This window comes from Oceanobacillus limi, from assembly GCF_900111445.1.
Taxonomy (GTDB): Bacteria; Bacillota; Bacilli; order Bacillales; family Amphibacillaceae; genus Ornithinibacillus; species Ornithinibacillus limi.
Window position 1 is genome coordinate 1 of the sequence record NZ_FOHE01000009.1, and the last position, 57671, is coordinate 57671.

Annotated in this window: 44 protein-coding genes, 1 rRNA gene, 2 riboswitches and 1 other annotated feature (1 of these 48 running past the window's edge); of the genes, 18 read left to right on the plus strand and 27 right to left on the minus strand. The window is 36.7% G+C overall.

Annotation, left to right across the window (positions count from 1 at the left end; translation table 11 throughout):
- Together BMX40_RS10680 and BMX40_RS10685 are read right to left on the minus strand one after the other, a co-directional pair.
- Positions 1 to 202 (minus strand): 16S ribosomal RNA (locus tag BMX40_RS10680); the annotation flags it as partial.
- Between the two features lie 441 nt (positions 203 to 643).
- Entirely contained in the window at positions 644 to 955 is a 312-nt protein-coding gene (locus BMX40_RS10685; protein ID WP_090869702.1) for a rhodanese-like domain-containing protein, read from the minus strand.
- Between the two features lie 115 nt (positions 956 to 1070).
- Between BMX40_RS10685 and BMX40_RS10690 the strand changes: the two genes are divergently transcribed.
- Positions 1071 to 1826 carry a hypothetical protein gene (locus BMX40_RS10690; RefSeq protein WP_170840756.1) on the plus strand — a complete coding sequence of 252 codons (756 nt, stop codon included), beginning with the start codon at positions 1071 to 1073 and terminating at the stop codon, positions 1824 to 1826.
- 44 nt (positions 1827 to 1870) lie between these two features.
- Here the strand turns inward: BMX40_RS10690 and leuS are convergent, their stop codons facing one another.
- On the minus strand, positions 1871 to 4285 hold the full coding sequence (gene leuS / locus BMX40_RS10695; RefSeq protein ID WP_090869704.1) for a leucine--tRNA ligase: 2415 nt from the start codon (positions 4283 to 4285) through the stop codon (positions 1871 to 1873).
- An 89-nt stretch (positions 4286 to 4374) separates the two neighbouring features.
- Positions 4375 to 4588, minus strand: a binding site (T-box leader).
- Between the two features lie 139 nt (positions 4589 to 4727).
- Between leuS and mnmM the strand changes: the two genes are divergently transcribed.
- Positions 4728 to 5309, plus strand: a complete 582-nt coding sequence (mnmM, locus tag BMX40_RS10700; RefSeq protein WP_342028679.1) for a tRNA 5-(aminomethyl)-2-thiouridylate-methyltransferase MnmM — start codon at positions 4728 to 4730, stop codon at positions 5307 to 5309.
- Positions 5310 to 5570: 261 nt separating this feature from the next.
- Here the strand turns inward: mnmM and BMX40_RS10705 are convergent, their stop codons facing one another.
- Positions 5571 to 6644: a tetraprenyl-beta-curcumene synthase family protein gene (locus BMX40_RS10705; protein ID WP_280139673.1), complete on the minus strand. Its 1074-nt coding sequence runs from the start codon at positions 6642 to 6644 to the stop codon at positions 5571 to 5573.
- Positions 6645 to 6764: 120 nt separating this feature from the next.
- Here BMX40_RS10705 and BMX40_RS10710 point away from each other — a divergent pair, with 120 nt between their 5' ends.
- Positions 6765 to 7286: a gamma carbonic anhydrase gene (locus BMX40_RS10710; RefSeq protein WP_090869711.1), complete on the plus strand. Its 522-nt coding sequence runs from the start codon at positions 6765 to 6767 to the stop codon at positions 7284 to 7286.
- A gap of 668 nt (positions 7287 to 7954) precedes the next feature.
- Here the strand turns inward: BMX40_RS10710 and asnB are convergent.
- The 3 genes from asnB to metK all read right to left on the minus strand — a co-directional run bounded on the left by asnB (position 7955) and on the right by metK (position 12631).
- On the minus strand, positions 7955 to 9856 hold the full coding sequence (gene asnB / locus BMX40_RS10715) for an asparagine synthase (glutamine-hydrolyzing) (RefSeq protein ID WP_090869713.1): 1902 nt from the start codon (positions 9854 to 9856) through the stop codon (positions 7955 to 7957).
- A 109-nt stretch (positions 9857 to 9965) separates the two neighbouring features.
- Positions 9966 to 11195, minus strand: a complete 1230-nt coding sequence (locus BMX40_RS10720) for a carboxylate--amine ligase (RefSeq protein ID WP_090869715.1) — start codon at positions 11193 to 11195, stop codon at positions 9966 to 9968.
- Positions 11196 to 11428: 233 nt separating this feature from the next.
- Positions 11429 to 12631, minus strand: coding sequence for a methionine adenosyltransferase (gene metK / locus BMX40_RS10725; protein WP_090869717.1), 1203 nt, complete (start codon positions 12629 to 12631; stop codon positions 11429 to 11431).
- A 113-nt stretch (positions 12632 to 12744) separates the two neighbouring features.
- Positions 12745 to 12853, minus strand: a riboswitch (SAM riboswitch).
- A gap of 214 nt (positions 12854 to 13067) precedes the next feature.
- On the opposite strand from metK, the gene pckA reads away from it, so the two are divergent.
- From pckA to BMX40_RS10745, 4 genes are all read left to right on the plus strand, one after another.
- Positions 13068 to 14657 (plus strand): phosphoenolpyruvate carboxykinase (ATP), encoded by a 1590-nt coding sequence (gene pckA / locus BMX40_RS10730; protein WP_090869720.1) that lies wholly within the window; start codon positions 13068 to 13070, stop codon positions 14655 to 14657.
- 310 nt (positions 14658 to 14967) lie between these two features.
- Complete coding sequence (locus tag BMX40_RS10735) at positions 14968 to 15960, plus strand: ABC transporter substrate-binding protein (RefSeq protein ID WP_090869722.1); 993 nt, start codon at positions 14968 to 14970, stop codon at positions 15958 to 15960.
- A 12-nt stretch (positions 15961 to 15972) separates the two neighbouring features.
- Positions 15973 to 16752, plus strand: a complete 780-nt coding sequence (locus tag BMX40_RS10740) for an ABC transporter ATP-binding protein (RefSeq protein ID WP_090869724.1) — start codon at positions 15973 to 15975, stop codon at positions 16750 to 16752.
- A 35-nt stretch (positions 16753 to 16787) separates the two neighbouring features.
- A complete protein-coding gene (locus BMX40_RS10745) occupies positions 16788 to 17594 on the plus strand; it encodes an ABC transporter permease (protein ID WP_090869726.1) in 807 nt (268 codons plus the stop codon).
- Between the two features lie 742 nt (positions 17595 to 18336).
- On the opposite strand, the gene ytkD is transcribed toward BMX40_RS10745, so the two are convergent.
- The 5 genes from ytkD to BMX40_RS10770 all read right to left on the minus strand — a co-directional run bounded on the left by ytkD (position 18337) and on the right by BMX40_RS10770 (position 21901).
- Positions 18337 to 18813: an RNA deprotection pyrophosphohydrolase gene (ytkD, locus tag BMX40_RS10750; protein WP_090869728.1), complete on the minus strand. Its 477-nt coding sequence runs from the start codon at positions 18811 to 18813 to the stop codon at positions 18337 to 18339.
- A 24-nt stretch (positions 18814 to 18837) separates the two neighbouring features.
- On the minus strand, positions 18838 to 19410 hold the full coding sequence (locus BMX40_RS10755; RefSeq protein WP_090869730.1) for a hypothetical protein: 573 nt from the start codon (positions 19408 to 19410) through the stop codon (positions 18838 to 18840).
- 147 nt (positions 19411 to 19557) lie between these two features.
- On the minus strand, positions 19558 to 19878 hold the full coding sequence (locus BMX40_RS10760) for a hydrolase (RefSeq protein WP_090869732.1): 321 nt from the start codon (positions 19876 to 19878) through the stop codon (positions 19558 to 19560).
- 110 nt (positions 19879 to 19988) lie between these two features.
- Positions 19989 to 20804 carry an ABC transporter ATP-binding protein gene (locus tag BMX40_RS10765; protein ID WP_090869734.1) on the minus strand — a complete coding sequence of 272 codons (816 nt, stop codon included), beginning with the start codon at positions 20802 to 20804 and terminating at the stop codon, positions 19989 to 19991.
- 131 nt (positions 20805 to 20935) lie between these two features.
- Positions 20936 to 21901 carry an iron-hydroxamate ABC transporter substrate-binding protein gene (locus BMX40_RS10770; RefSeq protein ID WP_090869735.1) on the minus strand — a complete coding sequence of 322 codons (966 nt, stop codon included), beginning with the start codon at positions 21899 to 21901 and terminating at the stop codon, positions 20936 to 20938.
- A 95-nt stretch (positions 21902 to 21996) separates the two neighbouring features.
- On the opposite strand from BMX40_RS10770, the gene BMX40_RS10775 reads away from it, so the two are divergent.
- Genes BMX40_RS10775 through BMX40_RS10785 form a run of 3 tightly spaced genes read left to right on the plus strand, consistent with a single transcriptional unit; the run spans position 21997 to position 25055 of the window.
- Complete coding sequence (locus BMX40_RS10775) at positions 21997 to 23010, plus strand: FecCD family ABC transporter permease (RefSeq protein WP_090869737.1); 1014 nt, start codon at positions 21997 to 21999, stop codon at positions 23008 to 23010.
- On the plus strand, positions 23010 to 24032 hold the full coding sequence (locus BMX40_RS10780) for a FecCD family ABC transporter permease (RefSeq protein ID WP_090869739.1): 1023 nt from the start codon (positions 23010 to 23012) through the stop codon (positions 24030 to 24032). The genes BMX40_RS10775 and BMX40_RS10780 overlap by 1 nt, the downstream gene beginning before the upstream one ends.
- Before the next feature lie 18 nt (positions 24033 to 24050).
- Positions 24051 to 25055 carry an NAD(P)/FAD-dependent oxidoreductase gene (locus BMX40_RS10785; protein ID WP_090869741.1) on the plus strand — a complete coding sequence of 335 codons (1005 nt, stop codon included), beginning with the start codon at positions 24051 to 24053 and terminating at the stop codon, positions 25053 to 25055.
- A 207-nt stretch (positions 25056 to 25262) separates the two neighbouring features.
- On the opposite strand, the gene BMX40_RS10790 is transcribed toward BMX40_RS10785, so the two are convergent.
- The 9 genes from BMX40_RS10790 to BMX40_RS10825 form a co-directional block, all read right to left on the minus strand.
- Positions 25263 to 26402 (minus strand): erythromycin esterase family protein, encoded by a 1140-nt coding sequence (locus BMX40_RS10790; protein ID WP_090869743.1) that lies wholly within the window; start codon positions 26400 to 26402, stop codon positions 25263 to 25265.
- 16 nt (positions 26403 to 26418) lie between these two features.
- Positions 26419 to 28572: a peptidase domain-containing ABC transporter gene (locus BMX40_RS10795; protein ID WP_244513490.1), complete on the minus strand. Its 2154-nt coding sequence runs from the start codon at positions 28570 to 28572 to the stop codon at positions 26419 to 26421.
- A gap of 15 nt (positions 28573 to 28587) precedes the next feature.
- Positions 28588 to 31641: a type 2 lanthipeptide synthetase LanM family protein gene (locus BMX40_RS10800; protein WP_090869744.1), complete on the minus strand. Its 3054-nt coding sequence runs from the start codon at positions 31639 to 31641 to the stop codon at positions 28588 to 28590.
- A gap of 89 nt (positions 31642 to 31730) precedes the next feature.
- Complete coding sequence (locus BMX40_RS20255) at positions 31731 to 31898, minus strand: class II lanthipeptide, LchA2/BrtA2 family (protein WP_170840757.1); 168 nt, start codon at positions 31896 to 31898, stop codon at positions 31731 to 31733.
- Positions 31899 to 32737: 839 nt separating this feature from the next.
- Positions 32738 to 34186 (minus strand): o-succinylbenzoate--CoA ligase, encoded by a 1449-nt coding sequence (locus BMX40_RS10805; RefSeq protein WP_090869746.1) that lies wholly within the window; start codon positions 34184 to 34186, stop codon positions 32738 to 32740.
- A gap of 75 nt (positions 34187 to 34261) precedes the next feature.
- A complete protein-coding gene (gene menB, locus BMX40_RS10810) occupies positions 34262 to 35080 on the minus strand; it encodes a 1,4-dihydroxy-2-naphthoyl-CoA synthase (protein ID WP_090869748.1) in 819 nt (272 codons plus the stop codon).
- A 108-nt stretch (positions 35081 to 35188) separates the two neighbouring features.
- Positions 35189 to 35989: a 2-succinyl-6-hydroxy-2,4-cyclohexadiene-1-carboxylate synthase gene (gene menH / locus BMX40_RS10815; protein ID WP_090869750.1), complete on the minus strand. Its 801-nt coding sequence runs from the start codon at positions 35987 to 35989 to the stop codon at positions 35189 to 35191.
- Entirely contained in the window at positions 35986 to 37728 is a 1743-nt protein-coding gene (menD, locus tag BMX40_RS10820) for a 2-succinyl-5-enolpyruvyl-6-hydroxy-3-cyclohexene-1-carboxylic-acid synthase (protein ID WP_090869752.1), read from the minus strand. The genes menH and menD overlap by 4 nt, the downstream gene beginning before the upstream one ends.
- Positions 37728 to 39113 carry an isochorismate synthase gene (locus tag BMX40_RS10825; RefSeq protein WP_090869754.1) on the minus strand — a complete coding sequence of 462 codons (1386 nt, stop codon included), beginning with the start codon at positions 39111 to 39113 and terminating at the stop codon, positions 37728 to 37730. The genes menD and BMX40_RS10825 overlap by 1 nt, the downstream gene beginning before the upstream one ends.
- Positions 39114 to 39298: 185 nt before the next feature.
- Between BMX40_RS10825 and BMX40_RS10830 the strand changes: the two genes are divergently transcribed.
- Together BMX40_RS10830 and BMX40_RS10835 are read left to right on the plus strand one after the other, a co-directional pair.
- Positions 39299 to 40234: a 1,4-dihydroxy-2-naphthoate polyprenyltransferase gene (locus BMX40_RS10830; RefSeq protein WP_090869756.1), complete on the plus strand. Its 936-nt coding sequence runs from the start codon at positions 39299 to 39301 to the stop codon at positions 40232 to 40234.
- A gap of 21 nt (positions 40235 to 40255) precedes the next feature.
- Positions 40256 to 40642, plus strand: a complete 387-nt coding sequence (locus tag BMX40_RS10835; RefSeq protein WP_090869758.1) for a hotdog fold thioesterase — start codon at positions 40256 to 40258, stop codon at positions 40640 to 40642.
- Positions 40643 to 40708: 66 nt separating this feature from the next.
- Here BMX40_RS10835 and BMX40_RS10840 read toward each other — a convergent pair whose 3' ends face one another.
- From BMX40_RS10840 to BMX40_RS10850, 3 genes are all read right to left on the minus strand, one after another.
- Entirely contained in the window at positions 40709 to 41293 is a 585-nt protein-coding gene (locus BMX40_RS10840) for an ECF transporter S component (protein ID WP_244513502.1), read from the minus strand.
- A gap of 162 nt (positions 41294 to 41455) precedes the next feature.
- A riboswitch (FMN riboswitch) is annotated at positions 41456 to 41601 on the minus strand.
- Positions 41602 to 41916: 315 nt separating this feature from the next.
- Entirely contained in the window at positions 41917 to 46194 is a 4278-nt protein-coding gene (locus BMX40_RS10845) for a S8 family peptidase (protein ID WP_090870001.1), read from the minus strand.
- An 861-nt stretch (positions 46195 to 47055) separates the two neighbouring features.
- The gene (locus tag BMX40_RS10850; protein ID WP_090869760.1) at positions 47056 to 48114 is read right to left on the minus strand and encodes a M20/M25/M40 family metallo-hydrolase; all 1059 of its coding nucleotides are present in this window, start codon (positions 48112 to 48114) and stop codon (positions 47056 to 47058) included.
- Positions 48115 to 48270: 156 nt separating this feature from the next.
- On the opposite strand from BMX40_RS10850, the gene BMX40_RS10855 reads away from it, so the two are divergent.
- From BMX40_RS10855 to BMX40_RS10870, 4 genes are all read left to right on the plus strand, one after another.
- On the plus strand, positions 48271 to 48822 hold the full coding sequence (locus tag BMX40_RS10855) for a thioredoxin family protein (RefSeq protein WP_090869762.1): 552 nt from the start codon (positions 48271 to 48273) through the stop codon (positions 48820 to 48822).
- A gap of 99 nt (positions 48823 to 48921) precedes the next feature.
- The gene (locus BMX40_RS10860; protein ID WP_090869764.1) at positions 48922 to 49917 is read left to right on the plus strand and encodes a potassium channel family protein; all 996 of its coding nucleotides are present in this window, start codon (positions 48922 to 48924) and stop codon (positions 49915 to 49917) included.
- A gap of 90 nt (positions 49918 to 50007) precedes the next feature.
- Positions 50008 to 50397, plus strand: coding sequence for a S1 domain-containing post-transcriptional regulator GSP13 (yugI, locus tag BMX40_RS10865; protein WP_090869767.1), 390 nt, complete (start codon positions 50008 to 50010; stop codon positions 50395 to 50397).
- Between the two features lie 362 nt (positions 50398 to 50759).
- The gene (locus BMX40_RS10870; protein ID WP_090869769.1) at positions 50760 to 52109 is read left to right on the plus strand and encodes a glucose-6-phosphate isomerase; all 1350 of its coding nucleotides are present in this window, start codon (positions 50760 to 50762) and stop codon (positions 52107 to 52109) included.
- A gap of 142 nt (positions 52110 to 52251) precedes the next feature.
- Here BMX40_RS10870 and BMX40_RS10875 read toward each other — a convergent pair whose 3' ends face one another.
- Both BMX40_RS10875 and BMX40_RS10880 read right to left on the minus strand, forming a co-directional pair.
- Entirely contained in the window at positions 52252 to 53946 is a 1695-nt protein-coding gene (locus tag BMX40_RS10875; RefSeq protein ID WP_090869770.1) for a hypothetical protein, read from the minus strand.
- The gene (locus BMX40_RS10880) at positions 53939 to 54490 is read right to left on the minus strand and encodes an RNA polymerase sigma factor (RefSeq protein ID WP_244513492.1); all 552 of its coding nucleotides are present in this window, start codon (positions 54488 to 54490) and stop codon (positions 53939 to 53941) included. Before BMX40_RS10880 ends, BMX40_RS10875 begins: the two co-directional genes overlap by 8 nt.
- A 506-nt stretch (positions 54491 to 54996) precedes the next feature.
- Here BMX40_RS10880 and BMX40_RS10885 point away from each other — a divergent pair.
- Both BMX40_RS10885 and BMX40_RS10890 read left to right on the plus strand, forming a co-directional pair.
- Positions 54997 to 56157 carry a MalY/PatB family protein gene (locus BMX40_RS10885; protein ID WP_090869772.1) on the plus strand — a complete coding sequence of 387 codons (1161 nt, stop codon included), beginning with the start codon at positions 54997 to 54999 and terminating at the stop codon, positions 56155 to 56157.
- 233 nt (positions 56158 to 56390) lie between these two features.
- Positions 56391 to 56825: a prepilin peptidase gene (locus BMX40_RS10890; protein ID WP_090869774.1), complete on the plus strand. Its 435-nt coding sequence runs from the start codon at positions 56391 to 56393 to the stop codon at positions 56823 to 56825.
- 732 nt (positions 56826 to 57557) lie between these two features.
- On the opposite strand, the gene BMX40_RS10895 is transcribed toward BMX40_RS10890, so the two are convergent.
- Positions 57558 to 57671, minus strand: partial view of a hypothetical protein gene (locus BMX40_RS10895; RefSeq protein ID WP_090869777.1) — the 3' end only. It continues 198 nt past the right edge of the window; 114 of the gene's 312 nt are visible here — the last part of the coding sequence; its start codon lies beyond the right edge, outside the window; the stop codon is at positions 57558 to 57560.

Here is a 57671-nt window from a genome sequence, read left to right on the forward strand (position 1 = left end):
TAAAAAGTATTATCCGGTATTAGCTCACGTTTCCGCGAGTTATCCCAGTCTTACAGGCAGGTTGCCCACGTGTTACTCACCCGTCCGCCGCTCGTTCCACAAGTTTCACCCCGAAGGGATCAACTTGCTTCCCGCGCTCGACTTGCATGTATTAGGCACGCCGCCAGCGTTCGTCCTGAGCCAAGATCAAACTCTCCAAAAAAGTTTGTATTTGATTGACACCAATCAACCAAATGATAATTCTTAGCTACTAGAAACACTAGCTTCTAGATTTAAATAAGTTAGAAAAACGAGGTTGTTTTTCATCTTAACATACTAGCTGTTTTGTTCAGTTTTCAAAGAGCAAATTGTTTTGTTGCTATCAACAACAACTTTTATATTATATCAAACTTATAATTTCGTGTCAACGACTTTTTTTAAAATTTTTTTGAAGTTGCAAGTCGTTATTTGTCGTCTGCCGTAATGGCGACTTGATTAATATAACACACACGTTCAAATGATGTCAATAACAAAGTTCAGTTTTTTTAATAAGACCTCATTTATAACGAGTAATATAATAATACATCTAATAGAACAAGCAGTCAATACGCTATTCACATAACATATTTCCATTATTACTATATTTATCCATTACTGGAGAAGCCTAAATGATGACTTCTCCTCCCCATTCAAGCATACCACCTGACATATTACGAACCTTAAATCCTATCTCGTCTAAATACAAGGCTGCATTCATACTTCTACGACCAGATCGACAAACTAAAATATAATCTTTTTCTTTATCCAGTTCATCTGCGACATCAGGTATGTTACCTAGTGGAATATGCTTCGCCCCTTCAATCATTCCTGAAGCAACCTCTTCATCTTCTCTTACATCAATAATTTCAGTGTTAACATCTTCATTTGATATAATCTCTTCGACTTCTTTCGGTGTTACTTCCTTTATATGTTCCATAAAAAATCATCCTTATCATACAATTTTTAACCTCGTTATTATAATACGTTTTTTGTGTATAGCTTTCAAATTTCTTACACAAAATATATTTATGAAATTTATGTGGGGGGCTTACATGAAATACAAAATATTTATTTGTTTAATACCAATTGTATTTATATGTGCTAATTTGACATTTGCTAATGAAAAACAAGAACCACCTGAATTAAAAGTGATTGAGTCTTATCAAGAAGATGTAACCGGCGATGGGCACAAGGAAGAAATTGAATTAAAAGGGATATTATTTTCACCTGAATCGGAATATTATCGGGATATCGTGGCGGTTGTTAAAAACCACGAAAATGAGACATGGGAAATCAACTATGGTGGTGGATATGAACCAATTCTTCAATTCATTGATTTCAACCATGACAAAGTAAATGAAATTTTTTACCAAAGCCCTACTGGCGGTAGTGGTGGGTTACACCATTATAAATTGCATACCTTAATACAATATAACCTTGTAGAAATTCCACTACCAAAACAAGATTATGTGCAAGGAGATTTTAAAGAGAATTTTGAAGTAGAGGTACAGATATCACCAACAAAAGAACCAGTTGTAGTTGATGTTAATGAGCACTCTGAGGATTATATAGAAAAAGGAATTTATGATGAAAAAGGAAGCTTAATAAAAAATACATCTCCTATGGTTGATCCTATTGCTTATTTCGAGCCTGTCTTTATTAGCGATAGAAAAGGTTATGGTTTAAAAAGCTTTCAACAAATAAGTGGTATTTCTCATGCAGACCAACTCGGCACAATTGAATCTCTATGGTATTATGATCGAGACAAATGGATTATTGTAAAAACCGAATGGGTACCAACAAATTAAAAAAGGAGCCTCTTTTCTATGAGGCTCCTTTTCAATCGTTTGAATTAGTTAGCTACAATATTGACCAATTTTCCAGGAACTACGATTACTTTCCTAACGGTTTTTCCTTCGATCCATTCTTTAATGGTTTCATCTTCCATGGCTAATCTTTCTAACTCTTCTTTTGATATATCTTTCGCAACTGATAGTTTTGAGCGAACTTTCCCCATAACTTGAAGAACTACTTCAACTTCTTTTTCTACCAACTTGGACTCATCGAAAGTTGGCCATGTAGAGTAAGTAACTGTATCAGAATGCCCTAGTCGTTGCCATAATTCCTCAGCTATATGAGGTGCAACAGGGGAAAGCATTTTTACAAATCCTTCCACGAACGCTTTCTGTATTTTTTCTGCTTTATAGCCTTCATTTATAAATACCATCATCTGCGAAATACCTGTATTAAATTGTAGACTCTCAAAATCCTCTGTTACTTTTTTCACGGTTTCATGGTACGTTTTTTCTAATTCGGCTGATTCTGATTCTGTGATCTTTTCAGATAACGATCCATCCTCATTTATAAACAACCGCCACACACGATCAAGGAATCGACGCGCACCGTCCAAACCATTGGTTGACCATGCAACAGATGCATCTAGCGGTCCCATAAACATTTCATACAGACGTAGGGTATCTGCACCATGAGATACAATGATATCGTCTGGGTTTACAACATTTCCTTTTGACTTACTCATTTTCTCATTACCCTCACCAAGGATCATTCCTTGGTTAAATAGCTTCATAAATGGCTCTTTTGTAGGAACAACACCAATATCATACAAGAATTTATGCCAGAACCTTGCATATAGTAAATGAAGGACAGCGTGTTCTGCACCACCAATATAAATATCGATTGGCAACCATTCTTTTAAAGCTTCCGGATCGGCTAATTTCTCCGTGTTATTAGGGTCGATATAACGTAGGAAGTACCAACAACTACCCGCCCACTGTGGCATTGTATTCGTTTCACGACGACCTTTCATACCTGTCTTCGGATCAACTACATTTACCCAGCCTTCACTATTGGCTAATGGTGATTCACCAGTTCCAGATGGTTTAATGTCTTTCATTACCGGAAGCTCTAACGGAAGATCCTCATCCGCTACAGCGGTCATTGTTCCATCTTCCCAGTGTATAATCGGAATTGGCTCACCCCAGTAACGCTGTCTAGAGAATAGCCAATCACGCAAACGGTACGTTACCTTCTTCGTTCCTCTCCCATTTTCTTCAAGCCAAGAAATTGCTTTCGAAATTGCTTCATCTTTACCCAATCCATTTAGAAAGTCAGAATTTACATGTTCTCCATCACCTGTATACGCTTCTTTGGAAACTTCCCCTCCAGCAACGACTTCAACGATTGGCAAATCAAACTTTGTTGCAAATTCATAGTCTCTTTCATCATGTGCAGGTACAGCCATGATTGCTCCAGTTCCATAGGACATCAATACATAATCAGCAACCCATATTGGCATTTTTTCACCATTTACCGGATTAACGGCATAAGCACCAGTAAATACTCCTGTTTTATCCTTGGCAAGATCTGTTCGTTCTAAATCTGATTTTGTTTGCACCTCATGCAAGTACTTTTCTACGGCTGCTTTTTGATCAGCAGATACAATTTGCTCTACCAATGGATGTTCTGGTGCGAGCACAGCATAGGTTGCTCCAAATAATGTGTCAGGTCTTGTTGTAAATACTGTAAAGGCCTCATCATGGCCATCAACTGCAAACGTTACTTCTGCTCCTTCTGAACGACCAATCCAATTTCGTTGCATATCCTTTAAGCTCTCTGGCCAATCCAATTCATCCAGATCATCTAGTAAACGGTCCGCATATGCCGTTATTTTCAGCATCCATTGTCTCATCGGCTTTCGAACGACTGGATGCCCTCCTCGTTCACTTTTACCATCAATTACTTCTTCATTTGCTAAAACAGTCCCTAGTGCAGGGCACCAATTTACGGCTACTTCATCAATATAGGCCAACCCTTTTTCATACAGCTTCTTAAAGATCCATTGTGTCCATTTATAGTAATTTGGATCGGTTGTGTTTACTTCACGATCCCAATCATAAGAAAAACCTAATTCTTGAATCTGCCGTTTGAAAGTAGCAATATTTTTTTCCGTAAATTCAGCTGGACTATTTCCCGTATCAAGTGCATATTGCTCTGCTGGCAATCCAAATGCATCCCACCCCATTGGGTGAAGCACTTCATAGCCCTGCATACGCTTCATACGTGAAAGGATATCAGTTGCCGTATACCCTTCTGGATGTCCTACATGTAATCCTGACCCAGAGGGATAAGGAAACATATCTAAAGCGTAGAACTTTTCTTTAGCTGAGTATGTGTCAGCTTTAAATGTCTTATTATCTTCCCAAAACTTTTGCCACTTTTTTTCAATTTCTTGATGGTGAAAACTCATCATTCATCCTCCTTTTTTCAATTAGTTGTGGCGAGCAACTTCTTTATGATGCTCGGTTCACTATTACGCAAAAAAGCTTCCCGTCCCTAGAAAGGGACGAGAAGCTTACACTCCCGCGGTACCACCCAAATTAACGCAACAAACGTTCACTTGAATCCTTAACGCGGATTAACGTCAGGAACTACTTACGTTCACTCCTGCAACCTTAAAGGTGAGTTCACAAGGTTTCAGCGACAGTTTCCACCAACCACTGCCTCTCTGTACCTGAAACACATTATTACTAGTCCTTCGCATCGTTTTTGAATTATTATATTGAATTTTAATGAAAGGATTATGCTTTGTCAAGGTATATATGCCCATTATTTCTATTATCTTCTGCTTTCATACCCATGGAAGTTCTTTCTTCACACTACCTTTGGTGCTAAACTATAGAAAAATGATGATGAGGAGTTACATTATGCTACAAGGAATCCTTAATTATGCGCATGAACTGTTAAAAGAATGTGTCCACCCTAATGAAACGGTGATCGATGCTACGTGTGGAAACGGTAATGATACCGTTTTTTTAAGTAAATTAGTAGGGGAACACGGACTTGTATTGGGCTTTGACATTCAGGAACAAGCTATCAACAATACGAAGCAAAAGCTAAAAGAGAACAATTGTGATAATGTGAAACTTATTCTGGATAGTCACGCTAATGCTGATACGTATCTGTCTACCGATACAGAACAATCAATTGCAGGGGCCATTTTTAACTTAGGCTATTTACCTAAAAGCGATAAATCTATTATTACACAAGGCCACACCACGATGACTGCGATTAATAAAATTCTACAAAGGTTAAAAGAAAATGGAATCATAGTTCTTGTGATCTATCACGGGCATCCAGGTGGTAAAGAAGAGAAAGATATCATTTTGGATAAAGTGAGTAAATTAGATCAAAAGAAGTACACCGTTCTAAAGCATGAATTTCTGAATCAAGCAAACACACCTCCTTTTCTCGTTGCGATTCAGAAAAGATAAAGTTATTCTGCAATCAGTGGGGAATTTTTCATCCGAAATGGATTGTTAGATGAACAAATTGGACATTTACAGACACTTGGTGTTGGTTCCCTCATTTTACATACTTGGTTTACCTCGAGGTTTCAAGTAGGGATCTTACGGCGCACAGAACGTGCTAGAGTCTACAATGCGACAAGACGCCGCGTATACCTCGAGCTGCTAGTTATAAACAAAACCTTGGCCAACATTGCCAAGGTTTTATTGTCAACTATTCAATTAACACTAAGCTTTATTCGTTAATTTATAGTACATTCGCGTGTTCCAATAGAAAAAGGTTGCTTTTTTTCCACTTGCTTTTAATAACTTCCTTCTCATTTCTGCTCCATTTTCAATAGCTGCAACTTTCGAATCTCCCAAATATAGACCAACAAGTCCATGATGAATCATTCGATGAAAAAAAGGATCTGGCAGTCTTTGAATATGTTTATCTGCTTGCTCAATAAAATAATACAAACGCTCTTTCAAAATCTCTTGAGATGGGTAGTAAAAACAAAAGTTGAGGTCTCCTTCTTCCTTATCCTCAAGTTGATCAATATAATAATCTAATAATATGTGTAAACCTTGTACATATGGAAAATAACCTTGATAAATTTGTTCTACTACTTCTTCTGTTATGTTTCCACTTAACGCATAGGAGACCGTACAAAATATCCCTAAAGTAGAACCCGCAGCTGCAGAAAATTCATACCAACTTAAACTGGTGGCGTTATCCTTATTTTTCTCAAACCATTCCGTTAGTCGCGGGATTCTTTCCTCCAGACGGACGTGTTTATGTACTTGTAGATCTCCATACAACCCCTCAAGTTTTAGTAGGGTAGCACGGATAACTGGGTATAACTGGGTTTGTTCTAGTACCAATTGACAAGTTTTTACTAGGTCTTCTAAATACCCGCCATCATCTTGATCATTCCTACATGCATAATAATTTTTCACAGACTGGTTGGGACTTAGTGCATCAATCATTGATTGATGTAATAAACGAAAATCATCAGGATCCATCGATGTGCTACGATCACAGAGATTATCTAGATAATCACTGATCGTTTGATAAGCTACAATAAACCGAACGGCTGCTTGATGTTTCTCCCCTGCTAACAAGGAGAAAACAGCTCCTCCTTGGCAATGAAATCGTTTAGAATTAATACTAGCCAACGCCTGTGTACGCAATTCATTATTAGGAATTTCCTCCGCTCGTTTTTGCCAATACGATAATTCCCGTTTTACGGATGGGAATATTTGTTTGTAAACAGTCACCATTAAAGAGAAAGAATTTGTTGGAACTCTCAATTGGCGCATCCTCCGATCCACATTGGAAAACTTTATATACAGTAATTAAGAATTTATCATTCCCATGTTCCGACACAAAATTTGCTATACTAAATATATCATCATATTTTAGAGGAGGAATCAAGCTTAATGATACACCACTACAAAAATATAGAACCACTTATACATAGTTCTGCTTTCGTTGCATCTGACGCCGTTATAGTTGGTGACGTTACCATTGATGAACAGTCCAGTATTTGGTTTAAAACCGTTATTAGAGGAGATGTCGCTCCGACGAAAATTGGCAAACGTGTTAGCATCCAGGATTTATCAATGCTTCACCAAAGTCCTGACAACCCGTTAGTTGTAGAAGATGACGTAACGGTTGGTCATCAAGTAACATTACACTCTGCCATTGTTAGAAAAAATGCATTGATCGGCATGGGATCGATTATATTAGATGGTGCAGAAGTTGGCGAGAGCGCATTTATAGGCGCAGGTAGTTTAGTTCCACCTGGCAAAAAAATACCCCCTCGTACACTAGCACTCGGTAGACCTGCAAAAGTAGTTCGAGAACTAACGGAAGCAGATTATCAAGAAATGGAACGAGTGCGCAAATCCTATGTTGAAAAGGGACAATATTACAAAGAACATACTGATTTAAACAAATAATTTCAGCAATACTCAACTAGAATTTCCCCTTCCATCTCTTATTGCGTATAGCTAATATAAATGTGACATAAGGGTAACGTGATTTCCCTTTGCGGGGAGTCGATTTCCTCATGACAGCTCCTGTCAAAATAATACTAGAATACTTTGCTTCCTTAGACATTTAGAAGACGGAGGAACTCTGTATAGACTAGGCAAACAGAAAGAAGACCTGAAATCATGCTGAAGACGAATTATTTTAGTCAATAGCGGACTGAGTGAAGCTTCATCTTTGGTGTGGATTGTGGTTCCGTTAAATGACAAAAAACTACCTAAATCAGGTGTTTGAGGATCCTCATTCCACTATTAGCCATAAATTAGTAAAATTTGTACTGGAAAAAGGTAAATAAAGGAATGAGGTTCTAAAATCATGCTCCAGACGAATTATTTCGGCCATTTAGTGGATTGATGTTCCACTCCGTCTTTAATTTGTATTATGATTCAAGTTAAATGACGCACCTGAATCAAGATTAGAATATCCCCATCCACTATTTAATGTAATGGTGATTAAGTATTCCAGCATCAGCCGAATCTTAAAATAACCATTTGCTCAGTCATGAATACTACCATCTACAAAAAAGCGGGTGATTCTACGTTAGAATCACCCGCTTTTGCTTTTCCCTTACTTAGCATTAGGTAACAATCGACACTTCTGGATCTTGTTTTCTTAATTCCTCTACATCAAATTTATTTTCAACATAGATTTGATGCCATAGCATAAACATCAATACTGTCCAAATTTTTCGGCTGTAATCTCCCTTGCCTTGGCAATGCGCATCAAGCAAATCCTTAATGTAGGATTTATGCAAGAGATGATCCGTCTCACTCTCTTCAATTAACTGTTTAGCCCAACTATTTAACTCATCCTTCAACCAGTGACGAATTGGGACAGGAAATCCGAGTTTCTTACGATCAAGTACATGGTCTGGAATAATACCTCTAGATGCTTGACGTAAAATATCTTTCGTTGTTCCATTTGCAATCTTTAAATTAACTGGTATTTCATTGGCTACACGGAACACTTCCTTATCCAAAAATGGAACGCGTAGCTCCAATGAATTAGCCATTGTCATTTTATCTGCTTTCAGCAAGATATCCCCACGCATCCATGTATGAATATCTACATATTGCATTTGGTTTACGAGCGGATAATCCTCTACATGATCAAATAATTTCCCAGTAATATCTCGATAGCTTAAATTATGATTAAAGTGTTTCAGCAACTCTATTTTTTCTGCATCCTCAAACATTTTCGCATTTCCTATATAACGTTCTCGGAGAGGTTTTGTCCCTCGTTCTAGAAAACTCTTTCCACGAACTCCTTCTGGTAAAACTTCTGCAACTCTTGCTAAAAGATCTTTAGCTGGTGTTGGAATGGAATCAAAAACTTTCAAGGATTCTGGCTCGCGGTAAATATTATAACCACCAAACAGTTCGTCTGATCCTTCTCCAGATAAGACAACCGTTACGTGCTTACGCGCTTCACGCGAAACAAAGTATAAAGGTACACAGGAAGGATCTGCTAACGGATCATCCATATGCCACATAATCTTTGGTAGTTTTTCTACATATTCTTCTGGAGAAATAATATAAGAGATATTCTCCACACCTAATTTTTCAGCCGTTTCTTTAGCAACATCTACTTCGGAAAATCCTTCTCGTTCAAAACCAACTGAAAAAGTTTTAATGTTTGGATTAAATTCTCTGGCCATTGCTACGATAATCGTCGAGTCGATTCCACCTGATAAAAATGATCCAACTGGTACATCACTTCGCATATGAACATTTACCGAATCATAAAGTACATCCTGAATTCGTTTAATCCAGTCGTTTTTATCCATTAATACAGGACTAAATGTTGCATGCCAATAACGGGTGAACGCAATGTCTTCCCCGGCTTTTTTCACAAAATAGTGGCCCGGTTCAACCTTTTTTATTCCTTCCGTCAGTGTCATTGGTTCAGGAACAAATTGAAAACTTAAATAATGCTGTAACGCATCATAGCTTACATCTTCTTTTTCCAACAGCATAGAAATACTCTTCTTCTCAGAAGCAAAAGTAATCCCTTCTTCTGTTTCATAATAAAATAACGGTTTAATACCGAATGGGTCACGTGCACCGTACAAAGTTTCTTCTTCTTTATCCCAAACTAATATCGAAAACATCCCGCGAAGATATTGAAAAGCATTTTCCTTATGTTTGGAAAAAAGTGCTGCAATAACTTCCGTATCTGATTCTGTTTTAAATGCATATCCTTCTTCTAGCAATTCTTTTCGCAATTCAACGTAATTGTATATTTCCCCATTAAATATTAACCAGATTTTTTCGTCATCATAACTTAGCGGTTGTTGACCACTGTCTAAGTCAATAATACTTAAACGACGAAAACCAAATGATACATATTCATCAAAGAAGTACCCTTCATCATCTGGACCCCGATGAGAAATAATATTATTTTGTGCCTTAAATATATTTATATCATCTTCCGATTGCGTAACCGGATTATTGCGAATCATACCAATAAAACCACACATCGTTTCCTACATCTCCTTCAATCATGATGAACCATAATCTTTAAAATTATATCATAAAAGCACGCTTGATCCTATAAAATGTTTGGTTTTGGAGTACCTATTTTATAAACTACATTGGTGGATAATTCTTAAACTTTTTATAAAAATTCATTTTTGATGCAAACACATAAAACAAACGTTTCAGGCTTTTATCAACCGGAAAATAATTCATTGGATTCTTTACTTTATTCGAACGATATAGTTTCTTTACTTGGGTCCGTATATCCTTTTGCTTAATATATTTTAATAACAAACGTTTCGGCACGATGGAGTACAAGGAATGATTCGTTGCAGTTTCATATTCGAGCTTTTCTTTTTGCAAATAGTCTTTCACATAATAAGTAGCTGTATTGTGTCCTTCGGCAGTAACGTAATAATTACTTCTACCAAGTCTAGGATTTAACTCGAAAAATTTATATTTTCCATCTCGTTCATCAAATTTCAAATCGAAGTTAGAATAACCTACATACCCAATTGATTCTACCAAACGGATAGCTTGTTTTATTACTTTTTCATTTTGTAAGCTAAGAATGGAAACCGGGTTCCCAATTCCACCAGGTGTATGGTCCTCGAGTAATGTTTGTCCAAATGAAGCTAGTTTAGTTTTACCATCTTGCGCAGTATATAGCGTTAATATATGCATGGAAGTATCATCACCAGGTACAAATTCTTGAATAATGATGCTATCTCTATAATCGGCATTTCGAAGAAGAGAAATAATACGATCGAATTCATCCCTATTATCCGCAGTAAATACTTTCTTTTTACCTACAAAGTCCACTTCCTCATACGGAGCCCTACTTGCAGGTTTAATGACGACGGGAAAGTCGAATGGTAATTCAATTTTCTCTGGAGAATCCCCTCTAACTGTTATAAACTTAGGGTAATCTACGTTCAATTCCTCGCATAATTGATAAAAACGAGATTTATCAATGACACGATCTAACACATTTCGATCTGTATATGGTGTGATCCATCCTTCACCTAACTGTTTCTTCACATCCACAATCATTTCAATATGCCAATCATCACTACCTAGTAACATTTTTGGCAAATTTGGATAGGTCTGCTCAATGCGTTGTAAACATTGAAGTAAATCTTCATCCTGATCCATTTTCTTTTCAATTACATTTTGTAATAATACAGAATGATTAATCGGTCCAATTAATCCTCTACTAATACTAATAGATTTAACTTGATACGCTTCGTGAAATGTTCGCGCAATGCTATATGCACCAATATCAGCGCCCATAATTACAGGTACAAATGATTGGCTCTTGATTTGCTGATCTTGTTTCATACGATTTCTCCTATTCTAATCAAAATAACCAATATGTATTTCATACTTAGGATGTCTATAATTCTAAATAAATTGTATTCATAATTCAACAAAATTCGCAACCAACTTACCAACCAATAAAAAATTGCCCCATTGGTATAGTCCTTGAAACACTACGTTGTATACCAATTGGAGCAATTTTAATAGATTTTTGTCATCTTGGATTGTTCTACTAACGTTCTACACGAGTTTTATTAGTTTTTCACTACTAGTTGCTTTAGATCATCGACCTTATCGATTTTTTCCCAAGGAAATACGATATCGGTTCTACCAAAATGGCCATATGCCGCTGTATCTTTGTATATTGGTCTCTGTAGATCTAACATACGAATAATTCCAGCTGGACGCAAATCAAACAGTTGACGGACTGCTTTTACCAATTCTTCTTCACTAACCTGGCCTGTTCCAAATGTATTAATGGAAATGGAAACTGGTTCTGCAACACCGATCGCATAGGCTAATTGCACTTCACAAGTTTTAGCTAGATTGGCCGCTACGATATTTTTAGCTACATATCGAGCAGCATAAGCTGCAGAACGATCTACTTTTGTAGCATCTTTCCCACTAAATGCACCACCACCATGACGAGCATAACCGCCATACGTATCAACAATAATTTTTCTTCCCGTTAAACCAGCATCCCCCTGAGGGCCACCAATTACAAAACGGCCTGTTGGATTAATAAAGTACTTCGTTTGTTCATCCAATAAATTTTCAGGCACTACCGGTCGAATAACTTTTTCAATAACATCCTTCTCAATCTGTTCCAACGTAATATCTTGGTGATGTTGAGTCGAAATAACGATCGTATCGATTCGTACAGGCTGATCATTTTCATCATATTCAACGGTAACTTGCGTTTTTCCATCTGGACGAAGATAATCAAGTGTTTCATCTTTTCTAACATCTGATAATCGTTTTGATAATTTGTGTGCTAATGATATTGGTAGCGGCATCAGTTCTTCTGTTTCATCGCAAGCAAAACCAAACATTAACCCTTGGTCCCCTGCTCCGATTGCAGCAATTTCGGCTTCTTTCATTTTACCTTGTCGTGCTTCTAGTGCGGTGTCTACACCACCAGCAATATCTGGTGACTGTTCATCAATAGCTGTTAATACAGCACATGTTTCCGCATCAAAACCATATTTCGCACGAGTATACCCAATTTCCTTAATTGTTTTTCGGACAATTGCTGGGATATCAACATACGTGCTAGTAGTTATTTCTCCAGATACAAGTACAAGACCCGTTGTAACAGTAGTTTCACACGCAACTCTTGCATCTGGATCCTTTGTCAAAATTTCATCTAAAATTGCATCAGATATTTGGTCACAAATCTTATCCGGATGTCCTTCTGTTACGGACTCCGATGTAAATAAACGACGATTATTAGCCATTTGGCTAAATCCTCCCTTTAAAATGTGGTACGGAACTCTATTGTTAGAAGTATTATATTCCATAAAACAAAAAAGCCCTTCCTTCAATGTTGAGGAAAGGGTGTGGCCTTTCGCTCTTATTGTTCAAGGAAAATCCTTGCATCAGGTTAGCACCTTTTCACCAAAAAAGTGATGGTTGCTGGGCTTCATTGGGTCTGTCCCTCCGCCAACTCTGAATAAGAGAGTATCCGCTCAAAGTAAGATTAACGAAAGATGTATGCTATGTCAACTTTTTTCAATGATGTCACAAATTAGTTAAGAAATAAATAAACTAAAATCAATAAATAGTATGGACTATTAAAATTAATGTGTTATACTAATAATCAGATTATGTAACACATTGTCGGAATGATTTTTCCTTCAAAAATAAATGATTATAAAGGTAGGTTATATGTGTATGAAAACGATCATCCAATCGTCATTAGTAGAGGAACTTTTTGAACAGCCTAGCACTAAAATAAACTTATCCGTTGCCCAATTGGTTGAAAAAATACTTGCCAGAAAAGAGGGAATGTTGACAGCAACAGGAGCCGTTCAAGCTACAACAGGAAAATATACCGGTCGCTCACCGAAAGATAAGTTTATTGTGAAAGATGAAACTTGCAACGATGAAATTGATTGGGGATCAGTAAACCAACCAATTGAACCGGATGTTTTTGAACAATTATACCATAAAGTAATAACATATCTAAAACAGAAAGATGAATTGTACGTATTTAAAGGCTATGCTGGTGCTGACAGTAAATATCGGCTTCCAATCCAAGTCATTAATGAATTCGCTTGGCATAACCTATTTGCACGTCAACTATTTATTCGTCCAACAGAAAAGGAATTCGAAAATCACCAGTCTGGATTTACAGTCATTTCAGCACCATCATTTAAGGCAGACCCTAATGTGGACGGTACCAATTCAGAAGCATTTGTGATGGTTTCCTTTAAACATCGAATCATCTTAATTGGTGGAACAGAATATGCTGGAGAAATCAAAAAGTCTATATTTTCGATCATGAATTATCTATTACCAAAGAATAATGTCTTGTCAATGCACTGCTCAGCTAATGTTGGGCAAGAAGGTGATGTTGCATTGTTCTTCGGACTTTCCGGAACAGGGAAAACTACACTATCTGCAGATCCATATCGTCGTTTAATCGGGGATGATGAACATGGGTGGAGTCCGAATGGTGTGTTTAACATAGAAGGCGGTTGCTATGCAAAGTGCATTAATCTATCTGAAGAAAAAGAGCCGCAAATATACCAGGCGATTCGCTTTGGTTCTGTACTCGAAAATGTAAATATAAATCAAAACACAAGACTACCGGATTATGATGACACGTCACTAACAGAGAATACGCGTGCAGCATATCCACTTGAAAACATTGATAATATTGTGTCTCCTAGTGTGGCTGGCCATCCAAATGCAATCATATTCTTAACTGCTGATGCGTCTGGAACACTGCCACCTATTAGCAAACTGTCAAAGTCACAGGCAATGTATCACTTTCTAAGTGGATATACAAGTAAGTTAGCTGGAACAGAACGAGGCGTTACAGAACCTGAAGCAACTTTTTCTGCTTGCTTTGGAGCACCCTTTTTACCATTAGCTCCATCTGCTTATGCAAAAATGCTTGGCGAAAAAATTGATCAGTATAACTCCAATGTATTTTTAATTAATACTGGTTGGACTGGTGGCTCCTATGGTGTTGGAGAACGAATCAAGCTTTCTTATACAAGAGCTATGGTGCATGCAGCATTGGAAGGTGAGTTAAACAGCTTGGAAACTGTTAAGGATGAAATTTTTGGTTTAAATATCCCTATTCATGTTCCAGGTGTTCCAGACGACGTCCTTGTACCCAAATATACATGGGCTGATCCAAACGCTTACGAGCAAGAAGCTAAAAAATTAGCAGTTAAATTCCACGAGAACTTCGCGAATTTTTCCGACGCCAGTGACGAAATAGCACAGGCTGGGCCGATTTATCGCCCTTAATCTGTTACCTCATCCCAAGAGGATTTTATATATTTTATAAGTGAAAGTAACATTGAATGACACCGATCTCATTTACGAGGTCGGTATTTTTTTATTGACGCAAGAATTTTGCTACAGACTGTCATTTGCCTAGATATAAATCCTTCTTAGACTTCGAGATAAGGCTTCCTCATCATCTCCAAAATTCCAATATAGGCATTCACACATTTTTTCTAAATCGCATAAAATGTGGTGATTAATTTCCTCTAAGACATAAGTATCATTACTTACGTATGATACAAACAATTTCCCTAAGGAAAGGATGGTAACGATGAGCAAAGTAAAGGGTCTCACTTTATTTTCAACAATGATTCTACTTTTACTGGCTGCATGTGGCTCCAATGAAAACACCTCTATCAAACTAGGAGAAGTAACGCGATCTTTATTTTATGCTCCGCAATATGTTGCATTAGAAAAAGGATATTTCGAAGACGAAGGTTTAGACGTTGAGTTGCAAACAGTTTGGGGTGGAGACAAAACGATGACAGCATTACTATCAGATGGTATTGATGTTGCACTAGTTGGATCAGAAACCTCCATCTACGTCTATGCGCAAGATTCAAATGACTATGCTGTTAATTTTGCACAACTTACACAAACAGATGGTACATTTTTAGTTTCCAAAGAAGAAAAACCTAACTTTAAATGGGAGGATCTAAAAGATAGTAACTTTCTTGGTCAGCGTAAGGGTGGAATGCCTCAAATGGTTGGTGAATTTGTGCTAAAGCAACATAATATCGATCCACATAATGATCTTAATCTTTCCCAAAATGTTGAGTTTGCAAATATACCTAGTGCGTTTGCATCAGGAGACTATGAATACGTCCAGTTATTTGAACCAACTGCTAGTGTTTTTGAAAAAGAAGGAAATAGTCACGTAATTGCATCCTTTGGTGAAGAGTCTGGTCACGTTCCATATACCGTATTTATGGCAAAACAAAGCTATATGGAAGAAAACACGGAGAACGTAGAAGCTTTTACTAGAGCAATTCATAAAGCTCAGCAATGGGTCCAAGAAACAGCTCCAGAGGAGATCGCTGAGGTAATTCAACCATATTTTGAAGATGTAGAATTAGATATTCTCACATCATCTATCGACCGTTATAAGAGCCAAGGTTCATTTGCAACTGATCCAATCCTTGACGAAGAGGAGTGGAATAATTTAAACAATATTATGGAAGAAGCTGGAGAACTTCCGGAAGGGGATATCCCATATAATGAGCTCGTCAATACGGAGATTGCTGAAGAGGTTATAAATGACTAAGGAGGGGAATCCATGTCCTTTCTATCACTAGAAAACATCTCCCACTATTACTTTTCGAAAAAAGACTTTACCAAAGCCTTAGATAATATTTCATTTTCCATAAAAGAAGGAGAGTTTGTGTCATTGGTTGGACCGAGTGGTTGTGGAAAATCAACCATTCTATCCATTGTTGCTGGGATTATCCAACAAACATCTGGAAACGTACTTCTTAATAAGAAACCATTGAAACGTTCTGAACTCGCAATTGGCTATATGTTGCAGCAAGACTATCTATTTCCCTGGAAAACAATCCTAGACAACGTGTTGTTAGGACCAAAAATTCATAACAACAAATCAGAAGAAGTGAAGAACAAAGCAACGGAATTACTATACGAAGTAGGCTTAGCGAATGTAGCGGATGCATATCCAAACGCTTTATCAGGTGGGATGCGACAACGTGTTGCCCTTGTACGAACACTGATCACTGATCCAAAAGTATTATTACTGGATGAACCATTTTCAGCGCTGGATTATCAGACCAAATTAAAGTTAGAAGACTTAGTTTATCAAATATTAAAAACGTATCATAAGTCAGCGATACTTGTTACACATGACATTGGTGAAGCAATTGCTATGAGCGATCGAATATATGTAATGGATGCTAATCCAGGAACAATAGCCAAAACATTCGAAGTACCTATTGAGATAAGAAATGAAATGCCTTTTACCTCTAGAAGACACCCTAAATACCAAAACCTGTTTGATAAAGTATGGGAGGAATTAAATCAAAATGATACAGCAACTCCTATATAGTTTAGCTTTACGGCTTATAAAGGGGGGATAGATGAATGGATAAAAAAACGGATCAGCAATTATTTGAACAATATAAACAAAAGCTAAAACGTGAAAGAAAAATTGTTTTTACATGGCAATTTATGATCCTAATTGTTTTCTTTGCAACATGGGAGTTATGCAGTAGATTACGTTGGATTGATCCCCTGATATTCAGCTCACCATCTCGAATCTTTGTTCACCTAAAAAATAAAATAGTAGATGGCTCACTCATGATTCACACGCAGGTTACATTATTTGAAACGGTTCTTGGATTTATCATTGGTACGTTATTGGGAATTATTATAGCCGTTACCTTATGGTCGTCAACTCGATTTGCAAAAATCATGGATCCATACCTCGTAATATTAAACGCCATGCCTAAGGTTGCTTTAGGACCTATCATAATCGTGGCAATTGGTCCTGGATATTTATCAATCATTACAATGGGTGCAATCATTTCTATCATCATTACAACGCTCGTAGTCTATTCAGCATTTCGAGAAGTTGATCCTAACTATATTAAAGTATTACAAAGCTTTGGGGCTTCTAGATGGCAACTTTTCAAAGAAGCAATCTTCCCAGCTTCACTTCCAGCTATGATATCCACATTAAAAGTAAATGTAGGTCTGTCTTGGGTCGGAGTCATCGTTGGGGAATTTCTTGTCTCTAAAGAAGGCTTAGGATATTTAATTGTCTATGGATTCCAAGTATTCGACTTCACACTCGTTATGTCAAGCTTGATTCTTATTGCTATATTTGCAGCAATTATGTATAAAGTCGTAGAAAAAGTTGAAGGCTGGTTGATCAAGCACACAGGGTAATATAAAGTGGTTCTTCAATCCGTGGGGGTTCTTCATCCCCCACAGTTTTATTAGAGGAACGAATTAGGCAATTGCGGGTAGTTAAACACTGATTACTCGAACTTTCTGGGGTGGGGGTCTTATTCTCATTAGATGCGGGGGAATGTAAAAAATAAGGCGGTACATAAATAAAGCATCCCACTCTAAAGCTGTACGATTCTGAATAGTGAGTTTGAAAGTCACTTTATCAAAGGCTAAATAACTTAATTCATAGTTGATATATGAAGCGACGTAACTAAAACAATTGTTATTCTAATATTCGGCTGATGGTGGAATACTTAATCAGTCAGTGGAAAAAAGATTCATCTAACCACCATTGGGTATTGGGTACAAATAGCGGAATGAAAACCCTCATGCTCCTTGTTGGGGCGATTTTTAGTTTTTTAACGGAACCACGATCCTACTTAATGACGAAGTGGAACCTCATTCCGTTAAATGGCCGAAATAATATGCTTGGAGCATGGTTTCGGTTCCACATTCCTTTATTCACAATTTTCCAGTACAATTTTCACTAATTTATGTCTAATAGCGGAATGAGGATCCTCATATTCCTTGTTTAGGGCTGTTTTTAGTCATTTAACGGAACTACGATCCTTATAAATGACGAAGCGGAACTCATTCGCTAAATTGCCGAAACCTCCCCATAGAAATTGCACAAAGCGGAAATCACGTTGCCGGCACTGCGACGGAAGAATAAATTCAATCAATCCACAGCCAACCTTTGTTTAATAAAATCCAAACTATACGTTAGCACATGATCTTTCATGATAAAGCTATACAATTGATTATTCATCACATTTGATGGAATGTCATTCAACAATACAGGACCGTTTGTTTCATAATACGTTTTTTGCTTATGGAGTAGCTGAATACTGGCAAAATAAACATTTTTAATTACATGTTTCCCTTTTCCAGCCACATAGTACTGACCAACATAGGTTAACTTTTTTACGATACCACCAGTTTCTTCTCGAATTTCCCTTTCAGCTGCTTGCTCAGGTGTTTCCCCTTCTTCTACATTCCCACCAGGAAATTCAAGTCCACGCTCTTTATGGTCTGTTAGAAGCCATTTATTGTTATACTTGCAAATCACCCAAACATGTTTGGGTGATTTGGAAAAAGGATGATCCTCAAAGGATAGTTTAACTTCATTATTATAAAAATCTCTAAAAGTATACATGGTTTCAGCTGCCTTTAAATTATCTTATTCTGGGTAGGTGACTTCTGTTATTTTCCATGAACCATTTACTTTTGTAAATACAAGTTCAATTGTATATTCTCCATATAAAACAGAATCATTTTCTTGAATTACTTTAACTCCTTCTTGATTTAATTGTATCACATCATAGTCATTTTCTTCCATGAACCATGGTGGTGTTTCCGTTGGTATGATATAAAGCTTCCCCAACTCTTCGGTATAATAAAAGTCTACAAAATCGTATGCTACTTCATGAGTTGTTACTTCCTCAAACGCTTCAAGTAGTTCTTCTTTTGTATCAAAGTTTCGAACCTGATAATCCTCATCAATTTCTTGAACAAGTAGATTCATAAATTCATCTGTCAATTGTAGTATTTCTTCATGGGTTAACCTATCTGATTTATTATATTGCTTCTGTAAGTCCTTATCTGTATCTTTTTGGGATGTAGAATCAACAATCTCCTGAGTAGATTCTACTTGTTTCCAACCTTCAGCTGAGGTAAATTGAATTCGTTCCATTGGTAATATGATCAGTAGAATAATTGCTAGTGAAATCCAAATAATAGATTCGCGAATCATAATAGCCTCCTTTGTTCATAGTATTCCTTAAATTATAAATAAATAAACACTTTATTTATAGCAAGCCTACAATTAGTTATCTCAATTTGTAGAATTTAATTAAATTAAATAAGGAATAAGATATCTATATCCTATTCCTCATTCTACTTACATATGATTATTTGATAGAATTCCTATACTTTCTATATGCGCCTTAGTATTTGTATCTCCTAAATCGTATAGCATTTGATACGCATCTGTTATACCAGCGTCATATTTATCGTTCGATTCATCTTCGTGGTACGGCTTAATAGGTACGTGAGATCTAATAAAGGTACCCAGGGCAGCATCCTCCATCTGATCCATTTTTGATCGCAATTCCTCAATTTCTTCCTCTGTCGCATACACGACAAATTCATCGTTATTAGAGTATTCGATTTGTGAAATTTCTTGTGCCTGTAAGCTAACGTAATACTTTTTCTTATCCATAACTTCATACCTCCTATCTTTAATTTGGCTCAAAATTACGGAAGCATGTATCGTTACAAATAAAAAACCCATCAATCATTAAATTGATGAGTTTTTACTTTATTGGTTTTTTATTGTTTTAATGTCTGATTTGCAAAAATGCACCGACCTCTACCGTGAGGAATGCACATAGGTGTACCGAACATTGGGTCGTACATAACATCACATTTCATGTCAAAAACATCATGGACTAAATTACAATTAATAATTTCTTCCGGTTTACCTTGTGCATAAACTTTTTTATTTTTAATCGCAACAATATGATGCGCATATCTGCTTGCCAAGTTTATATCATGTAGAACCATAACAATTGTTCGCTTTTCCTTCTCGTTTAACTCAAACAATAAGTCAAGCACATCAATCTGATGAGTCATATCTAAATACGTAGTCGGTTCATCCAAAAGAATTAAATCCGTATCTTGAGCGAGAGTCATTGCAATCCATGCACGTTGACGTTGTCCACCAGATAAGGAATCAACCGAACGATCCTGTAAATCATGGATATTTGTTACTTCTAAAGCATGGTTTACTGCTTTTTCATCTTCTGCAGACCACTGCTTTAAAAAGCCTCGATATGGATGTCTTCCTTGTTTTACCAATTCTTTAACCGTTAGACCTTCTGGAGTGGTGGGACTTTGCGGTAAGATAGCAAGTTTTTTTGCAACATCTTTTGTTGGCATTTTAGCGATATCCTCACCATTTAATACAACATCACCATCTTTCGGCTTCATTAAACGGGCCAAAGAACGCAGCAATGTAGACTTTCCACATCCATTTCCTCCGATTAAAACGGTGATTTCCCCTTTTGGAATTTCCAAGTTTAAATCATCAATAATAATCGAATCGCCGTATCCCAGTGTTAAATCCTTCGCTGTCAACGTTTGCATTGGAATCTCTCCCTACACCGTACTTTTAAAACACCCATATGATGAGCATTTTTATTTCCGAAATTCATTACTTCTAGTTTATTGGCTTTTTGCCTATTAGTCAATGATAATCGTTATCAATCCCCTAAAATTTAGTCCACTAACATATTCACAATATCGTTTATTGTTTGCTCAGAAGCGATTAAACCTTGGTTGGTCCAGTTACTTGGATCATTTAAGCGGTAAACATTACCATTCTCAGCAGCAGGAGTACTTTGCCAAACATTGCTATTTTCTAATAATTCGATGCCTTGTTCCCCTTCTTCTGCAAGTAAGAAAACATGATCGGCATCCAACTCAGATAATTTTTCAATTGATAACGGATTCCATTGTGCCTCTGCGTCCCCTAATTCAGTAACAAGGGACGGTTGATTAATCCCTAATTCGTTATAAAATACATTTGCACTATGACGATCCTGTTCAAATAAATAAAATTGCTCTCCAGTAACCCAGATTGCCGCAATGGATTCATCCCCAATTGCATCCTCTATTTGTTGACTTGCTTCCTCGACTTGCTGTTCATAATCACCTAACACTTCTTCAGCTTCACTTTCTTTACCGAATAACTTACCAAATAGTTCAACTTGTTTTCGCCAATCTTTAGTGACTTCTTCTGTCATAACGTAAGTGGAGGCAATTTTATTATAATCATCATACGTTCCTTCATAGCTATCTAGAGCATTTTCCAAAATAATCAAATCTGGTTCATGATTAAGAACCTGTTCTAATGGAAGGTTCCACTCAATACCTGGTAAATCTCCAAGGTCTTCCTCTAAATAATCTTGCACACTTGATCCAATAACCCATTTCGCAACTGGAGTTATTCCTAACGCGAGTAGTGCATCTTCATGATATGGAGCAATTACTCGATCCGCATTTGTTGGAATCGTTACCTCGCCCATTTCAGAATTCAGTGTTACCTCTGCATTCTCGGTGGAATTCTCCGCGGAATCCTCATTGGTCTCTTCTGATGATTCATTGCCACATGCTGATATCAATAGTAGTAAACCGATAATTACAATATAAAAAAATACGTTATTTTTAATATTTCTATACATATGTACTCCTCCAATATGTTATAATTACTCACGGTAATGATAATCATTTTCAATTACTAAGTCAATATTTATATTATAAATCTTTAGGAGAAAATATGCTAAAACGTATTCATCATTCGGTAATTATTAAAATTTTAGTCAATATTTTAGCATTGATTGCAGTAGTCCTTTCGATAGGACTTTCCGTATCTTTTGGTGCTGTATCTATTGAAATGACAACTGTATGGAAGGCTATTTTTCAATTTAATCCAGACCTAACAAACCATCAAGTAATTCAGGAATTACGCTTACCACGAGCATTTGCAGCAGCATTAGTTGGGGCTTTTTTAGCAGTATCAGGTGCTGTCATGCAAGGAATGACTCGTAATCCTTTAGCTTCCCCTTCGATAATGGGAGTTACAGACGGTGCTGCTTTTGCCTTAGTCATCACATTGGCATTTTTACCAACGATATCAAGCATTGGGGGTACAATCGCTTCATTTATCGGAGCTGGTATCGCTGTAGTCGTTGTTTTTGTAATTGGTTCCATTTCGACAGGAGGATTAACGCCTGTAAAATTGGCCCTTGCTGGTGTAGCGATTGGAACAATGTTAAGCTCCGTATCTTCCATGATCGCCCTTCATTTTCAACTAGAAAAACAGATGGGATTTTGGTTAGCAGGTGGATTGGCTGGAACAAGCTGGCTTTCTGTAACGATCTTAATGGTATCTGGAATCGTTGGATTAGTGCTAGCATTTTCGATATCAAAATCGATCACCGTTTTAAGCTTAGGCGAAGATATTGCAACCGGTCTTGGACAAAGTAACATAGCAATTAAAGTACTGGGGATTTTATCTGTTTTAATACTTACTGGTTCAGCTGTTTCTATTGCTGGTGTAGTTGGATTTGTCGGACTTATTGTTCCACATATTACACGATTTATTATGGGAACGGACTACCGTTGGATTATTCCTTCTTCTGCTGTTTTCGGTGCATTATTACTTGTACTATCCGATATTATATCAAGAATGATAAATGCACCATTTGAAACTCCGGTTGGCGCCATAACCTCCCTAATTGGCGTTCCTTTCTTTTTATATTTGGCACGTGGTAGTGGAGGTGACAAGTAATGCAAGGTTATGAAAAAGTTAGACAGAAACGATTTAGCTTTATTATACTTTTTTTAATTCTAATTCTAATTATTATGTTTTTTATTAGTTTAAATACGGGAGTAATTCGTATTAATCCAACAGAAGTTTTTAAAACACTAATTGGTCAAGGAACGGATCGAGAAGAATTAATTCTCTTTGATTTTCGGTTACCTGGTATTATCTTGGCACTCTTAATTGGTGCAGGGTTAGCAGTATCAGGTGCTATTCTACAAGGAATAACGCAAAATGAATTGGCTGATCCAGGGATACTAGGGATTAACACAGGAGCTGGGCTAGCGGTTGTATTATTTATTTTCTTTTTTCAAGCAAAAATAGAAACAACCAGTCTTCTATCGAGTTTTATGATGCCAATATTTGCTTTATTTGGTGCCCTTATTGCAGCATTAATCATCTATAGCCTAGCTTGGAAAAAAGGAGTAAATCCTATTCGACTAATCTTAGTTGGAATTGGTGTCAATGCAGGGTTCAGTGCGATTTTAATCATTTTTCAGCTAAAAATGGACCCTCAAGATTTCAGACAAGCAACGGTTTGGTTATCTGGGGATATTTGGAGTGCGAATTGGAATTTTGTCCTAGCTCTCTTACCTTGGATGGTCGTACTAATCCCTATCGCCTTATATAAAGGTCGTGCACTCAATATATTAAGTTTTGGAGATGAAGTAGCTTCTGGCCTTGGCACCTATGTAGAGAAGGAACGCATTAAATTACTAGTTCTCGCTGTATCCTTAGCAGGGGCTTCCGTAGCAGCTGGTGGGGCAATCGCCTTTTTAGGTCTTGTCGTTCCCCATATCGCTCGAAGATTAATCGGACCGCTTCATCAATATGTTATCCCGATTTCTGCTCTTATCGGTGCTGTATTACTAATGGTTGCGGATATGATTGGTAAAAACGTATTGGCACCTACACAAATTCCAGTTGGTATTATCGTCGCAATCTTAAGTGTACCTTATTTTGTGTACTTATTAATGAAAACAAAGTAACCCCAGGAGGATAATAGTATGTCAAAGCAACTTGAATTATATGACATCACCATAATTGGCGGAGGACCGATTGGTTTATTTACCGCCTTTTATAGTGGAATGCGTGAAATGAAAACAAAAATTATCGAATACCTTCCGTTTCTCGGCGGTAAAGTTCCCTATTTTTACCCAGAAAAAATAATTCGGGATGTTGGCGGAATTCCAAATATATCAGGTGAAAAATTTACAGAAAACTTAATCGAACAAGCAAAAACATTTGATCCCACCATCGTACTGGGCCAGCAAATAACAAGGATGGAAAAACGTCAAGATGGTACCTTTCTATTAACCAGTAGCAATGGAGAACAACATAATACGAAAACCGTTGTTTTAGCCACTGGTTATGGTACATTAAAGTCCGTTAAGCTGGATTTGCCTAATGCAGAAGACTTTGAAGGAACTAGCTTACATTACACAATTCGAAAGTTACAAAGCTATGCTAATAAGCATGTTCTAATCTCGGGAGGTGGGAATTCGGCTGTTGATTGGGCAAATGAACTTGAATCAATTGCGGACAAAGTAACATTGATCTATCGAAAACCAACTTTTACTGGAATAGAAAGCAATATTACAAAAATGAAAAACTCTTCTGTTAACGTCTTACATCCATATGAAATTGTTGATTTAAAAGGAACCAAAGAACAAATTGAGCGTGTTACAATCAGGAAACTTGAAAATAATTCACTGGAAGAATTACCTGTTGACCATTTAATTGTTAGTCATGGATTCCAAATCGATCTTGGACCAATCACAGATTGGGGTATGCAAATGAGTAATGGATCCATTGTAGTCGACCAAACAATGGCAACTAGCATTCCTGGGATTTTTGCAGTAGGGGATATTGCGAATTATGAAGGAAAACTCAACCTTATTGCTGGTGGGTTTAATGAGGGACCGATAGCGGTCAATCATGCCAAGCTCTATATTTCTCCGAATATTGATTTACAACCAATATACTCTACCAACTATGAACCATTGTTATAGTTAGCAATACACTAGTGGAGAAAATCATCCAGGATGATTTTCCCCACTAGTATTTTAGAGTTATGGAATCAGTTTATCCCCATTTAACCTCCTTGGTTTTCCTCGTAGGTTTAAAGTGGGGGTCTTATGACGCACAGGACGTGCCAGTGCCGACAATGCGTTGCGGTTTATGTCGGCCTGCCATAATATGCGAGATAAATTATGTAATTAATTGCGATCTGTTTTAATTAAAGCGGGATGCACCTTTTTATAAAAGAATATTCCATTATACTGCTCGGAGGGGATAAATGATGTTTTCATTCCTCCACCTTCAAAGGCTTTCCATTTCTTCCTTCCCCAATCTAGACCCTCACATGGGATAAAGCAATTGTCATACGGGGAATGGCTCAAAATTGACTCCAAATGTTTTTTATTACTCTTTCTTATTGGATAGGGCTGACCATTATAATCTCCCATTTCACCATCTTTTGCATAAAAACCGACCACAAAACTATCCTGCTTCATCGAATCTGGTAAACTCTCCACAAAAGACTGGTAAGCAGAGAAACGATGAGCACTCGTTTTCTTTTTGATGTGAAGATTATGAGCCCATATAATGAATTTATCATTGGGAAAAATCTCTTGAGATAAAAACTCCAAGTTCTTTGCCATTTGTTCATCACGATACTCAAATAACTTTGAAAACCCCATTTCCATTGTTGCCTTGAAATAATCTAATCGATTTTCTATTGTTTGGATGATTACCTTCTCTATTTTAACATCTGGAAATACCTGTTTCTTTATCAGACTTAATAACTCCATTCCTTCTCTTTCCACTTCCTTGCTTTCTGGTCTTCGTTTCCGACGTTTTCTCATGTTTTCCTCGTTTAACAGTTCATTAACTTTGCATTCCCATTGTAAATATCTTTCCTGCAAGTGAATATCTAGATAATCCATTAAAAAAGAAGAGAAATGCTTTCCTTCACTCTGTTGTACATCTACACCAACAAAATGTAATGGGTAGGAGGATTTCATAGATTTCAAGTAATGAAATAGTTCATAATTATACTCATTATGCCATGCACGTCCAATGCTACCCGTCATAAATTGGCTTGCATCTAGATTTGGTGAAAGGTGGTCGCCCGCAAAACAATCCCCCATTTCACTTTCGAAAGCTAGAACGCGAAAGTCTAATTGCTTGTGGAGATATTTTATAAGGTTGACTTTTGTTTCACTGTATTCTTTTACGCAATGACTGCTTTCCCCCAAGAAAACAAATCGTTTATTTTCTAGAAGTGGTTGAAGATAATGAAAGTTTTGGTCTAAATCTCTGCTATTTTCTTTAATTTCCTTGGAAAACCCATCCATATAACAGACACTCCCTTTACGTGATAGCATACTCTGCATTTGAAGAATATAAATTACTATAATATCCATTTCTTCTCATTAATTCTTCATGATTCCCAGTTTCTTCAATTTCTCCATTTTTTAATACAATAATGAGATCTGCATCTTTGATGGTACTTAAGCGATGTGCAATTACAACTCGAGTACAGTTCATTTTACTTAAATGATGATCTATTCCTTTTTCGTTTAAGTTATCTAGTGAACTAGTCGCTTCATCTAGTAATAAAATGGAAGGTCTTTGTAGGATTGCTCGTGCCAACATAATTCGTTGTTTTTGTCCGCCTGAAATATTCATTGACATTTCCGATACAGGTGTATAATACCCCATTGGCATTTCCATAATTTCATCATGTATTTGAGCAATTTTGGCCGCTTCTGCTACGCTATCCATTGAAGGGTGTTCATCATAAACAGATATGTTATGAAGAATAGATTTATTAAATAATGTTGCATCTTGGGGGACTACTCCAATATTTCTACGTAACCATTGTTTATCTAGTTGGTTTAAATTATTTTCATCATAAAAAATATCACCACTATCAGGTTCATAAAGGCCTAATAGCATTCGAGCTAACGTACTTTTCCCAGAACCAGAAGGACCAACTATAGCAACTTTTTGTCCAGCTTGAATATCTAATGATATGTTTTTTAATACTGGTTGGCTATATTTTGTATAAGAAAAACTTACATTTCTTAACTTGATATCTCCTCTTAGCTTTTCTACTTGCTTGCAATCTTCTGGTATATTATCTGTCGGTGCATCTAATACATCATTCATTCGTTGTAAATATGTATTCATCATGACCATACTTTTCGCTGTCTCTATTAATGAAGAAACCGAACCAAAAAATATACCAGTTAATGAATAAAACGCAACCATTGTACCAGTTGTAATGTTCCCAAGTTGCACTTGATATAAGGCGAACCCTAAAATCATCAGTGGAGCCGCTAATTCTAAGCTTGCCATATAAGCATTAACATGATTAGAAAAATACTCTTTTCTCTTAAATGCTACCAATACATTACGAAACAAATGTTGCCATTGGTTATATATTTTATTTTCTACACCAGCCATTTTAATGCCAAAAATGCCATAAATAGTTTCGACTTGTGCATCCTGAAAAGCGGATTGTTCTGAAAGTTCTTCCTCTGCGCGTTGCTTCAGTTTATTTTGAGTTGAAGTTAATAGTAGAACATTTAATAACCCAAACATGACAACACAAGCTGCTAACCAAACTGAGTTCATTGTCATATAAATTAAGATAATTATAATTAAAGTAGAATCTAATAGACTCATTATAGTCTGATGGGAAAAAAGTTCCCTTATCATGACGTGAGAATTTGCCCTATAAACGATATCACCGAATGATCTTGTTTGAAAATATTGAAAGGGAAGCTGTATCAGATGTTTAAAGAACCTACTCATGAGTCTCCAATCAAGATGAACCCTTAAATTAGCTAAGAATCTTCCACGAAGATAAGATACTACTCCTTGGAAAAGTATCAAACCAATAATACTGATAAAAAATGCAGACAGAAACTCGTAATCCCCCGGTAATACTATCTCATCAATAGCAAACTTAGATATGACGGGCATAGCTACTGTAGTTAATTGAATGAACAATGACCATAATAGTATGGATATAAGAATTTTTGGTTTTTCTATTGTCATTTTAAGGTAAGGTAACCAAACATTTTTCTGTTTTACGCGTTTAAAATTTTCGTTAGGTTTCAAAACTAGGTAATAATTAGAGAAATGAATGTCGAATTCCTCTTTAGAATAAACAATTCTTCCTAGCGCAGGGTCAAGTACATAATAGTTTTCTTTTTTAATCTTCTCTAAAACAACATAATGGTAATTGTCCCAGTAGACGATAACTGGTGATTCTATATACTTAATCTCACTTGCTTTTAACACCTCTGTTTGAAATCCAATATTAGTAGCTGTATTTCTTAAGGCCAGAAGTGTAATCCCGTCTCGACCTCCTCCGAGCCTTTCTTGTAATTCATGGAAACTCACATAACTTTTATAATAACCTAAAATCATGGATAAACAGTTAATCGCACAGTCCGTTTGTGCAATCTGTCTCTTAAGTGGTACCTTTCTTTTTGTTTTTATTCTTGATTTCATTAATTAATCCCCCTATCATTCAGATAATCCTAGGGTTAATACTGATGGTATAATCTCTGGGACAGCTAGTCTCAAAAAACCATACCCTATACCCGCTTGTCCAACCATTAATCCAGGACTTTTTGCACCAGAAGGCATTCCAAATTTTGTTTCTCTACCCTTAACCTCTAAAGCTACATCTTCCCCAATTTTCCACGCAAGCTCTTTTAATCCACTTTTTTGATAGTGTTCTGAAGCAATTAATAATAAATCTACATTTCCTAAGTCACCATGACATAAACTGTGTGTACCACCAAATCCATATTTCTTTGTTTTAGCTAAAGCAATTTTTATTTCATTTTCGATTTCTTGGTTTTTAGGTAAATTATTACGAATCATTAATCTACTCATTCCAATACCAGATGCTCCATGGCACCACATTGGTCTATTGAATTTTTCAACCCCATCACGTAAATCTAACCAATTTTGTTGCTTTTTGTTGTACAATGACCTTTCATACTTTAATGATTCTTGTAAAGCTTCCATGTATTTATTATCATTGGTAAATGAGTATAATTCGGCTAGAGCCCAACTGAAACCTGATGAGCCGTGAGAAAGACCTGCAAGTGGCTTTCCTAATTGATTGGATCTCCATGCAATACCTGTTGCTTGTTTCTCGGATTTTAATAAAAGCGATTCACCACATGTTTTCGCAATTTCCAATAAATATGATTCACCAGTTTTCTTATAGAGATTAATACAGGTGATTATTAGACCTGCAGAACCTCCCATAAAATCTAGTGCTTCATCTGAAATGATCTGTTCAGTAGACTTTGTTAAAATATTCTTCGCTTCCAATAAATACTTTTTGTCTTGAAAAATAATCGAATAATTACCTAAAGCATATGCGTATGCTCCATATCCATAAAAGGTAGATAAAGGAAGTTGTTCATAGTTTAAATTCTTCACAGCTGTTTGAATACACTTTTCAGCTAATACTTTATTTTCTTCATTTTGGGTTACTCGGTATAGGTTTGCATAAAACAGCCCAATCCCCAACAGACCATCATATAAATCAGACTCAACTGGACTAAACATAAGTTGGTCATTCATGCTTAAATTCATTCCCAACCAAGTAATATCATTATCTTCACCAATTATCGCATCATTTTTTAAATCATTACCGACTAGCTGAGCAAGTTCCAAGAATTGGTCGGTATTATTTAATAATTCTATAGGTGAATTATTGGAGTAATCTCTGATAGTTTCGTTTGATTGGTGATTATGATTGGAATATTGAGCTATTAGTGAATTCTCTATAAAACTTAATTGTTCCTTCATATCTGTAATACTTAGTGTCCCTATTCGCTCCATCAAACAATCAAAATTTGAGATGTTATAATAATCACTCTTCACTTTACCTAATGGATGATATAAATCTCTAGAATTCGTATAACAATAAAAATAAGGAATGTCGCCTTTTAATACATCTCTGCATTCATACATAATGATATCCTCAAAATCTGGATTATTCTTTTTTGCGGTCCATAGGAGGTTTACAAGGCGTTCCCTACTATCCCCATCTGTTAAATAATCAGGATGATAGCTTGAGTCTATGAATGTAGCATAGATCTGAGTGCTCCTTAGGATCACTCTAACTGAATCATTTTTAAACGGAGAAAGAGGACCATTAGACGAAAGTAACTCATTTTTATGTTCAAGAAGTAAAGTGTAAATCTCCTGAAAACCTTTTATAATCTCCATGTTAAATTGTGAAACATCGATATTTTTATCTTCCTTGAAAGGACGATTTTTGCTAGCTTCAGAAAATGCTGCAACCTTAACTAATTTCATCTTATCCGTGTGAGTATTTTCTATTGAGAACGTTTCATGTCCTGTATCCTGACCCTCATCCCCACCAAGGCCACTAAAATCAAAACCTAATATATTAGATTTAATATAGGATACAGGTAGCATACCTATTGATAATACAGAATCCATTAGTTTCTTAAACGCCCTCGCATAAGCTGAAGAATCCACATTTAAGTTTTTGTTAGTATTTTGAATTAGTCCTTCCAAGTCTATTAGCATTGGATTTTCTCCATTTGCTATAAGATTTTCATAATGAAAATCTGTAGCATTTAATATGTATAGAATAGCTAAATAATACCCTTGTCTCTCATAAAATCGAGATACCTCTTCTTTCGATCTACAAGGAACGTGTTCCACATATTCCTGCCATCCATAGCTACCTCTATCTAAAATAGTAATAGTTTTTAAAGGTAATCCAGTGTTCTTATGATTTATCCATGCTAATAATTCCTGGAAATGCTGATCGATTGAAAGTGATCTTGGCTTATAAACGATTTTTTTACCAGAGGAAAGTTGAAATAAAATGACGCTTCGCCCATTATTATGAGTATCTCCAAGTTGCAAAGATAAGGTGGTTATATAGTCTTCTTGCAGTAAATTGAATGTTTGAACAAGTTCAGATCTATCTTTAGAAAAGTGTGAAATAGCTTCTATAATACTATTTGTATAAAGAACTATGGTTTCAAATAAGATTCTAGCAAGAACTGGATATCGTTGTAGTATGTCATGTTGTTTATTTGATTTTGACAGTATATGATTGATGTAATATTCGTATCGTTCTTCAGATGTATTGCCTATTAATCTGCTTTCTTCTCTTAATTCATTTATGTCTTGAATTAGTACACGAACACATAAGTATGCTATATTTTCACTTATAAATTCCATAATATTGTTTTTAAGTGTTTCTATATCACTAATTAGTGATATATTTTCGATTGTGTTTAGTTCAGCTTCTAAATAGTCTTCGGCAATTCTAAGAAAGGCGGGGTAGAAAGTAGTGAAAATGCCAGATGCCTTGTCTTCTTCACCAAAATAATTTAAGTACTCATTTTTTTCTAATATACCGTATTGCTTTAGTAGCTTCATCCATATAGTTGATTTTTCTTTTCTAAGCAACTCATTAATCGGTAATTCTTTATCTATTCTCTTTCTTCTTTCAGATGGATAAAGGGAGTCTTTCTTTATTCTTCTAATATCTAATTGGATACTTTTATTCATCCCTGTCAATCCTTTCATTGAAATTAACCAACCAACTCTGAATCTAGTGAAATTCAGAATTGGTTGGTATAGTTAGAAGTTGCTAATTATTACATCCAGCATTTTCTCTTGAAGCTTGGACAATACTTAATACTCCACTTACACAGTCTAAGTGAAACGCAAACCACTGTACTTTGAGGAGTAACTTCTTCAGAGCCACCTGCTAGGTTTTTTAATTCCTCCTCTGAAATTTTACTTACATAGTGCTGCTTCTCCATGTTTCATACCTCCTCCCATTTAAAATACAATGTATGTAATAACTAGATGCCTAATATTTTTATACCATATTTAGGAAATAGTATTAATAGTTAAGCAGACCTAATTTGGTGAAAATTCAAATAAGTAATAGGGTATTGAGTATTATTACTAAAGACTTAACTATAAATAGATAGAATTATTTAGTTTTATAAGTGATTAAAAATGGTATAACTCACATGTTTCTACGTAATATATAGGAGGGCTCGATGATTAACACTTACCGTGGAGAAAATATTAAACCACCTAACAAATAGCATATGGTTCCACAGTCCTCTCACAACGATTTTACAAATAGTCCTCAATTAGCAATGAAAATAACATAGTAATTAGTAACCTACTAACATCAGATAGTGGACTGTTAATTTGTGTGATCATGCTAAAAGCAATGTCCTTTGTAAGGGAATACTAATATATAAACAAAAACAAGCATACCAATCACTATGCGATTTAGTATATGCTAATTCGTTAGTTAATTAAGTTTATCTCCAACAAAGTGAACTACTCACTATAAACATCCATATTATAATCATTGTCTTTAGAATAGAGCGTGTTATTTTTGTCCCAACCACTATTTTTCAGCCTTCTATTAATTTGATAGAAATATTAGGATAATCAACCGTTACTTCTCATCTCTTGGTTTATACTTCTGCTTTCATAAAGAGAATCGAACCGTGAATGTTCCTTGCTGTCATTGGTTTTCACGTAAACGATCATTTCATTTTGCAGTATGATAATCCACAGATGTCATAGAGTAACGAAAAACGCGTCTTTACTCTAAAATGTAACAAATACTACATTTTTAAGGAATGAGGTCTAATAGTTTTGTCCTTACTAATTTATTTGATGCATTTCTTGGGAGAGCTTCGACAAAATAGATTTCTTTCGGTACTTTATACTTTGCAAGTCGCTTTTTAGCATACAGTTTAATTTCTTCTTGCTTTACACTATTACTAACTACGACGAACGCAACTGGAATTTGTCCCCATGTCGGATCTTCCTTTCCAACAACTCCAATTTCCTTAATAGATTCCATCCCTGCCAATACACTCTCAACCTCAGATGGATAAATGTTTTCTCCACCTGAAATTATTAAGTCTTTGCGTCGATCAACGACATACAAAAAACCATCTTCATCCACATATCCTAAATCCCCTGTTGCTAACCACCCTTCCTGGAAGGCTTTTTTTGTAGCTTCTTTATTTTTGAAATACCCCTTCGTTACCATAGGCCCCTTAACATATATTTCTCCGACTTTTTCAGCATCCGGCTGATGTATCCGAAGCTGAGCAGGAACCAATGGCTTACCTGCAGAACCAAGCTTTTCTAAAGCATCTGTAGGACTAAGGGTAACAATTTGTGAAGACGTTTCGGTCATACCATAGGATTGAAAGATCGGGATTTCTTTTTCCTTTGCTTTCTCTAACAATGGTCTAGGAGCCGGCCCACCGCCTAACAACATACAACGAAACTTACTCGGATAGGACTCCTTTCCAAGCTCTTCTAGAAGCCGTTGAACCATAACCGTAACTACTGATACCATGGTGACTCCACGATTCATGATTGCATGGTGCACCTGTTTCTCATCGAATTTCTCAAATAATAAAACAGACATCCCATAAATAACGCTTTTTAAATAAATGGATAATCCCCCAACATGAAACATTGGTAGGGCAGCTAACCATTTATCCTCTTTGGACAAACCTAAATTTAAAGCAGAACCAATTGCACTCCACCAATGATTTCCATAAGTATGCATCACACCTTTAGGGAATCCAGTAGTTCCAGAAGTATAAATGATAGTGAAATAATCTTCTAGCTGTAATTCTTCTTGAAGATTAATAGCTCTTTCTTTCATGTGATCAATTTCAGAAAAGGAATGGGTAACCGGTACATCTAACCTTTCTGCAGTTGATAGCAATTCGACTGATGTTAGTAAATGAGAAACTTCTGCATCCTTTATCTGATAATGAAGTTCTTCTGTTGTTAATCGTGTATTTAATAATACGCCAATTGCGCCAATATAACTTAATGCATGTATGGCAATAATCATATGTATATTATTATTGGATAATATCCCGACATGACTTCCTTTCCTTACACCACTTGTTGCTAACTTCTTCGCAAAGGATTGACTTTTAGTCTTTAATTCCAAAAAAGTAATCTTTGTACCATCTTCTAACTCGACCGCTGATTGCTTTGGCGCTAAGTCTGCTTGTTTGGTAAGCCAGTGGGGTATAGATTCGGACATAATATCTCCTCCTATAGGAATGGAAAAACCTTTGCTACACAGCAAAGGTTTTTCACAAAAATTTCGTCTAGTTGATCACGGGAAACGCGGGAATTGATCAAAGTCTGGTTTTCTTTTTTCTTTAAATGCATCTCTACCTTCTTTTGCTTCATCAGAAGTGTAGTAAAGAAGTGTTGCATCTCCACCCATTTGCTGTAGTCCAGCTAATCCATCTGTATCCGCATTAAAGGAAGCTTTTAAGAAGCGTAAAGCAGTTGGTGATTTTTCTAAAATCTCTTCACACCATTGTATTGTTTCTTCCTCTAATCTATCTAATGGAACAACCGTATTTACTAATCCCATCTCATATGCTTCCTCTGCATTGTATTGACGGCATAGATACCAAATTTCACGAGCACGTTTATGACCAACCATACGAGCTAATAATCCAGCACCATATCCTGCATCAAAGCTTCCTACTTTTGGTCCTGTTTGTCCAAAAATTGCGTTGTCTGCTGCAATGGTTAAGTCACAAACTACGTGTAGTACATGACCTCCACCAATTGCATATCCTGACACCATTGCAATTACAGGTTTCGGTATTGTACGAATTAAACGCTGAAGATCTAACACGTTTAAACGAGGAATTTGGTCAGTACCTACATATCCACCATGTCCTCGAACCGATTGATCGCCACCGGAACAAAATGCTTTTTCTCCTTCACCAGCTAATACAATAACCCCAATAGATGAATCATCACGAGCATCTGCAAATGCATCGATCATCTCGTTAACTGTTAATGGAGTGAATGCATTTCGTTTTTCTGGACGGTTAATGGTAACTTTTGCAATACCATTATATTTTTCGTAGATAATTTCTTCATAATCTCTTACCTTTTCCCAAGCTACAGTCATGAAAATCCTCCTTTTTATGTATTTTAAGTTCATTGGTTAGAACCTGTCCCGCGTATCTTGGCGGGAGGAGCTTAAATAATTTTGCACAGATAAAAAAGCTTTTCCCTTTTATCTATCAAAAATAAACTCCTTTACTATTTTACCAAAAATCTCTGGTTGTTCCACATGAATTGCATGTCCTGCGTTATTAACTACAATTAATTGGCTATTTGGTAGGCTTTCCCTCATTCTCTGATTCATTCGAACAAATTTTTCATCTAGCTCTCCCACAATGAGTAGAACTGGTTGCTTAAGCGTATTTAATTTCCCCCACCAGTTTGGTTGACTCCCTGTTCCCATAAACCGTAACGAGGAAGCTAATCCTTCTTTTGATTGAGCCAGCCTTTCTTCACGAATGGATCGTTGTATATGTTCATCTAGCTTCTTTTGCGTTTCAAACAATGGAATATTCTCCCAAAATTTCACAAAGGAAGCTACCCCTTCTTTCTCAATTCGCTGTGCAAGTGTTTCATCATTGACCTGCCTTTTATGACGATCCTCTTCCATTTCTAAGCCTGGTGAGGAACTTTCTAAAATTAGCGAGTTGATATAGTTAGGATAAAGCATTGCGAAGGATAATGCCGTTCTACCTCCCATTGAATAACCGATTAAGTGAAAGGAATGAAGGCTCAGATGTTCAAATAACTGTGACAAATCTTCACAGCAGGCTTCCATGGACCTCGGTGTATCGATTTGAGTACGACCATGCCCCGGTAGATCTATCGTTATTATTTGGAAATCATTTTCCCAATCCGTAACAAACGGTGCCCAAGTTTTCGTGCTTCCAGTAAAACCATGTAAAAGTACAATCGGCTCTCCAGATCCATGAACTTCATACCAATAGGTTGCATCCCCTACAGAAAATTTCATTTGATCACCGACTCACGAATATCTGTTTCAATATTAGACCAAAGTTCACGATGCCATTTTACATTCTCTTCCCGGTCGGTAAAAACCTCTACAACGGACAATCCTGACTCTTGATAACTGTTGCTTAAGACACGCTTAAGCTCCTCTTCCGATTCAGCTGTATGATAAGAACCACCATACATATCCACTGCTTGCTTAAATTGCAAGTCAACTGGGGTACCAAATAAAGCTTCAAAATGTTTTCTTTCTGTTGCCTGTGGTAAAAAGGAAAATATTCCACCACCATTATTATTAATTAATAGAATCGTTACATTAATTGAATAATGCTTCGCAGCGAGTAGTCCGTTCATATCATGAAAAAAAGACAAATCCCCTAGAACCAGTGTTACAGGTTTACCAAATGCAGCCGCTCCAATTCCACTTGATATTATTCCATCAATTCCATTAGCCCCGCGATTTGCTAATACATTTATTTGCTTTGATGTAGATAAGAAAAATGTATCTACATCCCGAACTGCCATACTATTTCCAACGTAAAGACTACTTTCATCAGGGATAACTTGGAACAACGAACGAACCGTAGAACCTTCTGTAAGATAATCATCTGAGACACTTTCGATACGTTTCTTAGCGACTTTGTTCATTGTCTGCCATTTTCCCAACCAATTATGATCAAATTCTAGATCTCTTCCAGAATCCATAAATTGCGCGCAAACCGTAACTGGATCTGAATAAATAAATGTTGTTTTATTTCCAACAGGCTCTCGATATCCAGAATGACTCTCAATAATAAACTGTTTCACATCTTGATGCTCTTGAACATAAAAAAGATACGCCTTGGAAACTGGCATAGCTCCGAACCGAATAATAAAATCCGCTTTTAATTCTTGGCGCAATGTTTCACTTCTAAAGAAGGCATCATACCCTTCAATTAAGTTGTCTTTGGAATGCTTTCCTGCTCTCATTTGTGATAATGGGTCTACTAAAATTGGTAATCCCCATGCTTCTGCCAGCTCTGTAATAGCTTGACTAGCATTTTCATCAACTTGTGGTCCACACACAATCACACCACGTTTTTTGGATTGCAGTAAAGTTATGATCGAGTCGATTGTCTCTTCTGACTGGGTCTTCACACTTTGATAAACCGGTAAATAAGATTCCTCCGTGTCGTCTCCCCAAATAGCTTCTAATGAAAAATCTGGAATCAACGGTTCACGGAGAGGAAAATTCAAATGAACCGGGCCCGGATTATCTAATCGAGCAGTATGTATAGCTCTAGCAGCTTTGCTTCGAGTATATCCGACCATCGTATTAGTGGCTTCAGGTAATGCCATTTCATGAAACCATTTAACATAGTTCCCATACAATTTAATTTGATCAATTGCTTGAGGAGCCCCTACATCACGTAATTCATGAGGTCGATCTGCTGTTAAAACAACCAACGGAACCCGACTATGGTACGCTTCAATAATTGCTGGAAAATAATTCGCAGTTGCAGTGCCTGAAGAACACAATAAAGCTACTGGTCGTTTCGTTTGCTTTGCCAAACCTAGGCCAAAAAAGGCCGCAGATCGTTCATCTAAAACAATCCATTCTTTGATACTTGGATGTTCTGCAAAAGTCATTGCTAATGGAGTTGACCTAGAACCAGGAGAGATGACGACATCTGTCATCCCTGATTTGGCCAATTCATCAACGAAATTTGCAACATATCTTGTTAGTTGTTCTCTGTACTCCATTATGCCCCTCCTAATACGGACAACATTGGTAATAATTTTATAGTTGTTTCTTCATACTCAGCTTCTGGGTCTGAGTCTTTTACAATGCCACAGCCGGCAAATAAGGAAGCATGCTTCCCTTGAATAAGTCCTGAACGAATTGCCACTGCAAATTCCCCATTTTGGTTACTATCTAACCAACCGATAGGAGCGCCATACCACCCACGATCCAATTGTTCATTTTCACGAATGAACTGTAATGATGCTTCTCTTGGTGTACCACCTAAAGCGGGAGTTGGATGTAACTTATCAATTACATCAAAGATACTAAACCCATCTTTAATTTTCGCGCGAACGGGTGTATACAAATGTTGTAAATTTCGTAACTGTAAAATACTAGGTTCATTAGGAACATCGATATTATCGCAATAATCCTCCATGGAATTTTTTATCATTTGCACAACAAAATCATGTTCCTCCCGATTTTTTTGATCATTAAATAACGTAATTTTATATTTCTCATCTTCTTCCAATGTTTCTCCACGTGGTGCTGTACCCGCCAGACAGGTTGATAGTAATTGACTTTCTTCCAGCTTGACTAAGCGTTCGGGTGTCGCCCCAATAAAACAACCTTCCCCGTGATCAAATGCAAATATATAACTGTTAGGTTGAGTTTGAGCAAGTTGATCCAAAACAGCGGTGGGCTCGGCTTTCTTTGATAACTCCAAACGAACCTCACGAGCAAGGACAATTTTATCAGCCACATGTTTTTTTATTTGTTCGGTAGCATGTTTTACCGTTTGCTTCCATACTTCTGGTTGAATCTCATCTTTGGAAACGACTGATGTATTTTCTGGAAAATCAACCGATTCAACGATAAGCTGTTCCTCCTTATCCTTTAACTGATTAAAGAGTTGTTCTGGATGGTCATTTGCGGTAACTTGTACATTCGTTGTCAAATAATAATTGTTATTGTACTTCGTCAACGTGAATGCCGGAATAGTAAATTGGCTGGAGTTGAATTCCTTCCACAGTTCGGTTCTTTCTTTTTTGGGATCAAATGCCATTCCACCTAAAGCAACGATTCCTGTACCTGGTGTTTCATACGGGTTATGAATAAATGCATCCTGTAAAAGGTTTTGCCATTTATTTTCTATATAAGTTATAGTCGAATTGTCAGTAGCCAATTCGAGGGCAGATCCAACCCCAACAATAAAATAGTCATCAATTGAACTTTTCCAAAACGTTCGGTTACCCTGCATGTATTTCCCTGCTTCAAAAAAAGCTAGCGGGTTTGCCTCATCAATTTGCTTCGTATAACTAACTAATTTTATTTCATTCGTGTGTATTGTTTGAATCGCTTTATCTAATAAAGACCTAAGTATATCTTCTTTCACCTTTAACATTATTGATAAACCTCCATGTAAAATAGGTCAGTACACTCTATTTATTTTATTCTCTTTTTTATTCTTTCTCAAGAAAAGGAATCTATTTTCATGTGTATCTTTTATTATCATATCACATTATACGATTGACACCTTATGCCAATTTCCATAAACTTAATATGATATAGTTAGCTCAGGGGGACTTCATATTGAATACAACAAACAATACTATAAAAGAAGCTTTAAATGAACGAAGTGGATTTCAAGTATGGTGGAGGTTACTACGTCCGCATACATTGACTGCGTCGTTTGCACCAGTTTTCGTCGGTACAATGGTCGCATTACAAGATACTACCCTTCATATTTGGTTATTTTTAGCGATGTTAGTAGCATCCATGCTGATTCAATCTGCAACAAACATGTTTAATGAGTATTATGATTTTGTTCGTGGGCTTGACACAGAAGAATCTGTTGGAATTGGTGGAACGATCGTACGCGATGGGATTAAACCAAAAACGGTTTTGAATTTGGCACTAGTCTTTTATTTCATATCATTGCTACTTGGTGTTTATATATGTATGGAATCTAGTTGGCTAATTGCGGTAATTGGACTAATCTGCATGGCCTTTGGCTATTTATATACAGGCGGACCTTTTCCAATTGCATATACGCCTTTAGGCGAGCTTTTTTCTGGTTTTTTCATGGGTACCGTCATTATTGGAATTAGCTATTATATCCAAACTGGTAACTTATCTAGCCAAGTTATTTGGATCTCTATTCCTGTTGCCATATTTATTGGATGTATCATGCTCTCCAATAATATTCGTGACCTAGACGGCGATAAAGAAAGTGGTCGCAAAACGATCGCAATTCTACTTGGAAGACCTAATGCGACTCGTTTTCTTGCACTATTATTTGGTATTGCATTTCTTTTAACGACAACTTATATCTTTCTTGGAATTTTACCAACTTGGTCTTTACTAACGTATCTTGCCATTCCAAAGGCTATCAAAGTCGTGAAAAACTTCTGGGGAAAAACACAACCACTGGAAATGATGCCGGCTATGATCGCCACAGGCAAAACAAATACCATTTATGGGTTATCATTAGGTCTATCCTTACTACTTTTTCATATATTTTAAAATAACTAAGGGGGATGCTAGATGGATTTAAATAATACGCTAATGGAAGCTTTAGGCATCGAGGTTGTATCTTTAGACAAAAATTTAGTTACGATGACAATGCCTGTAGACGAGCGGACGCATCAACCAGCTGGATTCTTACATGGTGGAGCAAATGTTGCGCTTGCGGAATCTGCGGCAAGTATTGGAGCATGCTTACATGTTGATTTGGAAGCATATAACGTTTTTGGTATGGAAATTAATGCAAACCACATCAAGAGTAAACGGGATGGAGTAGTGACAGCAAATGCCAGCCCACTACATGTTGGAAAAACAACGATGGTTTGGGAAGTGAAAATTGTGGATGAGGAAGATAAACTAATTTGCATTTCACGGTGTACTGTAGGAGTTGTACCGAAAAAGAAGTAAGTTGATATGACAAAACTAAAAAAAGCTAATCCTTAAAAAGTGGTGATTTAAGGATTAGCTTTTTTATTAAGCAAATTTCGTTTGTTGCTGCTCAATCCACCTTCTCATCTTTATAAACAATGGAATAAACAACATACCTACAACAATTCCTTTTATAACGTTAAAAGGAAGAATCCCGGCTAAAACAGACCACCATTTTGCTTGTGCGGTCATTTCTCCCCAATCCATCAATAATGCATAAGCTGGCAATATAATAAAGTAGTTTAATATTCCCATTCCAACGGCCATAATAACGGTTCCTGTAACAAGTCCAGAAACAATACTTTTTACACTTTTATATTTATGGTAAAGAATACCGACTGGTAAAACAAACATACAACCTGCTAAAAAGTTTGCCGTTACCCCTACAATTTCTCCACCACCAATAGCTAAATATAAAATGTTTTTAATTGCTACAACAATTACCCCAGCAATCGGTGAAAATATTAATGTGGCCATTATCGCAGGTACATCACTAAAATCAACCTTCAAATAAGGTGGCAACATGGGCAATGGGAAATTCACAAAAAACAAAACCAGTGAAATTGCCCCCAATAATGATAGAATAATAAGTCTTACTAATTTGGATGATTGCATTGTATTTGACTGCATCATCGATCTCCCCCTTCACCTTTTATCGATTCACATCTCGTGTGAAGGATGAGCCTTTTCCTGTTGTTCAAAAATACAAAAAACCCTAAAGCTCCTAATCGGGGCCTTAGGGTTAACAAATCCACAGGAAATAAAGGTACAATACGCACCTATATCTTGGCTCGACATCTTCTCCCATCCAGACTGTAACTGTCGGTCCCGGATTTACACCGGATCAGCCGCTAAGTAGAACTACTTGGCGGGTCACGGACTTAGAACAAAAGTTCCTTACCGTCGGTCGGGAATTGCACCCTGCCCCGAAGATGGAATCGATATAATATTGTTACTGTTATTATACTAATAATATATGATTTTGAAAAGTACTTTGCTTCTATTCTTGAAGGAGTTGTAACATAATTAAGCTCTTCCGCTTTAAAGTTTATGGCTAAGTCCTTGCTTTGTTTTATAACGCTAACTATGCTAAACACATAAATTAATCTGTAACATCCATAATTTGAATTAAGAGTATGATTAGCTCAAAAGAAAATCCGAACGAATTAATTAATTCGCTCGGATTTTGCAGTATTAGACTTTTGTCCCAACCTAGAAATGATTTACATTAGATTAGATTGTTATCCAAAGGATTAATTTTTCCCTTTGGCTTTGCCGTTATTTCCTTTTTGTTTGCCTTTTGCCTTACCATTACCGTTATTACCGTCGTCTTCATCTACATTGATAAATAATTTACCGTCAGCGAATTGACGAGTTTCATTACCAAATTCATCTACTACTTTAACTTCGATTCTAGCGCCATCAGCAATTAGATTACTAGGAACTGTCCAGTATCCAACATAACGGCCATCTCCCATATCCATCATAGGAAGTTCAGTTGGGTTTGCCATTGGCAATGCAGATGGGTTGTTAGATACGCCTAAGTTCGTAAGCGGCATATGGATAGCAAATGTTGCACGCAATCCTTCTTCGCTTTCAAATTCTATTTGGACACTTTCCCCAGTCTCTAGATTTTGATCTTCCGTTGGTGTGACATTTTCAATTTCAGGTGCAGTATAGTCTGCTTCAACCGTAACTGTCTCCGTTGATTCATTTCCAGCTAAATCGGACGCAACGACTTCAATAACATTCTCCCCTTCATCAAGGATAATACGTTTTGAATAGGTGCCGTCATTAACCGATGCTTGCTGTCCATTTACAGTTACCGTATCCAAGTGATCATCAGCGATTGTTCCTTCAACGGTTACTGTCTCACGATTTGTTTTATCTCCATCAGTTGGCTGGTCAATTGTTAATTCAGGAGCTTGAGTGTCTAATGTTACGGCAACAGTCTCCGATTGACTAGCCTCTTCATCATTTACAATTGATACAGCGGTAAATTCATTAGTACCTTCTGATAATTCTACATCAAAAGCAAATTCACCGTTATCACCAATTTCTGCAGTTCCTACTTCTTCGCCGTTATTAAGTAGGTTCACAGTTGTCGATGGAGATGCAGTACCTTCAACAGTTACATTAGAATCGTTAGTTATTTCTCCATCTGCAGGTGATTGAATAACCGGGTCATCCACTCCATAAGCCACTCGAGCACGAATCATATAGTTACCTTCATCTGCAGGTGACTGTCCCCATGCGCCTCCAACTCTTTCGTAACTGCGTTCTGCATAGGTTCCATTTTCATCGGTTGCTAATCCAGGTGTATTAGGGTTTGCTTGCGTCTGAACATATACCATGAAGAAATCGCCTTCTACTTGGATATTATGTTCACGTAAATCAACCACAGTCCATTCATTTAGATCACGAATTGCTTCAGCGTCTACAGGACCTGCTAATTTTTCATCTGGCATTCCATCGTCTCCAGCAGACCAAACCTCAACTGCAAATGGAGTGTCACCAGGTACTGGCCAGTCTTCACCATGAAATTGGAATACACCGTCCGTAACAATCGCTGAATCTCTTCCTTCTGGTAAGGACATTTTTACAGCCCATGCGTTACCAGCATCATAGAATGCCCGAGCATTCTCAGCTGTACCATCATCATAGCCGATTTCTCCACCAGGAACTGTGTAGAAAGGCTCCAATTCAATGTCCAAAGTCATGTCTTCATGCAGATCAATTTCAATTTCTTGTGAATGAAAGTCCCTAGCAACTACTTTTAACGTATACGTACCTTCGTAGCCTGTTAGTTCAAACTGACCATTTTCATCTGTTTCAACTGGATCAACATTTGCATCTTCTTCTAGTAGTAATGTTGCTCCTTCAATAGGATTTCCAGAATTTTCACTTGTTACGGTTCCACTTACTGTTGCTTGTGGCAATTCATCCAATGTAAAGTTGGCTTGAACCGTTTCGTCTGCCCCTAAACTTACAGACTCTTCTTGGGAAGCATATCCATAAGCCTCAGCAACAACGGTAAAGTCGCCTGCATTATGCGTTAATGAATAGCTACCATCGATTGGATTTGTTGATGTCGAACGTCCACTTTCTAGAACACTGACTGTTGCATCAAGCGGAATATCCGAAGGTTGAACAACCTGTGTACTACTAATTCCATTCGTAGATACTTCAATTAACGGAATATCTGCAATCGTAACGTTATCAATAAACCAACCAGGATAAGTTACACTTCCATCTGTTTCAAGTAGGAACGATAGATAAACGTCGTCTCCACTAAATTCAGATAAGTCGTATGCTACAGTCTCCCATCCGCTCGAGCTACCAGTAAGCTCCTCTAACACAGTCCATTCACCAGCCGGATCATTTGTGGCAACCAATAATCCATAATCCCAGTTTGATTCAATGTCATACCAATGGTCGAATTGGATGAACGCTTCACCTTCTGGTAATTCAATCGCTGGTAAATCCAAATACGTCTCTTCATTATTATTGTAATCGCCACTTAAATTTGTACCATATAGGTTTTCTCCAGATGGTGCACTATCTGGACCAGATTCTGGCTGACCCCATTCCCAGCTAGCTTCACCACTACCACTAGCAACAATGTCCCATTCTGGATTCACTTCAAAATCTTCAAAGAAGATTGGTTCTGTTAATGTTACTACGTACTCATCACTGACAACTTCATTTCCACCAAAGTCATTTATTACCCACTGGTAAGTAAATGAATCACCTGTAATATCTTCGGCAGGGATGGTTACAGCAAATTCACCAGATTTATGGTTTCCAGATACTTGTTCTGCTTCTAATGTGTTTCCACCATAACTAACTTCAACTGAAGTAACACTAACATTGTCACTGACGACCACAGATAAAGGTAACTCTACACCCGACAACACTTCGTCTGGTGCATCGTGTTCAAATACTGGTGCTTCCGTATCTTCTCCATCCATAGTAACGACGCCTTCAATAGTTCCAAGTCCATCTGCAATAGCTGAAGCAGCAGTAAATGCATCAACAATACCATGACCAAAACCATTATTCGGAGAGTCTGGATACGTTCCATTTGTACCAGCTTCTGCATCAGCGTGTTCCATTAAAATTTCTTCTAGATCATCAACAGATAGATTTCCATTGATATCGCGAAGAAGTGCAACTACTCCAGCAACGGCTGGTGTTGCCATTGATGTACCATTGTAAGAAGAGTATCCACCACCAGGTACAGATGAACGAACTGCTACACCAGGTGCAGAAATATCAGGTTTCACTTCATCGTACGGTGAAGGACCTTCTAATGAAAACTCAGCTAAATTATCACTACTATCCGTTGCACCAACTGCAAACGATTCTGGATAGTTAGATGGTGCTGCCACTGACCCTGGTCCTCCTGGATTAAACAACGTTGTGTTACCAGCAGCAAACGCTGGGAAAATATCCGCAGCACGCCAAGCAATAACAGCGTCACGATACCATTCATCAAGACCTGGTCCGCCACCCCAAGAGTTATTCACCACATCAGGTGCTTTTGATGCATCTCCACCTGGGGCTAAAATCCACTCTGCAGCAGCTAACAGATCTGCATCATATGCTCCGTCGTCGGTGAATGCTTGAACAGCAATCCACTTCGCTCCAGGAGCTACCCCAATTTGGTTAGATCCGTCATCCTCACCACCTACCATTGTACCCATTGTATGCGTACCATGGCCATCATTGTCATATGGAACGGTTTCTCCATTTACTGGATCAAAGAAACTATACGTATGATCCACTTCACCAGTCGCTGCATCATATCCTGCATATTTTTCCATTAGTGCAGGGTGATCCCATTCCACACCAGTATCGATATTCGCAACAACTGTACCAGTTCCATCAAAACCCATACTCCAAACATCTGGTGCACCTACACGCTCAACATTCCATTCTGTGTTTTGAGTGTTATTTTCTGGTTTCGCGGAATCTTTTGTTAATTTCTTTTTCTCTTCAGGTGTTACTTTCTCTACCTCTTTAAACGGCACATTTCGTTCCGTAGCATTGATTAATTGACGTTTTTCATTTGGCAATACCTTTTCAACTTCTGCAAAAGACGCTACCTTTTGGGCAACTTCTTTTGTAGCTGTTACAGCAATACCATTTACAATGTGGAAGGAACGAATATCTTTAGCATTACCTTTTTCAGCTTCTTGCTCAAGATAATGCATAACATTTTGTTGAGATTCCAAAGCTGTAGCTTTTAATTCAGAAATAACAGCTGAACGCTGTTTAAACTCTTGATTATAGGCAGAAAGTTTAGCCTTCTCTGCCTCAGCTTTTGCCTTACTAGCAGCCTTCATTGGATCCGCTTTATCGCCAAACTTAATTAAAAACGTTACTTTATCGTTTTCTTTAAACTGTTCTGTTAAACTACTAGTTACTTTTGCTTGTGATGTTGATTGTTTCGAATCATTCAGAGAATAACTACTATTCCCATTTGATTCTGCTCCAACAAACCCAGGTGTAATTAGTGAAAATACCATTAAAATTGTCGCTATTACACTAAATGCTCTAACCTGTTTTCGTTTTTTACTCAAATTATTTCCTCCCCTCAAATGTAAAACAAACCTGTAAAACTAGTAACCCGAGTGCGTTAATAGAAACTTAATTTGCACCTCCTTATACTAAAATTACGTTGAAAATTACATTTCCAAGTAACTCTAGCTGTTACTGCAACTATAAGGGAAGGGAAGTAAAAACATTGTCGATATTTGTCATCAATTTACTGAATATTCACAATTAATTAAAAAGAACCATTTTTCATTCTCCATCACTTAGGAAATTTAGAGGGGGTAACGTAAACATATAAATACAAGTTTCTATAAGAACCCCTGAAATTAAAGGAGGAAAGGGCCGTAAAACTTTAAAACTAGTTCTTCGCTTTCCTTCTATTGGAAATAAAAATGATGAAAAAATACTATATTTGGTTTTGGCAAATTTGGATTAACCGATGTTTTTGAATACGTAGGAACTTTTTCTTAGAAAAATAAATCGATTCTATTGTAATTTGGTGTTTCCGTATCAGTTTTGGTTGTTACATAACGGTACTTAAGTCATACGTGTATGAACTATACCTTTTGTAACCGAAAACGAAAACTTTCCATAATCAGGAAAGTTGGTAAACTCTTAACCTCTATTGGAATTTTCAGGAAAGGGAAGTATTGTTCCTTTGCTAACTCGGAACAAAGGTTACGAAGCTTTTCTTTAATATTTCTTTACTGGGCGTTGCCTTAAAGATGAACATGGCTGTTCCTGCCAATAAACTACCCACACGCAATTGATTTCATAATCGCTTATGTAACTAAAAACCTTAGCTCCTAATCGAGCTAAGGCAAAAGAAAAATTTAGTCATCCAAAGGATTTAAGCTTTCATTTCCAGTCAAATTAGAAATCATCTTAACTAGTAATTCAATTTCTTCATCAATATCCTGAAAACTTACCGTTTCAACTGGGGAATGCATATATCTTAATGGTAGGGATACTAGTGAAACTGGGACACCTCTACCCGTTAAACGCATTTTATCTGCATCTGTCCCTGTCATGCGGGGAGTCAGTTCATATTGGACATCCATATTTAATTTTTTGGCTGTTTGCTCTAATAATTGATTAATCTTTCTGTTGATTGGTGCACCTTTAGCTAGAACTGGTCCCCCCTCTAGCTTAATATCTCCATGCTTGTTTTTATTCACACCTGGATAATCGGTTGCAAAGGTAACATCACAAGCAATTGCCATTGTAGGTTCAAGACCTGCAGCAGCAAAATAAGCACCACCCATGTTTGTTTCTTCGTTAACCGTACTTGCTGCATAGACACCTACATTACAGCCTGTTTCTTTCAACTTACGGAACACTTCTGCCACAATAAAGGCGCCTGTCCGATTGTCCAACCCTCGCCCAGAAAGATAACGATCCATTAAATTCTCCGGTTCTGTTTTGTAGACAACCAAATCTCCTATTTTCACAAACTTTTCAGCTTCCTCTTTCGACTTAAAACCACAATCGATAAACAAGTCTTCTAAGCCAAATTTATCTTTTAATCCACCGTGATGTTGGGCATTAACTCCAATAACCCCTGTAATCTCTTTGGAATACCCTAATACTGTTGTTTTCATACCAACAGCCGCTTTCGGATTGATTCCTCCCATTTTGTCAAAGTGAAGAAATCCATCTTCATCAATTCGGTTAATAACAAGTGCAATCTCATCACAGTGACCTGCTAACAAAACTTTAAAAGGCGCATCTGGATTAAGTACTCCAATAGCATTTCCAGCATTGTCCGTTTTGATTTCATCGGCAAAATCTTTAACATAATGAATCCACTTTTTTTGTATTGCTACTTCATCACTAGATGGGGAAGGTGTCTTCAATAACTCAATTAAGAAATCCCTATTTGATTTTTCCATAATCATCCTCCTATACTAAATGCATGTAAACTCTTTATTTATCATAGCAAAAATTAGGTACAAGAGCACATTTGTTTACCTGTGAAACGTTAATGATTACAATTAGTATAACCTTATAACCTTCAATCACATATATTGGAAAAGGAGTTGTCTAAATTGACATCATTAAATCAATGGTATGATCAAGCAATTTCTACAGACACCTATATTGAATCTATGGAACAACATAAAGATAATTTATTACACATATATGACCATTTCACCCCGCCTGAAGATACGACGTTTTTTCAACAATTAAGCAAAAAAAATTTACGTGTCATTGCATTGACCGAAGATTGGTGTGGAGACGCCATGTTAAATATTCCCATTTTGCTTCGCTTAGCTGAGAAGACAAATATGTCTGTGCGGATGCTTTTGCGTGATCAAAACTTGGAACTCATGGATCAATATTTAACAAATGGAAAATCTCGCTCTATCCCAATTTTCATTTTTATTGACCAAGATGGCAATGAAGTTGCAAAATGGGGGCCCCGCGCTGAAAAAATACAAGCGTTTTTTGATAATGCGAAAGAGAACCTTCCTCCAAACGATACGGAAGATTATGAAGAAAAATTTCGGGAAATGTTATTATTTATTACACGTAACTTTCGGGAAAATAGAGACTTTTGGAATGATGTATATGAAAGCTTAAAACAAAAACTAAGCTAACGGTTCGCCCATCTGTAAATGATGGGTTTTTTACTTTTGTATAATTCAATGATTTCAATGTCTATACTAAGATATACCCTTTAGATTCTAGGTGAGACGATGATCATTGAACAATTTAAGCATTTTTATTTTAGATTACCGGTGCCCGCAAGATTAATCATTACTATATTATCCATCACTCTCTTGTTCGGGACAATCATACACCTTATCGAGCCAGAGCAATTTCCAACTGTTTTTGATGGCATTTGGTGGGCAATTGTCACTGGGTCAACAGTAGGCTATGGTGATTACGTTCCACTTAGTACAACTGGAAGGATTATTGGAATGTTGTTAATTCTTTCAGGAGGAGGCGTTATTACCTTTTATATTGCTATGTTTTCAGCATATACAGTTAAACACGAAGAGGATTTATCAGATGGCAAGGTTGCGTATCATGGGACCGATCATATTGTCATTGTCGGATGGAATGAACGAACAAAGAAATTAGTTGAATTAATTAGAAGGCATGATAAGAAGATCGATATTATCCTTATCGATCAAACTCTACAACATATATCCTATCAACAAATTCCAGTGCATTTTATTCACGGTGATGCTACAGATGACTTTATCCTACAAAAGGCCAATATCCCCGAGGCAAGTCGAATTGTCATTACAGCTGATAGTTCTAAAAATGAAAAACAAGCAGACCATTTCACCATATTAGCTACCGTTGCAACTAGGGGGAATAATAAGAGTGTACCGATTGTCGTAGAAATTCTTTCAGCTAATCAAATAGAAAATGCCTTACGAGCTGGAGCCAATACCATTCTTCGACCAAACGACTTCATGAGTTCCTTGCTATTTCATGAAATTTACAAAACAAAATCCAAACCTTTTGAATCGATCATTCAATTACTAGCTAACAATCAATTTCATCAATTTGCACTTCCACAGGAATTTGAAAAGAAATCATTTATTCACGTTATGACAAAAATAAAAGAGAAAGATTATCTGTTGATTGGGATAATACGAGAAGATAACTGGAGGTTAAATCCACCTGCAGACTTTCAGTTAGAAAAAGGTGATATACTCGTTACGATAGAAGCGTGGTAGTTTCTCTTACTTTTTGCCACAACGGAAAACTTATGATAAAATTGTTTATTGTGTGAAAAGAATCGAAAATAGGTATAGGAGTTGTTCAGCATGACAGACAAGTTTGAGACTGGTCAAATATTACAAGGAAAAGTTACTGGAATCCAACCATATGGTGCTTTTGTTGCATTAGATGATGAGACACAAGGGTTAGTTCATATATCAGAAGTTACGCATGGTTATGTAAAAGACATCAATGAACATTTAACTGTTGGGGACGAGGTTAATGTTAAAATCCTTAATGTAGATGAAGAAAAAAACAAAGTTTCCCTTTCTATCCGCGCTACAGAAGAACCACCAAAGAAACGTCCAAAAACACAATCTAAAAAACCTGTAAAACAGCAGACTGAAGATAATGCTTCTGGATTTAATACACTGAAAGAAAAGCTAGAAGAGTGGATTGAACAATCTGAAGGTCGTGAAGGAACGACTAAAAACTAAAGGTGGAAAAAGGCTTTCTTACTATCATTATTCGTCTATGGCAGACATAGTGGTAGGGAAGGCTTTTTTTATTGCTACATTTGTATCGTGAATCTAGGGGAAACTTCCTTTATACAAAGGATGAAGGCATGAGTGCAGCGTGAAACCGTATAATCTTCCTTCATACAAGACATGAAGGTAAACATAAGTTGCATCATCTCAAAAACTACATCCATTAGCTTTTTAGCATATTTGTATGGATTTGTTGAAAAATCGACAAAATATGGCTAGGCTCTTTCTTGATTTCATACCACTACTTCGATAAAGTTAAAAAAGGAACAAAACAACCAGTAGAGAAGAATTTTCTCAAGAGGAGGACAAACATGACACATATTCAATTTTCATATGATAATGCAATGTCTTTTTTTAATCAACAAGAAATTGACAACCTAGAAGGCTTCGTTAAGGTTGCCCATGAAGCGTTACATAATAAAACCGGCCCAGGAAATGATTTTCTAGGATGGATTAACCTACCAGAAAACTATGATAGAGAAGAATACAGCCGTATTAAAGCGTCGGCAGAAAAAATTAAAAGTGACTCAGATGTATTGCTAGTGATTGGTATTGGTGGTTCCTATTTAGGGGCAAAAGCAGCACTCGAAATGTTAAACCACTCATTCCAAAATTTACTTTCAAAAAATGACCGTCAAGCTCCACAAGTCATATTCGTAGGGCATCATATGAGTTCTACTTACATGCAAGAATTATTTGATGTATTAGAAGGAAAAGATGTATCCATTAATATTATTTCAAAAAGTGGTACGACAACAGAACCGGCCATTGCATTTCGTATATTTAAGAGATATCTAGAGGAAAAGTACGGTAAAGAGGAAGCGAAAAAACGCATCTATGCTACGACCGATAAAGAAAAAGGTGCTTTAAAAACAGTAGCAAATGAAGAAGGCTATGAAACATTTGTTATCCCGGATGATGTCGGTGGACGCTTCTCTGTACTAACAGCTGTTGGATTGTTACCAATTGCAGTCAGTGGAGTAGCTATTGATGAAATGATGCAAGGTGCCAAACAAGCAATGAATGACTTTAATGAGCCTTCCCTATCCAATAATGCAGCCTATCAATATGCAGCCGTAAGGAATGTTTTGTATAACAAAGGAAAAACAATTGAAATGCTTGTAAACTACGAGCCACACCTACAGTATTTTGCAGAATGGTGGAAGCAATTGTTTGGAGAAAGTGAAGGAAAAGATCAAAAAGGGATATTCCCTGCTTCTGCTAACTTCACGACAGACCTCCATTCATTAGGGCAGTACATCCAGGATGGACGACGGGATTTATTTGAAACCGTATTACATGTAAACAATCCGAAAAAAGAGATGACTTTAGAAGCTGACGAAGGAAATTCTGACGGATTAAACTATTTAGCAGGTAAATCGATTCATGAAATAAATGATAAAGCCTATCAAGGAACTTTATTAGCCCATACGGATGGCAATGTTCCTAACCTAGTAATTGAATTACCAAAACTCGATGCGTTTACGTTCGGCTACATGGTATACTTTTTCGAAAAAGCCTGTGCACTAAGTGGTTATTTACTCGGAGTGAATCCATTTGATCAACCAGGTGTAGAGGCATATAAGAAAAATATGTTTGCATTACTTGGTAAACCTGGCTTTGAAAAGGAAAAGGAAGAACTAGAAAAAAGATTAAAATAGCATAGAAAAATGCGGCTGCATATCAAAAGAGCAGCCGCATTTTTTATAGGATACATTTTTCCCGCATAAGACTGGCAGTAAAAGTCCGATTCATTCATCTAACAATTTGGAAAAAAACACTGATCCGGAAGATTCACTTTATTCACTCTGAAAATTCATAATCCGATACTTTCCAAATTCCTTCTTCCTTTTTCATTGTAATATTTCCGGCTACTTTATAATCAATATAGTACCCGGTTACAAATGAATACGTAATGCTGTCTTCTTTAGCCCGCTGGACAACGATGCGATTTGATTCATATACAATGGAATAAAAATCATTCCAATCCTTATCTAATTGATCCCGAAGTTCTTCTTCGCTTAAATCACTCAAATTACTTTCTTCTGAAAGTAAGGATCCATATACGTCGACATCTTCTTCTTCTACAACGGAAAACACATAAAGCTTCAATACATCTTCTGCACTTAACTCTTCTAGTACTGATTGATCTAGTTCAGCCTCGTATTCATTATAGAGGTTAAACGGATACTGATGAAATGCACTTCCCTCTACATTCATAATATTTTCAGAGGTTATCCCTTGAAATCTTTCGTCAAGTAAAATTCGTAAATCATCAGCCGTTATACGATAGTCTATTTTTTTCCAATCATTATCTTGATACAATTGAACCGCCTCATTCACAATACCCCAATACATGGAATCCTTGTGATTTTCGACAAATGATTGTAAATCGGCGCGTACTTCTTCTGGAATTTGCTTGTTATATCTTGTGTTTGCTCCAATATAGTTGTTTAATATTTCAGAAGCGTTTATATAGATATCTACCTGAAAACCCTCACTAATATCTTCATCGTATTCATTCATTAGATCTTCTAACTCTAATAAAAGGCTGTCCTGTTCTTCCCATGCTATTCCGAATAAATTCCCCCCATCCGTAGGTAGTTGTACCATTTTTGTTAACACTAGAAAGTAATCCTTGTATAATTCTTTAACTTCCCAAGAACTAACATGCTCTGCCATTCGTTCTTGATCTAAGCTAACATATAACCTATCTTTATCTGGATGACGATTAATCTCATATCCTTGCTCTTTGATTACACGAATAAATTCTTTAACCTCTTCTGGTCCGTTATAGGTTTCTAAAGCATCTTGTGATTTAAGAATTGTATGTTGTTCGGCTAATTCAATTTTATGCTCTGCTAACAAGCTACCCAAATACCTATCGAAAGAAAAAGAGAAATTCCGTAGTCTACTATACAAGCCATGTAAATCACTCTCAAACTGTTCAGGATTCTTTTGGTATGCTTCCAGATTATAATGATCCATTTCAGCAATAGCAGTTTTCGGGGTTATAAAAATATCATCAATCCATGTTTTACCATCATCTACCTTAAAAGACTGAGCATGAGTATCTTTAAATATTTGGATAGATTCTTGTGCTCTACTCACTTCATTTAATGCGTCAATATTCTCCATGCCTAACTCTTCTCGGAACCTTTCCTTTGCCTCTTCTAAATATGCTTCTAATTCCTCTAATTCCTCTTCATCGACTCCTTCATCTATCTCTATTTCTTCTCCCGTTTCCGCTTGATTCGTATCATTCGATTCAGCTGGTTCCGCTTGTTCGGGTTCTGTATTAATAAAAATAAGCGTCATGATGACAAACAAACCCAAGCCTGCAACAGCAGCTAACGATGGCAATGTACGTTTCCAAAGTGATTGTTTCTGTTTCATCTCTACCTTTTGGATGAGTTCCTGTTTATCCAAAAATTCTGGAATTTCTTCATAGGAATCTTTCATTCCACGCAATAATTCATCAAAGTTTTTATCATCCATGCAAATACACCTCCTGTATTCCGAACTTTTCAAACTCCTTTTTAAGAAGTCTTTTCGCTCGATGTAATCGAGTCTTTACAACAGATGGTTTTATTTTTAAGATTGCTGCAATTTCTTCATATGAAGCGTCATGAAAATAAAATAATATTAATGGAGTCCGATATTTCGGATCGAGTTCCTGCAAGCATTCATGCAACCAGATATGCTCTTCTTTTTCAAAGTAGAATCGGTATTTCTCCTCCATGTGCTGCTTCTCTTTTGCTTTTGATAGAAGCCTTTGATCACGCTTTTGTTTTCGGAAATGATCTCTAGCTGAATTAAGTGTAATACGATAAATCCAGGTTGATAGCTTCCCAGTGTTATACTGGTGTATTTTTCGGTAAACTTTAATAAAGGTTTCTTGGACAATATCTGGTATATATTCAGGTGTAATACCAAATTGAAATGCAAACCGTTCCACAACTGGCTTATATTTGTCCACTAACATCTCAAAGGCTATTTCATCTTTTTCTTTAACTAGTTGAATTAATTGACCCTCATCCACTAATTCCTCCCCCTTTTCTCCCACCAAGTACTTATGTAACGTATACAAAACCTAAAAATGTTTCATGAAATCAAAAAAACTTTAAAAAACATGTTTAATTTTATTGTAACAGGGTATAACTAATATCGTAAGACTTTCTCGTATTCCCCCTGTAAGCAAAGCGTTTAACGCTTTGCTTTTTTTTCTTTTTTAATGGGAATTTAATCCCCCTTCCTGAAAGTGCCTGGTTACCAAGACGGACCTACTCCGCTCATAAACTTAACTGTTCAATCATAACCGACATGGATTGGATCATAAAAGTAAATTTATGCTCATAAATACCACTATTCCGCTCCTATTCGACACATATTGGCTCATAAAATAAATTTTCTATCAACGGCAGCCTTACTGCCAGTTATATGCGTTTCCAGCACACCATCCTATATCCACCAAAGAGACTTAATCCTTTTTCATTACGGTGCTTGTTCGTTATAATTAAATTAATAAATATGATGGGGGTTAACGCTATGTCACTATTTGAAACGGTGCATAACCGTGAAAACACTAGATCAGTTAAATGGGATATGCTTGAAGCTGTTTTTCAATCAAAGGATGTACTACCAATGTGGGTAGCTGATATGGATTTCAAAGCACCTGTAGAAGTAAATGAAGCGATTATTGAACGAGCAAAGCATGGTATTTATGGTTATACCATTATTGATGACTTAGTGAAAGATACAGTTGTAAATTGGGTTCAGAAGCATCATGATTGGAAGATCAATACAGAATGGCTTTCATTTAGTCCAGGAGTAGTTACAAGCTTACACATGGCCGTTCAAGCTCTTACAGAACCAAATGACAAAATCTTAATTCAAACACCAGTATACACCCCTTTTTACAGTGTGATAGAAAACCATAATCGTCAGGTGGTCAAAAATCCATTAGTTCGGAATGGTAATTATTATCAGATTGATTTTGAAGATTTTGAACGTAAGCTACAACAAGGTGTGAAAGCATTTATCTTATGCTCTCCGCATAATCCCGTTGGAAGAGTTTGGAAGGAAGAAGAATTAGTAGAAATGGCTCGACTTTGTTTAAAGCACGATGTCTTGATCTTTTCCGACGAAATACATGCCGATCTTACTTATCCTAATAAGCGTCATATACCTATTGCCTCTTTATCAGAGGATATTGCCAATCAAACGATTACTTGTATGTCACCGTCAAAAACATTTAATCTTGCTGGATTACAAGCTTCTTATATCATCACAACGGATAAAGAGAAACGCAAAAATATAAATGACCACCTTGGGAAACAAGGGCATCATATGCTAAATACAATGGCTACTACTGCTCTAGAAGCTGCTTATGACCATGGTGAACAATGGCTTTTTGAATTGAGAAACGTTCTCTTAGAAAACCGTAACTATGTTTCCGAACAATTAAGTAAACATACCCAACTTAACGTCATCGATTCGGAAGGAACCTATCTCCTTTGGATTGACTGTAATGCACTAGGTTTAGATGATAAGAAATTAAAAAGATTCATGATTGAAGAAGCTAAAGTAGGTTTAAATGCAGGCGTTGAATATGGTAAGGAAGGTTCTGGATTTATGCGCATGAATATTGCTTGTCCAAGGCCATTAATAGAAGAAGGTGTGAAACGGATTATTGATGCAATAAAATGACGCTAGATGAATGCTGCTAAGCCCAATAATATGTGGATTCATTTGGGCTTAGAACACCCTGCTATTTGACAGGCAATACATCCCCTCTATAGGGGTTTTAGAAAAATATCTTACCTTTCTGTGGATAGAAACATTACTTTACACTTTACGATTATTAATAAATAGAATAATGGAAGTTATAATGGTATAATTCTGAATAGTAAGACCAAATCTGTTAAAGGCTGTGATGACTTTTGACTTCCTTATTAATTATTATACCGATTTCCATTATTCTATTAATCTCTACATACACAGACCTAAAAAGTAGACTGATTTATAATTGGATTACATTTCCGGGAATGGCGTATTTTCTTATCTATCATTTACTCATCAACTTTAACGATATATTCACGTATTTACTGGGATTTCTAATTGTTGGTGGAATATGTTTCTTCATTGCTGTTGTTTCTAATTCTTTGGGTGGTGGTGATATTAAATTATTCGCATTACTTGGTTTAGCTTTCGGCTGGATTACTGGACTCTACATTTTATTCTATAGTTATCTATTTGCAGTAATCATTGCTCTACCACTACTGCTATTGAAAAAAATATTTCCAAAAAAGTTCACCGTAAAAGAAATGCCCATGGCACCTTTTATTACGGTGGGGACATTTCTTACATACTTTTAATTTTACTAGGAATAGCTATGAAAGGTCTGTTTCATTCTGAATGGCAAGATGCTATGCGATTCCTCGGTTATCGATCCAGTACCTCTCTATTCATTTATACTGCCAAAAACAAACTCGATGGAGACTGAACCTTTCTCCTTATTCCTTTTCTTACGTTCCATATTCACATCCAACCTAACACATGACTTTTTTAGAACATTCTTATTAAATTCCGCATCTATTTCCTCAATTTACTCTCTGTATTTTTTAACCTCACATGTTTCTGCACCATCACTGACAATATAAACTAGATTCGTATGGTCTTCACCTGGAAAGTTTGCAAAATCACGTTTCGCTTCTTTCAGGCTAAAAGGAATTGGTGTCCAACTTTTGGTTCAAAGCTATCAATTACTTGATTTAAAACTGTTGAATCTACAGTTTGAATATCATAACTAAATCTGAAATCTCACAGGATTGTTCTTTGCTTATTCCTGACCTGTGACCTCCATGTCCGTAAACCTTAAGTCCTACATCTGATTGTTCTGGAAAATTGGAAGTAAACTGACGAATAGAACATTCGCAATATCCATCATGGATTCTCCATTGATTGTATTTGACAAGCTTACACATTTTTATGGTCTTTAAATTAAATTTAGTTTCTTTAATATCTGCATTACCAAAGTATCAAGCTAATGAATTCAAGAGTTGGTATGGATCTGTATAATCTCCCACAAATTATTATAAAGATTACGACTATTCTACTGCTGGTTTGTTATCTTTATTACTTTGAAAAGCATCTATAAGTAATAGGATGGCAGTTAAAATATGCATAATCATTCCAAGGATAGGTATCCAACCTAAACAAGA

What these genes read in the sequence shown, in the direction of transcription:
- BMX40_RS10685 (WP_090869702.1), bottom strand. Translation starts at nt 955, where the DNA reads ATGGAACATATAAAGGAAGTAACACCGAAAGAAGTCGAAGAGATTATA.
- BMX40_RS10690 (WP_170840756.1), top strand. Translation starts at nt 1,071, where the DNA reads ATGAAATACAAAATATTTATTTGTTTAATACCAATTGTATTTATATGT.
- leuS (WP_090869704.1), bottom strand. Translation starts at nt 4,285, where the DNA reads ATGAGTTTTCACCATCAAGAAATTGAAAAAAAGTGGCAAAAGTTTTGG.
- mnmM (WP_342028679.1), top strand. Translation starts at nt 4,728, where the DNA reads ATGAGGAGTTACATTATGCTACAAGGAATCCTTAATTATGCGCATGAA.
- BMX40_RS10705 (WP_280139673.1), bottom strand. Translation starts at nt 6,644, where the DNA reads ATGCGCCAATTGAGAGTTCCAACAAATTCTTTCTCTTTAATGGTGACT.
- BMX40_RS10710 (WP_090869711.1), top strand. Translation starts at nt 6,765, where the DNA reads ATGATACACCACTACAAAAATATAGAACCACTTATACATAGTTCTGCT.
- asnB (WP_090869713.1), bottom strand. Translation starts at nt 9,856, where the DNA reads ATGTGTGGTTTTATTGGTATGATTCGCAATAATCCGGTTACGCAATCG.
- BMX40_RS10720 (WP_090869715.1), bottom strand. Translation starts at nt 11,195, where the DNA reads ATGAAACAAGATCAGCAAATCAAGAGCCAATCATTTGTACCTGTAATT.
- metK (WP_090869717.1), bottom strand. Translation starts at nt 12,631, where the DNA reads ATGGCTAATAATCGTCGTTTATTTACATCGGAGTCCGTAACAGAAGGA.
- pckA (WP_090869720.1), top strand. Translation starts at nt 13,068, where the DNA reads ATGAAAACGATCATCCAATCGTCATTAGTAGAGGAACTTTTTGAACAG.
- BMX40_RS10735 (WP_090869722.1), top strand. Translation starts at nt 14,968, where the DNA reads ATGAGCAAAGTAAAGGGTCTCACTTTATTTTCAACAATGATTCTACTT.
- BMX40_RS10740 (WP_090869724.1), top strand. Translation starts at nt 15,973, where the DNA reads ATGTCCTTTCTATCACTAGAAAACATCTCCCACTATTACTTTTCGAAA.
- BMX40_RS10745 (WP_090869726.1), top strand. Translation starts at nt 16,788, where the DNA reads ATGGATAAAAAAACGGATCAGCAATTATTTGAACAATATAAACAAAAG.
- ytkD (WP_090869728.1), bottom strand. Translation starts at nt 18,813, where the DNA reads ATGTATACTTTTAGAGATTTTTATAATAATGAAGTTAAACTATCCTTT.
- BMX40_RS10755 (WP_090869730.1), bottom strand. Translation starts at nt 19,410, where the DNA reads ATGATTCGCGAATCTATTATTTGGATTTCACTAGCAATTATTCTACTG.
- BMX40_RS10760 (WP_090869732.1), bottom strand. Translation starts at nt 19,878, where the DNA reads ATGGATAAGAAAAAGTATTACGTTAGCTTACAGGCACAAGAAATTTCA.
- BMX40_RS10765 (WP_090869734.1), bottom strand. Translation starts at nt 20,804, where the DNA reads ATGCAAACGTTGACAGCGAAGGATTTAACACTGGGATACGGCGATTCG.
- BMX40_RS10770 (WP_090869735.1), bottom strand. Translation starts at nt 21,901, where the DNA reads ATGTATAGAAATATTAAAAATAACGTATTTTTTTATATTGTAATTATC.
- BMX40_RS10775 (WP_090869737.1), top strand. Translation starts at nt 21,997, where the DNA reads ATGCTAAAACGTATTCATCATTCGGTAATTATTAAAATTTTAGTCAAT.
- BMX40_RS10780 (WP_090869739.1), top strand. Translation starts at nt 23,010, where the DNA reads ATGCAAGGTTATGAAAAAGTTAGACAGAAACGATTTAGCTTTATTATA.
- BMX40_RS10785 (WP_090869741.1), top strand. Translation starts at nt 24,051, where the DNA reads ATGTCAAAGCAACTTGAATTATATGACATCACCATAATTGGCGGAGGA.
- BMX40_RS10790 (WP_090869743.1), bottom strand. Translation starts at nt 26,402, where the DNA reads ATGGATGGGTTTTCCAAGGAAATTAAAGAAAATAGCAGAGATTTAGAC.
- BMX40_RS10795 (WP_244513490.1), bottom strand. Translation starts at nt 28,572, where the DNA reads ATGAAATCAAGAATAAAAACAAAAAGAAAGGTACCACTTAAGAGACAG.
- BMX40_RS10800 (WP_090869744.1), bottom strand. Translation starts at nt 31,641, where the DNA reads ATGAATAAAAGTATCCAATTAGATATTAGAAGAATAAAGAAAGACTCC.
- BMX40_RS20255 (WP_170840757.1), bottom strand. Translation starts at nt 31,898, where the DNA reads ATGGAGAAGCAGCACTATGTAAGTAAAATTTCAGAGGAGGAATTAAAA.
- BMX40_RS10805 (WP_090869746.1), bottom strand. Translation starts at nt 34,186, where the DNA reads ATGTCCGAATCTATACCCCACTGGCTTACCAAACAAGCAGACTTAGCG.
- menB (WP_090869748.1), bottom strand. Translation starts at nt 35,080, where the DNA reads ATGACTGTAGCTTGGGAAAAGGTAAGAGATTATGAAGAAATTATCTAC.
- menH (WP_090869750.1), bottom strand. Translation starts at nt 35,989, where the DNA reads ATGAAATTTTCTGTAGGGGATGCAACCTATTGGTATGAAGTTCATGGA.
- menD (WP_090869752.1), bottom strand. Translation starts at nt 37,728, where the DNA reads ATGGAGTACAGAGAACAACTAACAAGATATGTTGCAAATTTCGTTGAT.
- BMX40_RS10825 (WP_090869754.1), bottom strand. Translation starts at nt 39,113, where the DNA reads ATGTTAAAGGTGAAAGAAGATATACTTAGGTCTTTATTAGATAAAGCG.
- BMX40_RS10835 (WP_090869758.1), top strand. Translation starts at nt 40,256, where the DNA reads ATGGATTTAAATAATACGCTAATGGAAGCTTTAGGCATCGAGGTTGTA.
- BMX40_RS10840 (WP_244513502.1), bottom strand. Translation starts at nt 41,293, where the DNA reads ATGCAGTCAAATACAATGCAATCATCCAAATTAGTAAGACTTATTATT.
- BMX40_RS10845 (WP_090870001.1), bottom strand. Translation starts at nt 46,194, where the DNA reads ATGGTATTTTCACTAATTACACCTGGGTTTGTTGGAGCAGAATCAAAT.
- BMX40_RS10850 (WP_090869760.1), bottom strand. Translation starts at nt 48,114, where the DNA reads ATGGAAAAATCAAATAGGGATTTCTTAATTGAGTTATTGAAGACACCT.
- BMX40_RS10860 (WP_090869764.1), top strand. Translation starts at nt 48,922, where the DNA reads ATGATCATTGAACAATTTAAGCATTTTTATTTTAGATTACCGGTGCCC.
- yugI (WP_090869767.1), top strand. Translation starts at nt 50,008, where the DNA reads ATGACAGACAAGTTTGAGACTGGTCAAATATTACAAGGAAAAGTTACT.
- BMX40_RS10870 (WP_090869769.1), top strand. Translation starts at nt 50,760, where the DNA reads ATGACACATATTCAATTTTCATATGATAATGCAATGTCTTTTTTTAAT.
- BMX40_RS10875 (WP_090869770.1), bottom strand. Translation starts at nt 53,946, where the DNA reads ATGGATGATAAAAACTTTGATGAATTATTGCGTGGAATGAAAGATTCC.
- BMX40_RS10885 (WP_090869772.1), top strand. Translation starts at nt 54,997, where the DNA reads ATGTCACTATTTGAAACGGTGCATAACCGTGAAAACACTAGATCAGTT.